We start from the raw sequence: 50,467 nt of genomic DNA on the forward strand, positions 1-50,467 counted from the left end.
CTTGTTATGCCATTACATCGGCTTGTTATGCCATTACATCGACTTGTTATGCCATTGCATCGACTTGTTATGCCATTGCATCGGCTTGTTATGCCATTACATCGGCTTGTTATGCCATTGCATCGGCTTGTTATGCCATTGCATCGGCTTGTTATGCCATTACATCGGCTTGTTATGCCATTACATCGGCTTGTTATGCCATTGCATCGACTTGTTATACCATTGCATCGACTTGCAAGCCTTAATTAATGCATAGTAAAGTCTCTGCTTAGGGAACTCTAATAAATAAATTATTCAATCTTGTGGGGTGGGCAACATGAGCGCCCAATTCACAGGACGGGCAAGATGCCCATCCCACAAAAAATATTGTGATATTTTATTACTTGGAAGTCCCTTAATCCCATGAAAACTTTGGGACTGTCAAATTCTGACTTTAGTCGCCTCCAGCAACTTAACGCTGGCATAAATCGCATCAATATAAGGTGTAGGAATTTGAGTAAGTTTCCCCAATTCTGCCACCGCACCAACGATCGCATCTATCTCCGTAGCGCGTCCGGCTTCGATATCTTGTAGCATTGAGGTTTTATGGGCACCAACGTTTTCTGCGCCATTAATTCGCTGTTCTAAAGTGATACCAAACTTTATACCCAAGTTTTCGGCGATCGCTTGAGTTTCACTCATCATAAGCCGCGCTAGTTCGCGGGTGAGGGGATAGCGGCAAATATCCTCCAGAGTCGCACCAGTTAAAGCACTGATGGGATTAAACGCTACATTTCCCCACAATTTGATCCAAATTTCCGTGCGAATTTGATTGCGGATTGGGGCTTTGAATCCTGCCTGTTTTAAAGTTTGTGCCAATAATTGAATGCGTTCTGTTTTACTCCCATCGATTTCACCAAGAGTAAAGCGATCGCCTTCAATATGTTTAATTACACCTGGTTCAATTATCTCAGTTGCCGGGTAAACCACACAACCAATAGCGCGTTCAGCACCGATACTAGTTTCAATAATCCCATCTGGATCGACAGATTGAATTCGCGTACCTTCATATTCACCGCCATGCTGACGAAAGTACCACCAAGGAACGCCATTTTGGGCTGTCACCACCATCGTGTGAGCATCGTAGAGTGCAGGGAGAAAAGGTGCGATCGCAGATACACTGTGAGCCTTCACAGTTAAAATTACTACATCCTGTGTCCCTGCTGACTGAATATCACTCGTTGCCATCGGAGTAACAATTTGGCTGGAACCATCTGCCATAAGTAATTTCAGCCCATTTTTTTGAATTGCCTCCAAATGAGAACCACGAGCAATCAGCGTCACTGCTTCACCTGCTAGTGCCAGTTTTGCCCCTAAATATCCACCAATTGCACCCGCGCCAACAATACAGATTTTCATTTTCTCAAAAGAATATGAGTCGTGGAAGACAGTATCTAGTACAACACGGCGTAAATAAACATACCATTGAAAAGCTCTTTAGAGCTTATTCTATAAAACTTTTGACTTTTGACTTTTGACTTCCGCCTTGCGGTACTGTACTTCGTGGTTGAATTCATCTTGGTTAGACTCAATATTTTGAAAAAATGTCGATCTGACAAATCCCAAATTATGTAGTAAGGCAATAGAACGGCGATTTTCTACATCAACGTCAACGCGAAAATCAAGATTTTGGTATGTCTCAACTAAATAATTAATCATACACTTCACGGCTTCGAGCGCATAACCTTTTCCCCAGAAATTAGGGAAAAACACATATCCAAGCATTGCACTATTATCTATAGTAATTGTTGCTTGAACATATCCAACGTAGGATTTCTCTACAAGAGACCAGACAGCCCAGTTTAACCAAATCTCCGTTCCATCTGGTGATTGACGACGTGCCAAAACCATGTAGCGATCGCGAAGCGATTGAACGCTTTGTGGCGGCACATCTTCAATAAACTTGTATATACTTGCACTCTGTAATCCATCAAAAAGCAGTTCGGCATGATATGGTTCTAGTGGTTCTAAACAGAGTCGTTGAGAGTACATTTTCATTGGCGATCTAGACCGAATACCTTGGACTAACGCATCTTCAACATCAAGCTGTGATGCAACAGTACCCGATATTGATTAACCCTCAAGCAGCTACGCTTTGCATTGCTTCTAATAGGTCTTGATGAACAGATTTTGAGGCAGCTACGATCAATCCAGGCATACTATAGTTTTGACAAGTATGCAATGGCGGTAAAGTCGAACCGTCCACAGTAGTTACAATCCAGCCAGCCTCTTTTGCAATAAAAGCAAGTGCAGCACTATCAAGAAATTTGCCCGACTTGATGATTGCTCCACTCAAGTCACCACTGAGAATACCATTGAGATTTGGAATTTGAATATCACTAGAGTAATCAGTCGCTATATCGATTACTTGATATCGATTTTTTAGTAAGGGTGCGATCGCATTCATTCCCCATCCCAATAAAATAGCAGGTTTGGCAGATGTTATATCTAATGGGGCACAGGCTTCTAAATTCATGTCTAGCGTGCCTTTAAAAGCACCTTCACCTCGAAGGGCATAAAAATAAACGTTTTGGGCAGGAGAAATGGCAATTACTGCTTCAAAGTCATCCGCATTTAGAATACTGAGAATAATTTGGTAATTAGAATGTCCATCCATATAAAACTTCGTACCATCAATCGGGTCAAGTGTTACTAAGTAATCACCTTCTGAACCGAGTTCGATAGCGCGAAAATATTTGGTATTATTAGAACTTTCATATTCTTCACCATAAAAGCGAATATCTGGAAAAGTTCCTAGTAATACTACTTCTACTAGATTTTGAATAGCCACATCTGCATCAGTAAGTGCAGCACTAAAAAAGTTATTTGCTTCTTCTTTAGCGGGAAGTGCAGCAATTTTTGGTTGTAGAAAATGGGCATAGGCTGCTGCTACTTTGAGATGGGGGAGTAAAGTCTCTAAAATTAATCTAGTAGTTGGTGTTGTGGACATTGCAGCAAACTCCTTTTAGAAATAATCTATCGTCAACAGGGCGATAGAATTCTATATCTAGACAAAATTACGGTATCATTTGGATGCAATGATACCACCGTTGCTATATTACTTTAATCTGTATGTCTCCAAGAGCCTATAGAGCGATCGCAAGTTTTATTGCAAAATAAAGGGTTTAAGACCGAACGTCAACACTTAGTACAGTATTTCATTAATTCATCGCGAATTAAATTTGACCATACCTTGCATTGTTAATACATCGGCTTGTATTGTTAAGGGAACTCCAAGAAAAAATTATCCAATATTGTGGGGTGGGCAGCGTTCGACTGAGCGCTCACGCCGAAGTCTTGCCCGCCATCTAAACGCGTAGCAAGATCCCTGTAAAGGTACAATTTTGAATTGTTATTAATGGTTTTAGGAAACTTTTTCGAGCTTCTTCTGAGTAATTTTGGATAGATTGTGGCCTTTGAGTAATGAAGGTGCGCCAACAAGAGTACCTAGAATGAGCAGGCTAAGGATAGAAGTGGGTTCAGAAACAGTGACTATGGTTGCAGAAAAACTAATAGGTAACTCACTATCTTCTAATCCTAAATTTTCAAAACCTGGTATGATTGGCGGCGCAGAAAATACCTCTAAATAACCTGGTGTCGGCAAAAAACTCGCAAAAAATGGACTAGAATAGTTTCCTCCCGAAGTGGAATATCCAAAACCATCACCTGTTAACTGCTGAGTATTAAGACTAATTAAATTATCAACATTAAAAGGTTCGTTTCCTGGGATTGGAGTTCCAGCGGGTTGCAAACCAGTAATTGTTTCACCATTTCGCGTACCAGTAATTCCAGTAATTGAGTAAAAACCCAAATCGTTTGGGGTGTCATTAGTAGTGAAAGTACCATTCGCCTCTATGCCAGTACCAGAATAATTCCAACTCCAACTTAAAGCAGAAGCAGCTGGCATTGTCCCGAAAACTAATCCAGATGTGGTGGCGAGGGCTATGGCAGATAAAGCTAGATTTTTCATGGAAGTCGTTACTGCGATCGCGGATCTTGTAGGAGGTTCCCGTGTATTATACGGAAGGAAAGATAGTATTATCAATCTTGGCTATTTCCTCAGCAGCGATCTAATAACCACGCCAAAGCGGCATCAACATTATTAACCTGCTCCCCTGGCGGTATCGCTGGACGATTCACCATCACAACCTTCACGCCCAGTTCTCGCGCGGCAATAATCTTGGGCTTTGTGGCATCGCCACCGCTATTTTTGCTGACGATGGTATCAATGTTATTTTCAATCAGAATTTTTCTTTCATTATTGAGGGTAAAAGGGCCGCGATCGCACAATACCATCCCCGGCGGTACTAAAGCATCTTCGCCAGGAGGGTCAATCATCCGCATCAAAAACCAAATTTTCTCCAAATGAGCAAAAGCGGCGAGTTCCTGTCTACCAACTGTCAAAAATACCCGCTGTGCCTGATTTTGCAGCGCGGTTGCTGCGGCTGCAACGCTGTCAACTTCAATCCAGCGATCGCCACTTTCTTTTTCCCAAGGCGGACGGATTAACATCAAACGGGGTACTGCAACTTCCGTTGCCGCATCTGCCGCATTGAAGGAAATCTGACTAGCGAAAGGATGGGTTGCATCAATTAATAAGTCGATTTGCATGACTCGCAGATAGCTAGCCAATCCAGCCGCACCCCCGAAGCCTCCAACCCGTAAATCGCCCAGTGGTACTGACGGTTCGCGGGTACGGCCAGCTAAAGAGGTGATTACTTCTAACCCTTGGATAGTCGCAACTTTGGCAGCTAGTTCTGCTGCATCGCCCGTCCCACCCAGAATCAAAACGCGCATCATTTAGATAACGGTGGAATCTTTGCTAAAATCCCCTTTTTCAGAGCTTCTGGACGCTCTGACCAAGGCAGCAAACCATCTGCTTTAGCATAGTATTGACTAGCACATTCCAGTACCGCAGAGGCACTGCCATCAACAGCTAAATCACCAAATAAATATGTTAATTTGCCTTTGGCACTAAAGGCGACTACACAAGAACGATTACAAGCACTCATGCATTCAACTTCTTGAATTGGGAATCGATCTCGTAACTCCCAATCTTGTGCCAACTGCTGAAGTTGGTGTAGAAGTTTTTCACCACCACTTTCACCTAAGCGTTTTCCATTTTGCCAAACACTGGCACAGGTTTTGCAAACAAATAAAGTATGTTCAACAACATCCAAGGGATTAGTTGGGGAAATATTTACAGTAGTAGTCATCTGTACCTCGCAGATATGTGAAACTAATAAATCGATTTCGGCGGGCATCCTGACTCACTCAACTTGAGATTTTCTTTAATCTCAAATTGGTTCACAGTTGCGGGACAGTGCCGGATTTGCACCGAACTTTCCCCGTTACCTCTGGTAGCTGACTCCCACCAGAACCGAACAACCTTATCGATCGTACACTAAAGTTATCGGAGAATACGAAACAATAGGCTTTTTGTCAACCATCAAACTGGACGGCAACCAGATAAAATACTGTGCATCTTTACTACTTGTCCAATAACTGCGATCGCAGGCGCACTATAATCCAGTTTGCTCTACCTCAACTGTATTGAAATTGACCGATAGCCTTTAATAATTTCAGGAACCTATGTCGGAATTTATATTTAATTCAGCAGAAATTGCAAAGAAGGCAATGGATAGTGTTGATCCATCACTTAGCGATAAATTTACAATGGTCATACGATTTCTTTCGGATAACCCTGCTGCGGCTTCACCGCGAAAAGGTAAAAATCAGCCTATCGTCGGGACAGAAGAATATATTATTGCCAGTGCTACAAATTTCAAAACAGGTCGTGACCCAAGAACACCCTTGCCACCTAGTACAATACCGGATGAAATGGTAAGTATCATCCTGAATAAGTATTTTGAAGTTCCGTATGAGGAATTGGGAAAAGCTGAAGAATTGCACCGTCTATCAATGGGGGCAGAGAACATTGTAGGGGATTTGCTAGAAAGGTACGTTGCGACAGTTATTGAACCGCATGGATGGATATGGTGTTCTGGTTCTATAGTTAAAGCAGTTGATTTTATATATTTTGATAACAAAAATGTCTGGCAATCGCTACAAGTAAAAAATAGAGATAATACTGAAAACTCTTCTTCTGCCGCTATCCGTAAGGGAACCCCAATTAAAAAATGGTTCCGAACTTTTTCTAAAAAAAAGGGGGACAACTGGGCTAAATTCCCCTCATTGGAAGGAAAAGAAGAGCTTTCAGAAGAAGGCTTCAGATCGTATGTTGAAAAATACCTTGCTGCTTTAAGAGAGATAAAGTCCTAACTCTTATACAGTATATGCTGTTGCTGTAAAAAGCGAACTTTGGATCGGTTTTATCTCTTCTAACGACTCACTAATTTTAGCTTCCCATAAAACATCATCGTTACCTTTATAACGTGAAAATGGGAAGTTCAAAGGGGGATGTTTTATCTTACCACTCATGTGTGCAAGGATCGCTTTGCCTATTGCTTCTCCAAAACCGACAGGTACAGCATTCCCTATCTGCCGATATTGCTCGATGAGGGAACCACATACGACCCAACTATCTGGAAATTGCTGAATACGTTTATATTCCTGAATACTTAACGGGCGCAGATGTTCTGGGTGACAGATATCCGTTGCTGGCATGGCTGGAGATGTCACTAAAGTACAGCTTGGTCTATCCCATGACAAGCGTCTAAAGAAACCAGTTTTCCCTCCACCTGAGTAATAGGATTTACCTAATGCTTCTTTCTGCAATTCTTCAGGTAGATGTTTCCAGTATTGACCCTCTTTTAACATTCTGTAATACTTTAGCCTCCCTTCTGGGAAATCGATATACTCTGCCTCACTTTGGCTTAAATCTGCAATAGATTCACGTAGGGTTATCCACCGATCAAGACCAAAATCACCACTTTCTGAATGTGTGGGGTATAAATAAGGAACTTTTTTCTTTCCACGATGGCAGATCATGACCACTCTTTCCCTAATTTGGGGGACACCATAATTTGCCGTGTTGTATAAGTTAAAACTGATACTGTAACCACCTTTACGAAGTTCATTCACAATATATTTCAAAGCACCACCTGGCATTTCTTCTCTGGATAAGGGAACACAGCCGCTTCCTCTTTCTGAGTGAGGGCGGTGCAGTAATGGTGCTGAAAGAAAACCTCTTACATTCTCGATGACGGCGTATTTTGGGCTTATTTCTAAGATAAGTTCAATGTATTTTAAGAATATATTGCCCCTCTCATCTTTGAAACCACGCCTTGCCCCTGCTGTGGAAAAAGCTTGGCAGGGTGGCCCGCCTAACATAATATCTACATCTTCTTTGGCTAGTTTGGCACGATCCAGGATATCCTGAGCAGTGTAAGACGCTATATTCCCCAAAAGTGCAATATCTGGCTTGTTTGCAACTATGGTCTGTCGGCAGTGCTTATCCACCTCACACGCAAGGGAAATTTCGATACCTGCTTTCTCAAAACCAAGATCCAGTCCCATAGCGCCTGAGAAAAAAGAAATGGCTTTAACTGCTTGGTGATGGTTTTCCTTGCTCGTCCTATCTACAGGATAATTTCCCTTGATCCGGTTAATGTAATCTTCAACTGCCTCTGGCTCCATAACCCACACTTTCCCTACCTGCTGTCCCTTGATATCCCCACTACGCAATAGAGTACGAACCCTTTGCTCAGAAATACCTATTTTTGAAGCTGCTTCCTTTGTGGACAAATAGGGAGAGTTTTTCATTTCGCACTCGAAACTTTTTTTATACCATTGTCATCATTATTAAGCGGTTATGTCAACCGCTATTAAGTATAGAGATAAGTATTTGCACCGACCGTTTGCGAGAATGATTTTATGTGCAGGTCAAATGTTGGACAACCTTCAAACCAACCATCAAACTGGACGACAATTAGACAAAATACTGTGCATATTTACTACTTGTCCAATGACTGCGATCGCAGGCGCACCAAATCCAGTTTCCTCTACTTGCGTGACTATTGTTTCTAATGTTCCAATCAATTCTTCTTGTTCTGGGCGCGTACCCCAGCGCACCAAAGCAATCGGCGTTTCTAAATTCAACCCAGCCGTAATTAATTCTTCCACAATATAAGGCAGATTGTGAATTCCCATATAAATTACAATGGTTTCGGAACCGTGAGCGATCGCACTCCAATTTACTTGCGGTCTATACTTACCCGCCGCTTCATGACCAGTTACAAATGTCACCGATGAACTATATAGCCGATGCGTCAAAGGAATACCTGCATAAGCTGCTGCTGCAATTCCCGAAGTGATACCTGGCACAACTTCCGTTGATATTCCAGCTTTGACTAATTCTTCCATCTCTTCGCCACCGCGACCAAAGATAAAGGGATCGCCACCCTTGAGCCGCACTACAATTGCACTATCCTGCGCTTTATCAATCAGCAATTGAGTTGTTTCTGACTGCAACAACGAATGTCTCCCAGCACGTTTACCAGCATTAATTTGCTCGGCTTGGGGATTAATCATTGCCAAAATTGCCGGACTCACCAAGGCATCGTAGATGACTACATCTGCACATTCCAACAAACCTTTTGCCTTCAAGGTAATTAGTCCTGGATCTCCTGGCCCTGCACCGACTAAATAAACCTTTCCTAAATACTTGTTTTTTTGTGTCATTGTGCGGTTCATCTATCTATTAAATCCCAAATTAGCTCGGCTAATTCTGCACTTGCTCCCAGTGGCTCTGCCAATTGGAAATTCACCGCAGAAAATTGTAATTTTAGTTCCTCTATTGAGGTGGCGATCGCATCGGTTATTCCACCAGCGAATAAAAAGTATGGCAGAATTGCAATTTCCCGATAACCAGCATCCACCAATTCTTTCACCCGTGATTCTAAACTAGGAGGCCCAGCCCAATAAGCAGTCACGGCTGGCAAACTCGCCGCCATTGCTTCCACAGTTTCTTTAGAACCTGGGCGACGGCTACCATGAGCTAAGAGAATCCATGCTTCTGCTTTCATAGCAGCTATTTGTTTTGCCAGCAATTTCTCTAAATTAGGGTGAGAGCCTAAATATGGTTGCAATTCAATGATGATATCTTGACCAGCAGCCTGTTGGGCGAGTGCTACTTCGGCAGGAATATCTGTCATCACATGGACTCCCGGCAGTAGAAATAGCGGTACAATTTTGAGACAATTTTCATTTTGAGACAGTGGGCAATCGCCAAAAGCGCTTTTAGCAAATTGTTGAATCTGCTCGTGCAAAGGCTGAGGATTCATTTCTAAAGCAGCGATGCCAACCAAATGTTCGCTATTTACTGAGTTATGGTTTTTTGACAATTTGTGACACACCAGCCTAGCTAGTTGTTGCATAGCAATTTCTGGGCGCGGGTCGCGGCTTCCGTGAGATAGTAGTAGATAGGCAGATGACATCGGTAATTGAATTCTTAGTTACTATTTTTATTTAAGATTAAGCCGGGGATAATAAGTACTCTGGTAATTATTGAAACTATTATTAATTATTAAATAGAAGTATTCTTAACCACTTTTATATTCTCCCCTACTCCTTCTCTTATTGTTCTTCGGCAGTGTAAGTATAAAATTGATCGAAAGCTCCTACCGTTTCAAATTTGTACGAAGGTATCCAAGAGTTTATTTTTAAATCTGTACGGTAAATGCTAAAAATCACGAAATCTTGCCTTTCTGTGGTCTTGGCAATAATTTCTTGGATTTGTGGGTTAGCCGAGTCAACTAACTTATCGCAATTAAAACGGATTAAATTTTCAAGAATATTCGTAGTTTTATTACATACATCGGTTTTTAAGTATTTTGTCAGCCGTTGAACTGCATATTCTTCATATTCAACTTGACTGGGATTGGTTTTCGCCATTGTCACACCCAAGGCGGCAAGTCCTACTGCTGCTCCAGTATACGCGATGATGGTCAATGGTTTCATATTTGCCAAGTAAAATTCATTGTAATTGTTAGATTCTGGAGACTCTAAATCAACTAAGTCCGTTCCTTGAAGAAAAACTCTTGATCGCTTGCCAAATTGTTGCTATAATTCAAATTGTTGAATGGCGAGCGTAGCCAAGTGGTTAAGGCAGTGGTTTGTGGTACCACCATTCGTGGGTTCGAGTCCCATCGTTCGCCCTAGATAATTTCATATTTATAGCTATACTCCTATTAAAGGTGTGTTGTATGGTGCGAACAATCATAAGCATCACTTTACCAACAATCTGTCATCTCATAAGTTTATAGACTTGCAAGGATTGCAAGTCTATAATAATTCATTAGATTATCTTATTAAATAAGTTTATGTATATAAGCAAAATTACTTGCTAAATTAAAATTAGGTATGCAATGCCTTATATCCTTTTGGGCTGATGCGATCGAGGCAAGTAATATCACTTTTAATTATCTTATTCTTTTACTATATAGTGAGTGCCTCGATTTCATCGGAATTCTGCTTCTGCAAGCCTCTGTCCTTTTAAACCCAAGCTCTGGACTGTTGAAGCTATAAATTTAGGTTTTGCAGCACCCTTTAATTGGATTGCTGTTTGTTTTAATAGCTTTTTAAGCCAAGAAGTTAATACCGCTCAAAAGAAGGGATGCTGAATTTTCAAACCTTGTTTGAATCAATACCAGGATTGTATATTGTCTACTCACTCGACTTAGTGATTGTCGCCGGAAGTGATGCTTACTTTCGGGCGACCAAGACCAAACGAGAAGAGGTCGTTGGTCGCCATTTATTCGAGGTTTTTCCGGATAATCCCGACGATCCAAATGCTACTGGAGTTCGGAATTTACGTGCCTCGTTAGAAAACGTACTCAAGTATCGCCAGCCTCAGACAATGGCAGTGCAGAAGTATGACATTCGCCGCCCGGAATCAGAAGGCGGTGGCTTTGAGGAGCGGTACTGGATACCAACCAACTCGCCAGTTTTTGATGAAAATGGTGAAATGACGCACATTATTCATCGAGCCGAAGATGTCACCGAATTTATGCGGGTGCAGCAGCAGCGAAACGAACAGCGTCAGTTGAATAAATCACTCCAGACTCGCACCGACCAAATGGAGATGGAAATTTATACTAGAGTGCAGGAGTTACGAGAGGTCAACGAACAACTGCAAGCGGCGAATGAGGCATTGTCAGAACTCGATCGCGCCAAAACCGTTTTTTTCAGCAATATCTCCCACGAGTTTCGCACGCCTTTAACACTGATGTTGAGTCCCCTCGAAGACTTGTTACTCGACACTCAAACCCCATTAGTGCCCCAACAGCGCGATCGCCTTGAACTCGTGCAGCGAAGCGGACTCCGGTTGCTGAAATTAGTCAACACGCTGCTTGATTTTTCGCGGCTGGAAGCGGGGCGAATGCAAGCATCATATCAACCGATTGACTTAGCCGCATTCACAACAGAGCTAGCTAGTATGTTTTGCTCGCTCATGAAACAGGCTGGTCTGGAGTTCGCGATCGACTGTCCCACCTTGCCAGAGGCAATCTATATCGATCGCCAAATGTGGGAGAAAATTGTATTTAATTTATTATCGAATGCCTTTAAGTTTACGTTGACGGGAACCATCACCGTTCGATTGCAGCGCGATCGCAATACTGTTAATTTAATCGTTGAAGATACTGGAAGTGGCATTCCAGAAGCTGAAATTTCGCGTCTGTTTGAACGGTTTTATCAAGTCAAAGGGTTACAGGGACGAAGTTTTGAAGGCTCTGGAATTGGCTTATCGCTCGTGCAAGAACTGGTGAAGTTGCATGGCGGTACTATCAGCGTTACCAGCATCTTAGGAGAGGGTAGCCGATTTACAGTTTCTATTCCAACTGGGTGCGCGCATTTACCACAAGAACGGTTAAATGCCCCTGGGACTGTGGCATCAAACACACTCAGTGCCACGCCATACCTTGAAGAAGCTTCGCGCTGGCTTTTGGAAGCAGCAGGGGGGCAGAGGAGCAGGGGGGCAGGGGGGCAGGGGGGCAGAGGAGATACGGAGAAAGAAGGTAGTTTTAATAGAGTGTTTTTCCCCTCTACTGCTTCTGCCCGTATCCTCTTAGCAGATGACAACGCCGATATGCGCGATTATATGCGGCGATTGTTGAGTCAATGGTATGAGGTTGAGACAGTCGCTAATGGAATGGCGGCTTTGGCTGCAATCCAGGCACAGCACCCGGATTTGATTCTCAGTGATGTAATGATGCCGGGGCTGGATGGGTATGAGTTGCTACATCAACTGCGGGCTGACCCCCAAACCAGAGAATTGCCCGTGATTTTGCTGTCAGCGCGGGCGGGTGAAGAGGCTCGTGTAGAAGGGCTGGCAGCGGGAGCCGATGATTATTTAATCAAACCGTTTTCGGCTCGCGAACTACTGGCTCGTGTTGAGTCAACTTTAAAACTGATAGATATCCGCAAACAAGCAGCTCAGACGCTGCAAGCCAGCGAACAGCAGCTTAAACTTGCTCTGGAGACGAGCAAACTCGGCTCTTGGCAACTTGATATTAAGACCAATGTTCTGTCTACTTCTGACCAGTGCAAAGTCAACTATGGTCTGCCGATTAATGCTGATTTCTCGCACAAAGTTCTAATGGAGCGGATTCATCCAGAAGATCGGACTTGGGTGCAGGCGGCAATTCTAGATTCGATTACCAACAGCAGCAATTATGAGGTCGAGTATCGCACTGTTTGGGATGATGGCAGCACGCACTGGGCGCTGGTTCGGGGGCATATAATTGACGACGAGGCGGGAAATCCAAAACGCATGATCGGGATTTCCATCGATATTAGCGATCGCAAACAAGCCGAAGCTGACTTACGGGAAACCCACGTGCAATTGGAGTCCGCTTTAGCAGCAGGAGCCATTTACACATGGCGGTGGAAGATTTCTGAGAATCTAGTAATCGTGAATGCAGCCTTTGCTCGCTTGTTTGGCGTTGACCCTGTGGAAGCAACAACAGGTTTGCCGATTGAACTGTTTGTCCAAGCAATGCACGAAGAAGACCGCCCACAAACGGTCGCTGCAATTAATCAGGCGATTGTAACCGGGGAAGAATATTTTAGTGAGTATCGCGTTTATACGGCAAGAGGCGAGGAGCGCTGGCTTGCCGCACGCGGCCGAGTTGAATATGCTGCTGATGGCAGACCGATTGCTTTTCCTGGAGCATTAGCAGACATCACCGAACGCAAACAAACCGAAGACGCTTTGCGCCAATCTGAGGAACGCTATCGAACTTTGTTTGAATCCATTGACGAAGGCTTTTGTGTAATTGAAGTGCTATTTGATCCAAACAGTAAGCCCATCGATTATCGCTTTTTGGAAATAAATCCGGCGTTTGAGAAACAAACGGGACTCAACAATGCACAAGGCAAAAGGATGCGCGAGTTAACTCCAAATCATGAAGAGTATTGGTTTGAAATTTACGGTAAAATTGCCCTAACAGGGCAACCCCATCGCTTTGAGAATCGCGCCGAAGCGCTGCACCGTTGGTTTGACGTGTATGCGTTTCCCATTGGCCAGCCACAGAGCCGAAAAGTAGCGATATTGTTTAACGATATTACCGATCGCAAACAAATCGAAGCGACTGTGAAAGCAAGCAACGAACGGCTGAAGCTGCTTTCAGAAGTTGCTAACGATCTGTTGCTCAACGAAGATCCCAAGGTATTTTTAGCCAGTTTGTTTGAAAAGGTTTCGACTTATTTGGGACTGGAAGTTTATTTTAATTACTTGTTTCAAGAAGACCAGCAACGCCTTGAACTTAATACCTATGGGGGTATCTCAAAAGACATTGCTTTATCCGCTAAATTTTTGGAGTTAGGGCAGGGTGTATGTGGTTATGCGGTGCAACATCGCCAGCCAGCTATCGTTGAAAATGCCCTCTCAACCACCGATCGACTTCCTATTCCAGTTCAGTCAAACGGCATCAGAGCTTATGCTAGTCATCCGTTAATCGTGGGCAATCGCGTCTTAGGCACCCTGGGACTGGGAACTCGTCAACGCGATCGCTTTACGCCAGACGAACTCGACCTCATGCAAACAGTAGCCAATCAACTAGCTGTTGCCTTAGAGCGATCGCGTCTAATTGCAGAGCTACAGGCACGAGCCGAAGCGTTAGATCGAAGTAATCGCATTAAAGATGAGTTCTTGGCAGTTCTTTCCCATGAACTGAGAACGCCGATGAATCCAATTCTGGGATGGTCAAAACTGTTGCAGCAAGGAAAGCTAGATGCCCAAAAAACGAATGCTGCGATCGCCACGATTGAGCGCAACGCCCAGCTTCAAGTGCAACTCATTGATGACTTGCTGGACATTTCCCGGATTTTGCGCGGCAAAATGAGCTTATCAACCTCACCCATTGACCTCAATACAGTGATTTGGGCCGCGCTGGAAACAGTTCGGTTAGCCGCTGAAGCCAAGTCAATCCAAATTCAGACTGTCGTCTCGCCCGTTCTGGGCGTGGTAGTCGGGGATGCAGGGCGATTGCAACAAGTCGTGTGGAATCTGCTGTCGAATGCCGTTAAGTTTACACATAATGGGGGACAAGTCACGATTGCCCTATCTCAAGCTGAAAATCGCGCCCAAATTCAAATTACCGATACTGGAAAAGGAATTAGTGGCGACTTTTTGCCCTACGTGTTTGAGCATTTCCGGCAAGAAGATAGTGCAACCACCCGCAAATTCGGCGGACTAGGGTTGGGATTGGCGATTGTGCGCCAAATTGTGGAAATGCACGGTGGAACCGTAACAGCAGACAGTCCAGGTGTTGGGCTAGGAGCGACATTTACGGTTAAAATTCCACTTGCACCTCAGTTAAGTCAAGCACCAACCTTAGAGCGATCGCCCGTTCAGGAGGGTGATTTGAACGGCATTCAGATTTTAGTCGTCGATGATGAAACGGACTCGCGAGACTTCATCGCTTTTGTTTTAGAACAAGATGGGGCGATCGTCACTGCTGCTGCATCTGGGACTGAGGCCCTGCAAGCGATCGCTCAATCCATTCCCAACATCATCATCAGTGACATTGGGATGCCAGAGATGGATGGCTATATGCTGATGCGACAAATTCGTACCCTTGGGCTTGAGCAAGGGGGACAAATTCCCGCTATTGCTTTAACAGCTTATGCCGGAGAACTCGATCGGCAGCAAGCGATCGCCGCCGGATTTCAACGTCATATCGCCAAACCCATCGAGCCAGAAACTTTGGTGGCGATCGTCGTCGAAATGCAGACTTACAATAGAATTCAGAGTTCAGAATTCAAAATTTAAAATAGTTAAAAAATCAGAAGAACATTTGATGAATAAATATATTAATTATTCTAAATTATTCTAGATTTTTTTGACAAAGAGATAATAGCGGCACAATTACTTATTCTCAAAATTAGCACAATATCGCTAATACTGAAAGTTGCAGAATAAATTATTTATACGCACTATAAAAATGAATATTAGCACTCTGAAATAATTAAAAAATATTGATTTAAAAGTCTTATAGAGCTTGATAACTAGGTCGGCGTAAATAATTATCGTTGGGATAAAGCAGAGGGCAGGGAGCAAGGAGCAAGAAGAAAAAGGGTTTGAGCCTTATTTATTTTTCTTCACACAGTTTGGTTTTATTGTGCCAACTTACTTAGTTAAATCTTTTCCTTCTAGATGTGCTGATAATCAAAATATACGCAAATAAATGATATAGTATAGATTACATTAAGCAATTGAGGGTGCGATAATTTGTGCCCCAATTATTACTATGCAGTTATTTAGTAACCTCTATCAAAAGAAATAAAAATTGTATTCCTTTAGTGAGATCCAAAAATACTGAGTCATAGATACTTTAGGTAAAGAAGAACACGCTTTAAGTGTCTGCTAAAAAGTTGATACTTGTATGTACACAGGTAAATATAATTTATCTGTGTTGTTTCGTGTTTATATATGTCTAACAAAAGGTGGAGGCTTATTTGTCTTGCCTAGAAAGTTAACAATGCAAACATCGTCATTTAGTGGAGTTGCTATGTCTGAATTGCTTCAAGCAGTCTTAGATAGTGAAGAAAGAAGTGATTTACGTTCTTTTCTTAGTGAATTACGCCAAAAAGAAAAGAAGTACTTACTACGGAACGACATACTCAATGTATATAGTGAGTATTGCTCCAAGTCTCAGAAACCTGAGACTTTTTACACTTCTTCTGAGTTGGGAAAACTCATTTACTATACTCAGGAAATAATTCAAGAGGACTCAAACTTCTGTTTCATCATCCGTTCTAAGATTGCCAGCCAAGAAGTTTATTGGTTGACATCAGACTTAAGCATTCAGCCGATGACGGTGCAGGATTTGTTGGATCTGCGCGATCGCTTGGTAAACAAATATCATCCCAACGAAGGCGACCTGCTAGAATTGGACTTCGGCCCGTTTTATGACTACACCCCAGTCATCCGCGACCCCAAAAATATTGGTAAAGGGGTACAATTTCTCAACCGCTATCTATCCAGCAAAATATTTCAAGACTCCAAACAATTGCTCGACAGCTTATTGAATTTCTTGCGTCTGCACCACTACAACGGTGTGCAACTGCTACTCAACGATCGCATTCAATCACAGCAGCAACTTTCCGAGCAAGTTAAGAAAGCGATCGGTTTTGTTGATAACCGCCCCGAAGATGAACCCTACGAACAATTCCGCTTCCAATTGCAGTCAATGGGTTTTGAGCCAGGTTGGGGTAACACCGCAGCGCGAGTGCGGGAAACTTTAAGTATTCTCGATGAATTGATTGATTCTGCCGATCCTCAGACCCTAGAAGCATTCATTTCTCGTGTCCCGATGATTTTTAGAATCGTCTTGGTATCAGCTCACGGTTGGTTTGGGCAAGAGGGAGTTTTAGGGCGTCCCGATACCGGCGGTCAGGTAGTTTATGTCCTTGACCAGGCAAAAAGCCTAGAGAAGCAGTTACAAGAAGATGTCCTGCTTGCGGGTTTAGAGAAATTGAATGTCGAGCCAAAGGTAATTATTCTTACCCGCTTGATTCCCAATAGTGATGGCACCCTTTGTAATCAACGGCTAGAAAAAGTTCACGGTAGCGAAAATGCCTGGATTTTGCGAGTGCCTTTACGGGAATTTAATCCTAACATGACTCAAAACTGGATTTCCCGGTTTGAGTTTTGGCCTTATCTAGAAACTTTCGCCATTGATTCCGAAAGAGAACTACGGGCAGAATTTCACGGCACACCTGACTTAATAGTTGGAAACTATACTGATGGAAATTTAGTAGCATTCTTGCTGGCGCGACGGCTGAAAGTTACTCAATGCAATGTTGCCCACGCTTTAGAAAAATCTAAATACTTGTTCAGTAACCTCTACTGGCAAGAATTAGAAGATAAATATCATTTTTCCTTGCAATTCACAGCTGACTTGATTGCCATGAATGCTGCCAATTTTGTGATTAGCAGCACTTACCAAGAAATTGTCGGAACACCGGATAGTGTGGGACAATACGAGTCTTACAAATGCTTCACTATGCCGGAGTTGTATCATGTTACCAATGGCATTGAATTATTTAGTCCCAAATTTAATGTTGTACCACCTGGAGTAAATGAAAATAATTACTTCCCTTACACGCGGATTAAAGACCGAGTAGAGAGCGATCGCCAACGCCTTGCAGAAATGCTCTTTACTCTGGAAGATTCCACGCAAATCTTTGGTAAACTAGACGATCCTAACAAGCGCCCTCTCTTCTCAATGGCGCGTCTTGACCACATCAAAAACCTCACAGGTTTGGCTGAATGTTATGGTCAAAGTCAAGAATTACAAGAGCATTGCAACTTAATTTTAGTAGCGGGTAAGTTACGCGTCGAAGAATCAGATGACAACGAAGAACGCAGCGAAATTATCAAACTCTACCAAATAATTGACCAGTATAATCTGCACGGTAAAATTCGTTGGTTGGGTGTACGCCTCTCCAAAACTGATTCCGGTGAAATTTACCGAGTCATTGCCGATCGTCAGGGAATTTTTGTTCAACCGGCTTTATTTGAAGCTTTTGGTTTAACAATTTTAGAGGCGATGGTTTCAGGATTGCCAACTCTTGCCACACAGTTTGGCGGGCCATTAGAGATTATTCAAGATAAGGTGAATGGCTTTTTGATTAACCCAACGAATTTAGAAGAGACAGCCAGCAAAATTGTGGACTTCATCACTAAATGCGAACAAAATCCTAACTATTGGAGTGAAATTTCTCAGCGAGGAATTGACCGAGTTTACAGCACCTATACTTGGAAAATTCACACTAGCAAGCTGTTATCATTAGCACGAATTTATGGCTTCTGGAACTTTACCTCTATGGAAAATCGGGAAGATTTATTGCGCTATATTGAGGCTTTGTTCTATTTAATTTACAAGCCAAGAGCGCAACAGCTATTAGAACAGCATCAGTACCGATAATAAGTGAGGAGTGAAGAGTGAAGAGTGAGTAATTATGAAAATCTAAAATTCTCCTAACTCCTAACTCCTAACTCCTAACTTTTAACTAAATTGTCAACGCACTCCAAGTTCGTTGGCCAACTACTCCATCCACACCTAAATTTTGCTGGTTTTGAAAGGCTTTGACAGCAGTCTCTGTTAGTGCGCCAAAAATCCCATCTACTCTCACAGCATAACCGTTAGACACTAATAACTGTTGTAAGGCTCTGACAGCAATACCAGAACTACCGAAATAAAGAGTCGGTAGAGGCTGGCTACTAAACTTCTGAAACCGTCCTGTAGCCTTTGTACGGACTTTACCTCCAGACTGAAAAGACTTCTTAGGCTTACCTAAATTAGAAGAAATTAGTCCCAGATTCTTTTTGCTAATTTTCTGAAGTATGTGTTCTTTTTCTAGTTTTAGCGCTGAGAGAGAAGCCTGGGAAATCTCATCTGTCTGCATAAATTCAGGTGGCGTAACTTTAGCAGCTATCTCTAACTGACTCTGTTTTGACTGGTTTACATCATTTTCCATCTGAAATAATTGCTGCTGTGGCAAATTGATCCCAGATGCTTGTCTTATTGTTAACACGCCCGTCATCATCAGGCCAATTTCATTCATTTTAGTTTATTTTACTTCAACCAATATTTCTTTTAACCAACATTTGCTGTCCGGGATAGTACATACTGACCAAATAAAAAGTCATGTACTAATTTTTCCAGGTAATATTTTCATGTTCATATTTGCTCACCCCCGATCCCATTTAATCAGATTAATATCATTAATCAAGCCATCAAGTTATCAGACATACTATCTAAATCAATGGTTTAGACAATAACATACTAAGTAAGTCGCTGTGAATATTTATCATCAGGTTCAGGCAGGAGGCAGGTGGTCACTGAGCGTAGTCGAAGTGAGGCAGAAGGCAGAAGGAAAGAGGGTTTTAGTCCACTTTACTTTTATTAACATAGTTTGATTTTTCCCGCCTGTTCTACTTATACGATCGCCAGGGAATCGCATCAAACAAATTTATCTAGTTATATTTAGCTCATGCTTGATATGCTGATGTTACTTTTATCATGTTTATACTGCCAGTAAAAATACTACTTAATTCATTGAGGCAGTTTTTTAACTATTGATTAAAAGCTCTTAATTTCAAATACTTTTTATCAATCACAATTTCTGTAAATACGGTTTACTTAAGGATTATTGGTCTTTGAAGACGCGATTTATCGCGTCTCTACAATAAGGGTTTTGTTGCTCATTCTGAACTGTATTGCAACTTATGTCGCTCCTTCAAGCTATTCTCAAAAAGCTCACACTTTCACCTCAAAAGAATGAAACCGCACAACCTTGTTGCACGGTATGGAATTTGAGTTAAAGTTTAGATACTACATGAAAAAATTACACAGAGGCACTGAACATAATGTTTGTGCAATTCTCTTTTCTAATCTGTGTTAATTTTTATATCATTTTGAAACTTTGAGAAAGAATGCACCTTAATCAAAAAGTGTGTAGGTGTAGGTAGCCCTTAGATATCGCTTAGTACTCTAAGTTGTGGATATTGAAAAACTTTTTACCTTTTATCATCTCGCCACAAAGCAATACCGCCTAATAAACCAGTGATATTGGGGATGAGTTTGACATTTAACGGGAGCTGTAAATTCACTCTCACCGCTTCACCACCGCCAATGTAAAGGTAGTCATAATTAAACAGATGTTGCAAGGATGCGATCGCTTTTTCTAAACGCCTATTCCATCTTTTCTCACCAATTTTTTCTAACTCTGCACGCCCCAACTGCTCCTCAAAAGTCTCTCCTTTGCGAAACGGGTGATGCCCCATTTCCATATTTGGTACCAGCTTACCATCTACAAATAAAGCCGAACCAAACCCCGTACCCAGAGTAATCACCAATTCGACACCTTTACCAGCGATCGCACCAAATCCCTGCATGTCTGCATCATTAATCACCCGTACAGGCTTGTTTAAGTGTTTTAATAATGCTTTTTCCAAATCAAATCCGATCCAATCTGGATGTAAATTTACCGCTGTTTCCGTGACTCCACAGCGTACCACACCGGGAAAACCGACCGAAACACGATGAAATTCACCTTGAGCCGCTGCTAAAACTACAATTGCATTAATTACAACCTCCGGTGTCGCAGGTTGCGGTGTATCTAAACGCGCTCTTTCTGTTACAGGATGCCCCGTAATATCCAAAACCATAGCCTTAACACCACTACCGCCAATATCAACCGATAGGGTACGAATCGATCCATTTTCTTCAACCATTGAGTTACATCCTTGTTAATGCTTGTTATTTCGTTATTAATTATGCTCTGCTGCATTTGATAATATCTTGGATGTTTGGAGAGTCTCTATATTGGTGGAGAGAAGGCAGATGCAGTAAATTTTTCCCCCCTGCCCCCTGCCCCTCTGCCTTTTTACCCTATGCCCGAATGGCACGCTTGTTAAGCACAAACCCCTGATCTAACCGGATGAGAGGGTGTGGGGGGTAGGGTGTAGGGTGTAGGGAATCAAGAAAATGTTGAACTCCTTGACGCAACTAAAGGTTAATTGTCTTAAACACTACACCCAACACCCTACCCCCAACACCCTGCCAAACACGAGGTTTCACGTTTTCTTAGTGACATTCATCCTATGCCCAAAGTTAAAAATCCCATACATTCAATGCCGGACAGCATCTAGATTTGTTAATCTAAGAATAATGGAAATAGTACTAGCGTAGCTGCTTAAAATCTATCGGGCAGCAAATTTCTATTAAAAGTAATATAAGAGAAAAAATTATGACGGCGTTTGAACCTCAAAGCATCCGCTCGTATAGCCAAGAAGATGTCCAACAAATTCTGCACTTAGCGATCGCTCGTCAAGCAGATGATAAAGACACAGAATTTTCTTATGAGCATATATTAGAAATTGCTGCTGAGTTAGAAATTTCACCTGAGTCTTTAAAATTAGCAGAGCGCGATTGGGTATTACAACAGGGCCAAGTTCAACAACGAAAAGCTTTTGACGCTTACCGCATCAGAAGATTTCAGAAGCGTTTAAGCAAATATGCAATTTCCAATGGCTTTTTTATACTGCTTGATTTAATTACTGGTGGCGGAATTTCTTGGTCGCTGTACATTTTACTATTCTGCGGATTGCCTGTAGCGCTTGATGTCTGGAATACCTTTCAAATCAAAGGTGATGAGTATGAAATGGCATTCCAAAAATGGAGCCGCAACCATCAGATTAAGAAAACCATCAGCACAGTTTTGAATAAGTGGTTTAAGGTATTACAGGCTTAATCAAAACTTTCTCTAACCCTAACCCATCTCTACTTAATTCCCCCCAGGAACCTACGGTGTACACACAAGTCTGAAATAAGCTGATTAACTAGGGTTTTACCCCACCCTAACCCTCCCCTTGCCAAGGGGAGGGAACTGGATTTCTTTTTTCCCCCCGTCGTAAATCCAATAAAATTGGCACGCAAGCTACAAAACCAACTTGCAAAGGGGAGGGAACTGGATTTCTTTTTTCCCCCTTTATAAGGGGGGATTAAGGGGGGTAATTTGACTTGTGTGTACACTGTAGCCAGAAAGGGGGAGAATATTTTGCGATCGAACTTAACTAGATACTGAATTAGCCGCCTCGGAAACCTTCTCAGGGGGTGGAAAGCCACCCATGCGAATCTCTGAAGTGAAGGAAGTGATGCTAAATCCACCAAAACTCTTGAGGACATTTACCCGCATTCGCAAATTGGGGCTAGCAAACCACAGGCGTTCCTCTGAGAATATGTTTTCATCCTCTGTAGTTAGGATTAAAGCACCATCACTGTCAAATTTATAGCGTCCGGGAACTGGAGTTTTATTAGCATCAACTATTTCTCTGAGTAACCTGCCTTGGGTCGGATTATCTGCATCAGGTACTGAAACTAACACAGTTGAACCACTATGTTTTGTTCGATCCTTGTCCATTGTGCCGTTCCAGATAATTTTGGTAGCACAGGAAGCAGAACTAGGATTAATGTTGTAACTTTCACACAGCTTAACTGCTTCTGGATGATCTAATGGCAGCGTCTCAATGATGATATCTGACTTGCTATGTTCTGATTGGTTAAAAGCCAAATGTTGACTAGTGCGATGAGAAAACCATTTACCAGCACTTAACTGAAAAAACTCTTCAATATTCATGAATGAAATTACCCTGCATCAAAATGCTAAAATTCCCACTTAATTATTATTAAAAGCTAGCAGGAGGTTTTAATATTAAGCTTGATTGCCTATTTCCTCAAGCTTCTTGAGGCCAATTCTGGCTGCCTCAGCAACGTTGAAATGATTGTCTTTTTCTAAGTATTTTAAAGCTGAGACACTCTTGGGAGTGGGAAGATTTCCCAAGGCTTCTGCCAAACGCTGCCTCACTAACCAATCATCTGATTGGGCGAAGCGCAGGATCTTATCTACAGACTCGATGTCTTGAATTTCTCCCAGTGCAGAGATTGCAGCTTGTTGCAACACGACTTCTTTGCTATCCAATGCCTGAATCAGAATTTGATGGGCACGGGGGTCTTTAATATTACCTAGAGAAACAGCTGCACTAAAACGTACTAGCCAATCAGTATCTTCATAAAATGCCCGTGAAAGCACCTCAAAAGCTCTGGCATCACCCAAATATCCTAAAGCACCAGCGGCATCAGCGCGTATACCATAATCAGGGTCATTTTCGAGAATTTTTACCAAAATAGAATAACATTCTGGTGTTGGCTTGATTCCCAGAGCAAATATTGCCATCGATCGCAGTTGCAAAGATTCATCGTCTAGTACCTTTTTAATTAAAGGCACTGCATCCTCAGCCGCAACATGACGCAGATTAGCAAGGGCTACCATGCGATCGCGTAAATTCGGACTTTCTAGCTGAGTAGAAATTTCTTGTAAGCTTAGAGCTGCCATTTAGTTCAAAGCGTTTTCTTTACTTATCTTAATTTACCTGATTTGTTCATCACGCTGTCGCCCTACTGAAGTAGGAGTTTGGCGACTTTACAAAATGGCTCAATTATGAATAAAAAAGCGATCGCGCTTACACCAGTGAAGGAAATCGGTGTAAAGCCTCTGCCAATTGGGAAAATCACTCGCATTCATCGCCCTCTCTAAGAAAAGGCGTACTTGCCAATTCATTTAAGAAATATTAAGTACATCTTCATCGTGAATTGGTACGAGTAGTTCTGCGTAGGCGTAGCTCGTCGTAGACATCGCCAACAAGCCACAAAACTGGCGAATAACAACACATTAGCATTTTTAAAATAGTATTTGGGATAGCAATCGATTATGTACTTTTGTAAAGATATAACAAGAAGTTGCGTAAAGTTATTAGCTTGACCTGAGTAACTTAATAAGCTAAAACACATCTAATTTGCAGATCAAAATTTTCTCAATATCTTGTGGGGTGGGCCGAAAAGCCCGCCCTGATTATGCAACTTGAATGCTGGTTAGCTTACAAGTTCCCTTAAACATAAAATCACAAGCCTAAAAAACTGCTTTGCAAAAATATCTCTAAGAAAAATACAAATGCTAGCAGGAATAGATTGTATGAAAATTAGTAAGCATGAGTCAACAGCTTTTCCTATAGAAATCAAAGTAATACCTACCCAATCAGAGAAAATTATTGACCAGCCTTTAGTAGCTAAGAGCAAGTCAGACTTTGAGAGTAAAGAGGAAAAACAACAACGTTTAGCTATTTTAGCAGAAGATACACGACGTAGGCTAAAACGAAGCGCTATGGACATTTATTGTATTGGTGTCAACTTGCTAGAAGCTCAAAAAATTATCGAACATGGTGAGTTTTTACCTTGGCTACGACAGGAGTTTGGAATGGGAAAAACTTCAGCCTATGAGTTTATTCACGTTGCTAGAGCATTTGAGTCAAAAATTCCGATTATCGGAAATTTGATTAATGGCATTACTCCTACTGCTCTTTATAAACTGGCTGCGCCTAGTACGTCTGAAGCGGCTAGAGATGAAGCAATAAAGATTTTGAAAACAGGCGAAGTAGTCGATCCAGAGGTTGCTAAAAATCTCATCAAAAAATATAAAACTTCTAAAGCAGTAAAGGAACAACAACAAAAAATTTCTTCAATTAGTCAGCAGATAGATACAAATCAAGTAGAAACATTAGTCTTACCCAAGACTGAGGTTTCTAGCATTGAACAAACAACCACTAATCATCTGCCACTTTCTTCTCCACTTCCACAAAATGAACTGCAAAAATTGGTAGCGGAGCGCGATACTTATAAAGCACAACTAGAAGCACTACAGATAAAAAATCAGAAACTTAAGCAAGATATTGCAAAACTTCGTTCAGAACTAACTTTATTACAAACTAGTAAAAGTAGCAGTAGTTAGAGGAATCTCTGATACTTGTCTAAATACTAATTCTTGAGCTAACTTTCATCTAGTAGAATAAATAGATATCTTCAAAAATTAAATATGCATTATCCATAAACCTTATAGAGACATAGTATTGCTACATCTCTACATTCATTTATATTCATATTTTTAACGTGAGATCGACGAGTGCTATTTTGACCTCTCCCCCAGCCCCTCTCCTGGTAGGAGAGGGGAGCAAAAACTCTCCTTACTCGTTACTCCTCTCTCGCCTTTTAAAAGAGGGAGGCTGGGAAGGAGATATCTGTCGAACTCACGTTATTTATAATATGTTCGTTTGAAGCTTGCGATTATAAACACGTGCTAGAAATGAGTGAGTTTATAATTTACACAGCCTGATTTTTTTGATGTTAAAATGTCTTCTACAATGCCATTCATGATTTTACAATCTCTTCCAGTACTAGCATTGAGTAAGGCTCTGTACATCTAGTTTTTCTTTAAAAATCTATTTTTGGTAAATTCCTAAACTGGAAAAATTATCCAGTTTTAGATTTGTATAAAAAATAAACAAGCTCAAACAAGTAAGAAAAAATCTTTAAACAATAGATTTTTGGATGGTAAATAAAACAATCTCTTGAAAATTATAAAAGTCGGAAATAAAAATGAAAATACTTGCTTTTTTTTGAAAACAATGGTAGATGTAAAACCAAGCAGCACCCGAATAAAGAACTTAGTGTTTTTAGTTGTAGACGTATTGGCAATTGGTTTGATAGATAATGCTGCAAAAATTAACATAAGATAAATTTCAATAATTAGCCGTAGAATCGAGAGGCTTTTACAATGAAAACTTTGGAATCTAGCAATAAAGATCGGAGATATTTTGGATAATTACTTCGCTCAATTTTAACCAAATAGAAATTTTCTAGGATCTTGCATAAAACTCAAAGAGTAGACTGATTGTTATTTGAAGGGTTAAACAAACAACAAACAACATTCTTAAGTTTAGACATCACAACTCAAATAGTTGCAATTAGGAGATTCAAGACAATGATTATAGTTATGAAATTAGGTACGCCATCAACAGAGATCGAGCGTGTTGTTAAAGAAATCAGTCATTATCAAATCACCCCAGAGGTATGCCAAGGTCAACATAAAACAGTAATTGGCTTAGTTGGCGAAACGGCAGAAATTGACACTAGGCAGATTCAAAATATTAGCCTTTTTATCGAGCAGGTTATCCGAGTAAAAAAACCATTTAAACGTGCTTCTTTAGAATTCCGCTATGGAGAACATAGTGAAGTGGTTGTACCTACACCTAATGGAGCTGTTACCTTTGGACAAACCCATCCTTTAGTTGTAGTTGCTGGGCCATGTTCTGTTGAAAACGAGCAAATGATTGTTGAAACAGCACAGATAGTAAAAGCAGCAGGGGCACAGTTTCTCCGAGGTGGGGCGTACAAACCTCGGACTTCACCTTATGCATTCCAAGGACATGGCGAAAGCGCATTAGGTTTGTTAGCAAAAGCTCGCGAAGTTACTGGTTTGGGTATTATCACAGAAGTTATGGATGCAGCTGATTTAGACAAGATTGTTGAAGTAGCAGACGTAATCCAAATTGGTGCCCGCAATATGCAGAATTTCTCCCTACTGAAGAAAGTAGGCGCTACTGGTAAAGCAGTGTTATTGAAGCGGGGACTATCAGCCACAATTGAAGATTGGTTGATGTCAGCTGAATATATTTTGGCAGCAGGTAATCCCAATGTAATTTTGTGCGAACGGGGAATTCGCACCTTTGACCGACAGTATACACGGAATACCCTTGATATATCTGCAATCCCTGTCTTGCGGACTTTGACTCACTTACCAATTATGATTGACCCTAGCCACGCCACCGGGAAATCAGAGTTTGTCCAACCGATGACTTTGGCTGCCTTGGCAGCTGGCGCAGATTCCTTAATGATTGAAGTTCACCCTAACCCAGCTAAGGCTCTTTCAGATGGGCCTCAATCTTTAACACCGGAAGCATTTGAAGAATTAATGCTAGAAATGGCTTCTTTAGCTAAGTTCTTTGGTCGTTGGTCTAAACAACATAGCGTTACCCCCAAGTTTGCTGCACGAGTTTCTACCACCGCCATTAGGGCTTTATAAGCCTGCCATTACCCTACCAACTAGGACATCCAATCAGTCCATCATCTGTGCAATCTAAATAATAATTGGAAGTTCAATGAATACAACATCACTCAACAAAAACAAGACCTTTCAACCTTCTGTAACCTCCCTAGTAAATTCCAGTAAAACTGTAGTTGTAGGCAACCAAGACCTAACAATAGACGAAGTAGCTAGTGTGTCCCGTCAGGGTGTTCAAGTACGCCTAACCGATAATCGAGATGTTGTGCAAGGCGTTCAAGCATCGTGCGATTACATTAGTAATGCTGTGGAATCTGGTCAACCAATTTATGGTGTGACAAGTGGTTTTGGTGGCATGGCCAATGTTGTCATTTCCCCTGAATCTGCGGCACTGCTTCAGAACAACCTGATTTGGTATCACAAAACCGGAGCCGGACAAAAATTACCGCTAGCTGATGTCCGCGCCGCCATGCTTTTGCGTGCTAACTCCCACTTGTATGGTGCATCTGGTATTCGTCTAGAACTTATCCAGCGTATGGAAACTTTCTTAAATGCTGGTGTCACACCCCATGTATATGAATTTGGATCTATTGGTGCAAGTGGTGATTTAGTGCCTTTATCCTACATTACTGGCGCATTGGTTGGTTTAGACCGTTGTTATACTGTTGACTTTAACGGCGAAGAAGTCGATGCGCCGACAGCATTGAGTCATCTGGGTTTAGAGCCATTACAATTACTTCCTAAAGAAGGATTGGCAATGATGAATGGCACCTCAGTCATGACAGGTATTGCTGCCAATTGTGTCTACGACACCAGAGTTTTATTAGCTCTCTCAATGGGGGCACATGCCCTAGCAATTCAAGGTTTGAATGGTACCAATCAATCATTCCACCCATTTATTCATCAACTCAAACCACATTCAGGGCAAAAATGGGCTGCGAACCAAATGCTGAACTTACTAGCAGGTTCACGCTTAGTCCGCGAAGAACTAGATGGTTCTCACAACTATCGGGGTGGAGATCCAATTCAAGACCGTTATTCACTGCGCTGTTTACCACAATATATGGGGCCGATTGTAGATGGGATCGAGCAGATTAAAAAACAAATCGAAGTAGAAATTAATTCTGTCACCGACAACCCACTGATCGATGTTGAGAACCAAGTTAGCTATCATGGCGGTAATTTCTTGGGACAGTATATCGGTGTAGGAATGGATCGGTTGCGCTACTACATCGGGTTGTTGGCTAAACATTTGGATGTGCAAATAGCCTATCTGGTAGCGCCAGAATTTAACAATGGCCTGCCAGCATCTTTGGTAGGGAACCGAGAGCGCAGTGTCAATATGGGGCTAAAAGGTCTGCAAATATCTGGGAACTCGATCATGCCATTGTTAACCTTCTATGGAAATTCGATCGCAGACAGATTTCCTACCCATGCCGAACAATTTAACCAAAATATCAACAGTCAAGGTTTTGCTTCGGCAAACTTAGCGCGTCGCTCAGTAGATACCTTCCAACAGTATATGGCGATCGCTTTGATATTTGGGCTACAAGCGGTTGATTTACGCACCTATTTAGTTGCAGACCATTATGATGCTCGTGCTTGTTTATCTCCTGCTACCAGAGATTTATATATGGCAGTGCGCGATGTCATCGGACAACCAGCTTCATCTGACCGTCCTTATATCTGGAACGACCACGAACAACCTCTTGACGAACATATTGCCCGGATTAGTGCAGATATCGCATCTGGTGGGCAGATTGTGCAAGCAGTTCAAGATATTTTGTCAAGTCTCAATTAAATCTTGAGGACAGTTAAGATGCACAAACAGAGTATTTCACCAAGAGTCAGCAAAGCTCCTCCCGGCCCTATTGGCTACCCGATTATAGGCAACCTCCCGCAAATGTTGCGGAATCCACTACAGTTTCTCACGAATGCCGTACAGGAGTATGGCGAAGTAGTCCATCTGGGGGCAATGGGGCCTCAACAACTTTATTTAGTCTCTCATCCAGATCATCTGAAGTATATCCTGCAAGAAAATAGCCGCAACTACATTAAAGGCGAAAACTTTAAATCAATTAAGCAGGTAATCGGTAATGGTCTAGCAGTTGCCGAGGGTGACTCCTGGCGGCGCGAACGCCGCTTAATGCAACCAACCTTTCATCGCCATCGGGTTGGAGCATTAGTCACTTTCATGACCAAAACCATTAGCCAAATGCTAGATACCTGGAGCAGCATCGGCTCAGACAAACCCCTAGATGTGTTTGCACAGATGATGCAACTAGCCCAGCATATCCTCCTCAAGAGTTTGTTGAGCATTGATTCTGAAGACGAAATTTCCGAGATGAATCAAGCATGGGATACTGCTTACGAGTATCTTAGTAGTCAACTATGGGCAGTCTTCAAACTACCTCTATGGATACCCACACCGAAAAACCGCGCCTTTGTGCAAGCGATGGGAACACTAGATAGAATCGTCTATCGGATTATTCGCTCCCGTCGGGAAAATAGTAATAGTCCTGACGACCTGCTCTCTATGCTGATGGATACTTACGATGAAGAATCTGGTCAGAGAATGAGCGATCAACAACTGCGCGATGAGATTATGACCATCTTTACCGGTGGATTTGAAACCTCAGCAGCTGTACTTGCATGGACTTGGTACTTGCTCTCTCTTCATCCTCACGTCGAAAGTCGGCTTCAAGATGAACTCAAGAGGGTTTTAAATGGGCGTACCCCGACTCTCGAAGATTTACCAAACCTGAAATATACCAGGATGGTACTCGAAGAATCGATGCGGCTTTATCCTGGTGCATGGGTCTATACTCGCACTAACTTACAGGCTGACGAGGTTGGAGGCTATCACATACCAGCTAACTCTGTAATCATGATTAGCCCTTATGTCACCCATCGCCTACCGGCTTTTTGGGAGAATCCCGAAGACTTTGACCCTGAGCGCTTTACAAAAGAACAAGCGGCTGCGCGTCCCCGCTATGCTTACTACCCCTTCGGCGGCGGCCCACGCCAATGCATAGGTGAGATATTTGCGATGACTGAAATGCAGTTGATAGTTGCAATGGTAGCTCAAAAATATCGGCTGCACTTAGTACCTGGACATCCAGTTGAGGAAGAGCCAATGTTTACATTACGTCCCCGTCACGGCATCCTCATGACATTGGAACCAAAAATCAGTTTTGGTGATGTTTACACACCAAATATTCAGAAAGGAATCACACTAAGATAAACGCAAACCTTGAATTTAACTGGCTTTTGGGTGTAGGGAAAAACATCACAATACTTGGCGCGGTAGTGCTTCACTTACACCCAGCCTTAGCAATGATTTTACTTTTGATTCGTGCCATTCTATTCCAAAAGTTTTGTTAACTTAATTTGTTGCCATACTCAGATGAAAGAGAGACTTTTAAGTTATGAATATCGCCAATCATATCGAGCGCGGTCATTTATTATTTCCTGAGAAAATCGCCCTGATTTTTGAAGATAAATCTTTTACTTACAGCCATCTAGATCGGTTAGTAAATCGAGTAGCTAATAGTTTACAAGGATTGGGAATAAAAAGAGGCGATCGCGTGGCCTTGTTTTTGCCAAATATTCCAGAGTTCATTACTTCTTATATTGGCATTCTCAAAATTGGTGCGATCGCTGTTTCTGTAAATGTGATGTTGAAAAGTTCTGAAGTCAGCTATATTCTTCACGATTGTGCTGCTAAAGCCATCATCACCACAGAGTCAGGTAGTTTGGAGGTATTAGAGGCAGATTTACCAGAATTACAACACATTTTGATTGCAGAAGGTAGCGCCAAAAAGGGGATAAGTTTAGCCCAACTAACAGAAACCTCTTCTCCGAATGCCCGCGCTGTGAAAATGGATCGCCATGCTCCTGCTAGCATAGTCTACACATCAGGAACTACAGGTTTTCCTAAAGGAGCTACTCTTTCTCACGGCAATATCATCTCTAATATGTATTCCCAAAATCGTTGTTGTGGAATGCAAGCTAATGACCAATTATTACTTTTTCTACCACTATTTCATTGTTTTGGTCAAAACGCCATTCTCAATGCTGCGCTCAATACTTGTTCCACCCTCGTCCTGCAACGGCGGTTCGATCTGACACAAGTCTTGAATGCGATCGCTACTCATAAAATCACCATGTTCTTTGGTGTGCCGACAGTATTCATCAAAATCTTAAATAGCAACATACCTCAGCAAACCTTTGAGAGCATACGTTATTACTTTTCTGCTGCGGCACCTATGCCAATTGAAATAGCTCAAATTTGGCAGAAAAAGTATGGAAAAGTGATTCATGAAGGCTATGGTTTAACTGAAACATCACCATGTGCATGTTATAACCACGACTTGAAATACAAACTCGGTTCCATTGGCGCTCCCATTGAAAATGTAGAAATGAAAATTGTTGATGCTGACGATCATCAGGTACAGCCTGGTGAATTGGGTGAGATTGTCATCCGCGGCCCCAACGTCATGCTTGGTTATTGGAATCGCCCATTTGAAACTGCTGAAGTCATTAAAAATGGTTGGTTATATACTGGCGATATTGGTCGAATGGATGAAGACGGTTTTTTCTACATCGTCGATCGCTTAAAAGACATGATTAATGTCTCTGGATTTAAAGTATATCCAACTGAAGTTGAAAATGTCATTTATCAGCATCCAGCAGTTGCCGAAGTAGCTATTTATGGCATTCCTGATAGTTTCAAAGGTGAGATAATCCAGGCGAATATCGTAGCTAAATCTGGTAAAGAAGTTACAGAAAAGCAAATCATTGAATTCTGTCGGCAAAAAATGGCAGTCTACAAAATACCCCATGTAATTAACTTCGTGGATTCAATTCCTAAAAATCCTACAGGTAAAGTACTCAAGCGAGTTCTACGTAAGCAATCAACATCTCAATTCGCTACTATTACCTATTAATTGACAACCCAAACAAACACCAAAATAAAAAAATAAATAGAGGTTTCATCGATGCGTCATACTAATGTTAGAACTAATCATAAGTCAGTTGAACATACAATAGCTGAATCTGCTATTGGATCGCAATCCACAAGTTCTTCTTTGCTATCCCCTCATGGAAAGCCCAGCTACTCAGAATCAACTGAAATAACAGTTGCAGCAGCTATAGTCAAAATGCTCGAAGATTTGGGAGTACGCCAAGCTTTTGGTCTATTTGGAGGTGGAATTACGCCACTGGTAGCTATGCTAGAGCAAAGCTCAATCCAGGTGCTGCAATTTCGTCACGAAACCGGAGCAGCCTTTGCAGCTATTGAGTCGTACTTTGCCAATAGTCGTCCTGTGGTAGTATTCACCACAACCGGGCCAGGAATTACCAACGCCCTGACTGGAATGTTTGCTGCACGCTGGGAAGGTGCAAAGGTAATTTTTCTCTCTCCTTCTACCTCAACACAGCAACGTGGACGCTGGGCTTTTCAAGAAACTAGTGCCTACACAATGTCCAATACAAGTATTTTTACTTCAGGAAAGCTGTTCCATTATGCAACGACTATTGAATGCAGCGATGAACTTCCAGTAACTGCTCGCAGACTTGCCCTCGGTCTAGGACAACCTGGTAGCTTTGTTGCACATTTAAGTGTCCCCCCGGTGATTCAGACAAGTTTTCTCAAGGCATCAATACCCCGTATAACTAGCTCACTAATTCTGCCATCTGCGGGAGAAGATACTGTTTGGAAATCTGTACAATTGTTATCTGAAGGGCCGTTTGCTATTTGGGTGGGCTTTGGTGCTAAGGATGCCGGAGAAGAAATCCGCCAACTTGCCGAGAGAACCGGATCTGCCGTAATGTGTTCGCCTCGTGCTAAGGGTATATTTCCTGAAGATCATCCTCAGTTTGTGGGTGTGACAGGCTTCGGTGGACATTCCTCAGTTCTGACATATATGCAATCACAAAGTCCTCTGCGCGTACTGGTTTTGGGAACAAAATTGAGTGAATTTACCTCATTCTGGAATCTGGAAATGATTCCCTCACGCGGTTTTATACATGTCGATATTGACCCGGAAGTACCTGGAGTTGCTTATCCATCTGTTGAGACAGTGCCTATCCAGTCTGATGTCGGAGAATTTGTTAAAGCATTATTGAAGCATTTTCCCAAGCGTTCCGATCGATTACCAGTCTTGTCGCTGCCCCGACCCAAATTCGATCCAATTGATTCTCAGAATGATGGTTTAATTAGACCAGAAATACTGATGGATCGGATTCAACGTGTAATTGTCGAAAATAGTGATGCAATAGTAATTACCGAGGCGGGTAACTCCTTTGCTTGGGGAACCCACTGGCTACGGTTTAACACCCCTAGACGATATCGAGTCAGTACTGGTTTTGGGTCAATGGGTCATGCTGCTACTGGTGTTGTCGGTGCTGCACTGGCACGCAATAGTAAAGCTGTTGCTATTCTTGGGGACGGAGCTATGCTCATGAACAGCGAGATTAGTACTGCTGTCAAATACAAAATTCCTGCCGTTTGGATTGTACTCAACGATGGCCATTACAATATGTGCGACCAGGGGATGAACTTGTTGGGATTTAACGGTGTAGACGCAGAGATACCCAGTACCGATTTCGTCATGATTGCTCGTGGGATGGGAGCTGATGGCATCCGGGTGGAGCAGGAAGCCGATGTCGAAGCCGCTTTAGAAAAAGGGCTGATTTCAAATGTCCCCTTTGTGATTGATGTCGTAATCGATCCGACCAGACCTGCCCCCATTGGCGCTCGGATTCAAAGTTTGATTTCACAAGTTGCAAAAGAATCTTAATTTTCTTAATTTTAAGGAGTAATATCATGACACATCAACCAGTAGGTATTCGTTCAGTTGCCCTTAACTTCCCTAGCATTGTGCGTACCAACGATTATTGGCAACAGAATTACCCAGAATTGGTAACTGAGGCAGAGAGCAGAACCCTCGCGAAGCTGTTTAAACCTGCTGAACCTGCCGTTAACCAAAAAGAGCAAGACCTCCTCTGGTCTGAAGCTATAAGACCTTATCTGTCCGATCCCTTCCGAGGTACTGTTGAGCGGCGGGTGCTGGCTCCTGGTGAAACATCGTTAGCCTTAGAGTATGGGGCAGCTATAAGTGCCCTGGAAGCAGCAGAACTTTCCACAGATGAAGTCGATCTGATGATTGTAACTACTCTGTTTCCTGAGCAAATCGCTCCCGGTAATGCTTCTTATCTCGCCCGAAAATTAGGACTGAACTGCCCCGCCTGGAATTTGGAGTCAACTTGTTCGAGTGCTTTAGTGGCAATGCAGAACGCCTCGGCGTTAGTGCAAACCGGAGAGTACCGGAATGTCCTAGTAGTGATTTCGTGCATCTATTCGCACTTTGTTGATGAAGATGATACCCTTTCGTGGTTTATGGCCGATGGTGCTGGTGCATTTTTAGTTAGTACCCTCAAACCGAACCAAGGCGTCTTGGGTACGAAAATTGTTCACACTCAAGCAACTTGTGGTGCTTTCTTTAATGAACTAGTTACAGACGCGAATGGCTTGCCAAGGATGCGGATACAGACTGGTGAAAGCGCCAGTAAGCAACTAGGCGGCACATCTGTTGATCTTGTCCGTACTTGCTGTGAAGGTGCGATCGCATCTGCTGGTGTTAGTCTCAATGATATTAAGTTCTTTGCTTTCAATACACCAACTGCCTGGTACGCTAATCTGTGTGCCCGCTCACTAGGTATCGATCCAGACCGTACAATCAATCTCTACCCGTATTATGCAAACATTGGGCCTGTCCTCCCCATTGCCAATCTGTACTACGGCGCTCAATCAAAGAAAATTCGCGAAAACGATTTAGTGCTTGTTTATACTATTGGTTCAGCATCTACTGCTGCTGCCACCGTCATGCGCTGGGGTGAAGTCAAACTGGGAACCCTCCCTGCTTCCGCAGTCAATCTGAATAAGTCAGTTAGCAACATCCTGACTACTGTATAGCAATTAATCTCAAAATCATCTCACAGGAGTTTCTCAAAGAAACTCCTGTGAATGAACCAACAATTCCACAGTTTCTATTGGTGGAAAACTGAAAATATTTGCCTACATAATTTGCCATCATAATCAGGAGAACAAAAATGTCTCAAGATCAGAAACAAAAACAAGCTCAAACTTCTACTAATTTCTACTTCCCTAAGACCTTAACTGCACCTGGTCAACTCTTTGGCACATTTGAAGACAATATACTGGTTGGTAGTACAGGCAACGATCAAATTTTTGGTTTGGCGGGCGACGATCTCATTTCGGGACGTGAAGGTGATGACTTCATCGTTAGTGGGACTGGAAATAAACTAGTGATTGCTGGGCCTGGAAATGATACTGTTGCGGCCACAGGAGGCAACCAATTCATTTTAGGTGGTGCCGGAAATGATGAACTTGCGGGTGCTAACGGCAATGACCTGATACTTGGTGAAGATGGCGACGATTTTATCAATGGTAAAGACGGGATTGATGATATTTCGGGTGGTACTGGCAACGATTTCATCTTGGGCGGTCTTGGGAATGACAAAATTTTGGGTGATGATGGCAACGACCGAGTTTTTGGTGGAGAAGGTGATGACGACATTTCTGGTGTCGCCGGAGAAGACTATATAGATGGTGGTTTAGGGAGCGATCGCGTCTTGGGTGGTTTTGATGACGATCGAGTTTTTGGTGGAGAAGGTAACGATATAGTTGTTGGTTCGGTCGGTAATGACTATGTAAATGGTGGTTCTGGAGATGATGTAATTATTGGCAGTAATCCATTTATCCGCATACCTGGACTGGACGGTATTGAAAGAGATGAGATGCTCGGTGGTTCAGGGCACGATACTTTTGTACTTGGGGATGTTGCTGAATCCTACTATGATAATAAAGGTGGCTCTGACGTTTCTGACGCTGGTTTAATTGTTGACTTCAACCCTGATGAGGATTTCATTCAACTGAAAAAGTTGACAGATGGTAGCACTTATGTAGTATCTCCTGGGCCTAATTCGACTGCGGGAAATGAATACACTACAGACATACTCATCAGTCGGCCAAATCACCCGCTAGAACTGATTGCTAGCGTGCAAAGCGTGAAAAATCTGGATTTAAACGATAGTTACTTCGTTTATGTTTCCGCCGATGCCGGATTAATTGTTGGCACAAATAGTAATGATGTTATCGGTGGCACTACGGGTGACGATAACATTTATGGTTTAGACGGCAACGATTTGATCGACAGCCGTGACGGCAACGATTCTATCTATGCTGGGGCAGGAAATGATTTGATTGTTTCTACTTCTGGAGATGATGTTGTCTCAGCTGGAACTGGTGATGACATCGTTGCCGCAGGTTTTGGGAATGACATTATTTCGGGTGGCGATGGTCTTGACCAATTATTAGGCGACGAAGGCGATAACTTTCTGGATGGTGGTTCTGGAACTGATGACCTTTTTGGGGGAGTCGGGGACGATGTTATTTTAGGTGGTGATGGCAACGATCGCATTTTTGGAGAAATCGGCAACGATCAAATCAATGGTGAAGATGATAATGACGACCTCAATGGCGGAGATGGTAACGATACTATTTATAGTGGTTTAGGTAAGGATAGAGTTTTAGGTGGTGCCGGTAATGACCGGATATTAGGTCAAGAAGGTAACGACATCCTTGATGGTGATGTCGGGAATGACATCATCAATGGTGGAGATGGTGATGACTTCCTTAATGGTGCGGATGGCAAAGACAACCTCTATGGTGGTACTGGCAATGATATTATCGTCGGTGGGACAGAAGCAGACTTACTAGTTGGTGCATCCGGGAACGATTTTCTCTCTGGTGAAGCTGGAGATGATGTGATTGTTGGTGTTGACCCATTCGATCCGTTATTTGGGTTTGGTCGTGGTGAAGTTGATACGCTCACCGGCAATCAAGGCAGAGATACATTTATTCTGGGGAATAACGGTCATGTATTTTATGATAGTGGCAGTTCTGATGTTTATGATGCTGCGATCGTTACTGACTTCAAAAAGAATGAAGATTTCATCCAATTGCAAAGTGTAACGGATGCTAATTATGTTTTAGCTACAGGTTCTAGCTCTCCTTCAGGTGTAGCATCCACAGATATATTTTTACAAAGAGCAAATCAGCCTCTAGAGTTGATTGCTACTGTCCAAGGAGTCACAGGTTTAAATCTGAGTGATAGCTATTTCGTTCGCGTTTAAAAAGTCTCAGGAAATTCCCAGTTAGTCGTTTTTTACGATAGGTTATTGGAAATTACCAACATTGAGATTTGGCAAATCAAATCTGGGAAACTGGCTTTAGAGGATGTTTGAAAAGTCATGATTGATGTGTCAAATATTTTTTTACCACTCCCTAACCCTGCCCGGATGTATTGGGGAGAGAATCGGATTTTTCTTGTTTCCCCCCTTTATAAGGGGGGTAAAAACGCAATTAAAATCACAGTTAACCACTTTTCAAACAACCTCTTAGCGATCGCATATATTTTCAGCAGTAAAAAATATTTTGTTTGGAAAATTATTTCTTCATCGCTATGCCAGTTTCCTAGTATTTTGTAACTTAAATTTTTGGAAGTAATCAATTATGAAACTGCGTTCTCAGCACAAATTATTAGGGTTTATACCACTTTTATTTACCTTGGGCTTAACTACTCCTGTAATTTCTTTTAGTAGTCCGGCTCTTGCTAGTGAATTCAGTTTGCAATCAGAACCTTACGACCCACTGAAAACCCATTTGGAATTGTTTACAGAACCTTGGTCTCAAAATCCCACAGTTAAGGCAGCCCTTCAAGCAGATAACGGCAACTTGCAGTTACTTACTAAGAATAAAAAAGTTTTTTATGACGAAATTTCTGTTTTGGTTGACAAAATGCCCCAAGGGCTAACGCCTACAGATTTTCTCTTAGAAATAGCTAAAGACCCAAATGGGGCAATAAATTATCAATCTTTTGATGATTATCTCTCTAGCGGTGATGATACGCTCAATCAGCTAATTCCCAGGAACACCTCCACACCACCAAAGGTAGGCGATATTTATGATATAAAATTGCGCCTTTTTGCAGCACTGGGTCTTCCTAATTACGAAGATGATGTTTCTGTGATGCTTACAGATTTGACCGACGATCATTTTACCTTATCAACTATTACCAGTGGCGTAACGGGAAAACATCCAGTGAACGGCTCAAGAAAATTTGGGTTTAAAGAAAACCCAGATGGTACGCTGACATTTTATACTAACTCTGTCACACAGTTGACTAATGTATTTGGAGATTTTGGTGGTGATTTCGGGGGGCCTCCTGAAATGGGTTGGACAAACTATATCAAAGGTTTAAGTCAAGAAGTTCGTAATAGAGGCGGGGAATCTGAGGAAAGTACTCTGAGAAAATTCACCGCTACTTATCCTGGTTTACCAGTTTCTTCTATCGCTGTCCCAGAACCAACTTCTACATTAGGGATTTTGGGCTTTACTGCTTATATTGCTACAAATTTAGTACGGAAAACTAGACAAAAAAATAGAACTTTAATCAAGTCTGAAAAGTCAAATAAAATATTTAGAGTTAAGGAGTTTAGATAATGCTTCAGCGTCAAGTTATCGTAATTGGTGCAACTGGTTTGCTTGGCGGCAAAGTGGTTAAAGAACTGCTGCAAAAAGGTCATAGAGTCCGTGCTTTAGTTCGCCCTGGAACTGAAGCTTCTCACTTGCAAGCTCAAGGTGTGGAAATAGTTCGGGGCGACATAACCGAGTATGAGACACTTTTGCCTGCAATGCATAATATTGATGTTGTAATTACAACGGCTAACGGTTACTCACATAGAAAGAAAGGAGACTCTTTAGAAAACACTGACGACAAGGGAAATCGCAATCTGGTTGATGCAGCCAAGCAAATGCAAATTAAATTGTTCGTTTTTACAAGTATTTTGACGGCAGAAAAAGCAAAATCTGTACCTCACTTTTATCAGAAATCTGTGACTGAGGATTATATTGAGAAATCTGGAGTTCCTTTTGTATCGTTGCGACCAGGCGGATTCGTTGATACACTATTGGGCTTTAGTCTTAAAGATATCAAAAATGGTAAATTTCGAGCTATGGCTGATGCAGACGCGCCAGCATCGACGATTCACTCAGATGATGTGGCCCGGTATCTTGTCTTAGCTATTGAGACACCTGAAGCTGTAGGACATCGCATCGATTTGGGCACTGAACAGCCAACTAACCTTAGAGAAATTGCTAATTTGCTCTCAGAAATAACTGGGCAGAAAGTGCAATTGCAAACAATTCCACCTTTGGTCAAAACAATCTTGTTTAAGTTTATGGCAGTTATTAATCCTATGTTTCGGGGTACTGATAAGGCTATGGAATATGTTTCTTCAGGTAAATATGTAGCTGATACTACTTTGCAACGTCGTTTATTTGCTGAGGTTCCGTCTTTGAGAGATTCTATTAGACGTTGGGCAAACCAAAATGGGCTGGCGGTAACGAGGTAATTTATTAGCATCAGTTTGATCCAAACAATCCCATCCAAACTAGTTTGGATGGGAACAAAAAGAGTGGAATCTACATCTATTGAGGTTTTTATGGGCGATCGCAACCCTAAAAAATATAGGGTGAACTTAATAGCGATCGCAATTACTGCAATATTGCTACAATCCAAATTCTAAAGTGTTTTCTCAGACTTTTTGCGTAAATATCAAATAAAGACGCGATAAATAAGTATCATCCGTAACTATTTCCTACCAAACTTGAATCTTGTAAGTCAAGTTCCAGATTAATAAATCCACATTTATTCGCAAATGCAGACATAAATACTCAACACTTGACTAAACAAGAAAATATTCAAGCAATAAAGCCTATGTCTGCGCTTATAACATCAAACCAAAACTAGCTCACCATCAATTCAGATCGAAAGGAGAACAAGAATGACAGAATATAATCGCTTTCAACAGACACCAGCCAACAAATCGAGTAAGTCATTGTGGGTGGTTGGAGACTTGGTAAAATTTATCTCAACTGGCGAAGATACTGGTGGTAAATACGATCTATTTGATGCTTATGTTCCATCAAATGTCGGGACTACACCGCATATCCACCTTCAGCAAGACGAAGGATTTTACATTGTCGAGGGAACTGTAAAATTTCAGTTGAACGATCGAGTTATTACCGCAACTCCTGGAACTTTTGTGAATGTGCCTAAAGGGCAAACCCACGCCTATCGCAATCTTGAAGATCGGCCAGCGAGAATGATTATCCAAGGTATTCCCTCCGGGCTTGACAAATTGATTGAGGATACAAGTCGTCCAGGGACAGATATATCTGCGGCTTTTCCGCTATTTACAGATGAAGGACTTGATAAAATCGTGCAAGCCTTTAAGGATAACGCATCAGTACCCCTAGACTCAATAATTTTTGCTGGCACTGAATACAGCGTCAATGAAGATGGTTCTCCCATAGCAGCAGTAACTTTGATCCGCCCGTTAGATGATACAGGGGCAGTTGGCGCTACTATCACTTTAAAAGATGGTACTGCTAAATATCTCGAAGATTATAACGGTTCTCAACAGATAAAGGTTAACTTTGCTGACGGAGAAAGAGTTAAAGTTGTAAACATTGCGATCGTTGATGATAATTCAATCGAGGCTAATAAAACTATCAACCTCACCTTAAGCGATGCTACAGGCGGCGCAATTATTGGGCTATTGCAGAATACGGCTACTCTCACAATTGTAGACAATGACGCTCGACCCAAAGGAAAAAATGGTGTTCTTCTGGTTGGAGATGATAGTGATAACATCCTTATCGGTGGGAAAAGCAGTGAAAACATTATTGGTGGAAAAGGAAACGACCTCCTTACGGGTGGTGGAAATATAGACTTGTTTACAGTTCAACTTGGTAACGGCATCGACACCATTACTGACTTTGGTGGTGTAGGGTCGGGATCTCGGCCATCTACAGACGTATCTGCTGAAATTGATACTCTAAAATTTGAGGGTAATGGGCTGACTGCTAGAAATCTGCTCTTAACTCAGAATCAAGATGATCTGCTCATAACCTTTGAGGGAGTTGAGAATACTGGGGTCGTCTTGCAAAAATTTGCCTTACAAAACCTAGATAACCTTCGCCAAGCCACAGGTGCATCGGTGGATATTGGCAATATTTTGTTTAACGGGCAGACGGGGTTTCAAGACAGCTTTGATGTCTTGAATGCGAATGAACAAAGGAGTAGTGTTTACAATCGTAACTCGGTAACATTCCTGAACGATCTTAATAATAATACTAGTGGCTTTGACAAATCTAATGATGTTATTAACGGTCAGGGTGGCAATGACTATCTGTTGGGGTTGAGCGGTGATGACTTGCTTCGGGGCGGTGCTGGCAATGATACCCTTGTAGGCGGCTTTGGTTGGGATACTCTGATTGGTGGTAGTGGCAAAGACACATTCTCCTTTACATCTGGATCGGGGATTGATACCATTGTTGACTTTACTGATGGGGAAGATTCTATTGGGCTTTTTGGTGGTCTGACATTTGCCGATTTAACAATCTATCAAGGTACTGGTGGTAGTGTAAATGATACTTTGATTAATATTACTAGCAGCAATGAGCCTTTAACGATCTTGAGTGGGGTACAAGTCAGTACTATAACAAGTGCTGATTTCTTGATTGTCTAGCTTTCTTTAACTAATCTGAGATTGCCAAATAAAACTATCAACAATTGAGATTTACAATTGGCAATTGCTGTGTACAGAAAAACTTAAATACGCAACCTTCAAATTAATATGGATAAGCTCACTTTTTCAACGCACATAGATCAACATTCCAGCGTGTCAAAGGTATCGGGAGAATGGCGAGTCCGAGGACTTCGAGGCGCAACGACAGTCAGCTACAACTCTATAAAAGCAATTACTGAGGCTGTAGATGAATTATTAAACGCCTTAGAAACAAACAATGTTTTAGATCCTGATGAAATCGTCAGTGTTACCTTTTCGGCAACTTCAGATTTGGATGCAATGTTTCCGGCGGCGGTAGCACGTCGTCGTCCTGGTTGGGATCGAGTTCCTTTGCTAGATGTGCAACAGATGCAGGTTGCCAATAGCCTCGATCGCTGCATTCGGGTGCTAATCCACTTAAACACTCCTCTACCCCAGAATGCATTACGCCCAGTCTATCTACACCGTGCCGCTCAGTTACGTCCAGATATAGCATTGTTACGTTAGGCGATCGCAAAACCTCATCCAAAAATTTAAGCTAGCACACAGCTTTTTACGAGAAGAAGTCAATGGTGCTGGCGAGGAAAGTACTTATGTGATAATGCCCTAAGGGACTTCCAAATAAAAAATAATCAATCGCTTTGGAAAGACTTGGGAGAGATATTGCTACCAAGTCTACCTTGTCCCCCCTGCTTTTATTGGATGCAAAAATTGAGTAATTTAATTTTTGGATGTCCCTAAGTGTATTACTGGCAGCTAAAGAAGTTGGACAAAAACAATCATCTTTTGTAATTCAGGAGGCAGGAGACGGAAGGGAACCCATATTTAAAAACGTGGGAGACATTGCAGTTTTGGCTGATAAATATCTCTGGATCTACCCTCTTGCGGTAAAGTTGCATAAGAATGTGCATCTAAAGCCAGGAGGAAAGAGTTGTGAAAGCAGTCTTGATGACAGCAGCTGGCAATCCCGAAGTTCTACAAGTGCAGGATGTGCCAAACCCTGCTGTTCCTGTCGGGAATACTGAACTTTTAGTGCGTTTAGTGGCGGCTGGCATTAACCCCATTGACACTAAACTTCGGAGTCGAGGCAGTTTCTACCCCGATCGCACGCCGACAATTTTAGGATGCGATGGTGCAGGGATCGTGGAAGCAGTAGGTGCTGGCGTTCAGCGTTTTCGCGCAGGTGATGAAGTATATTTTTGCTATGGTGGCTTGGGCGCACACCAAGGAAATTACGCTGAATATACCGTTGTTGATGAGCGGTTTGTGGCACGTAAACCCGCCTCTATCTCCTTTGCCGAAGCCGCAGCAGCACCTTTAGTATTAATCACCGCCTGGGAAGCTTTATATGAACGGGGACGATTAGAACCTGGGGAACGGGTTTTGATTCATGCGGGTGCTGGTGGTGTCGGCCATGTAGCAATTCAATTGGCGAAACTCAAAGGTGCTACTGTTTCCACCACAGTGGGTTCTGAAGAAAAAGCTAATTTTGTCAAAGAACTCGGTGCCGATAATGTAATTTTTTACAAACAAACAGACTTTGTGCAAGCGGTATTAGATTGGACTGGTGGCGAAGGCGTAGACTTGGCTTTTGATACCGTTGGTGGCGAAACCTTTCACAAAACCTTCCCCGCAGTGCGAGTCTATGGCGATATTGTGACGATTCTCGAACCAAATGCCAATACTGTTTGGAAAACTGCTAGAACTCGCAACCTCCGCATTGGTTTAGAATTCATGTTGGCACCAGCCTTGCTAGGATTACAAGATAGTCTCCACCATCATGCAGAAATTCTCGAACAATCTGCCACCTGGATCGATGAAGGCAAATTAAAAATCCATGTGAGTCACAAATTTCCCTTAAAAGAAGCAGCTAAAGCCCACCAATTAATTGAAAGTGGGTCTGTGACAGGTAAAATTGTTCTGCTGATTAGTGACGAACGATCGAAACAATTTGCATAATTTATCTTTTAAACGCAAAGGCACGCAGAGGTTAAACGCAAAGGTACACAGAGGAGTTTCTTGGCGTACCTCTGCGCTTCCCTTAGCGTTCCTTTGCGTTTTACTCTTCCTCCCCCTACCAGCTTCGGCAGCACAAACACAACCAGAACGCACACCCTTAACCCTAGAATTATTGCAAGAACGACTACGCACACCGATACTCCGCGAAGGAAATTTAACCGTAGATTTGCAAAAAATGGCGATCGATTTACGCCCAGAAAACGCCAGCTTTCGTGATACTTTTTACCAACTACTGCGAAAAGAACTCGGTACAAAACCTCTGGGTTTAGACCTCAGCTATGCTTTGATTCTGGGGGATTTTGTCGGCAGCGATTTGGGTTTAAGAACACCATTATATGCAAAAGCGATCGCACCCATTTTCACCGCTACCGAACAAGAAAAACTAGAACGTTTGCGCTTTGTTTGTCTAGAGTCACTCGCGATGTCTATGACGGGCTACGCCTACGCTTTACCCAACTCTAAAGATTGTCGATCGCTTCTGGGAACAGAGTCAACCCCAGCCAGTGAAATCGCCGTCTTTCGTGGTGTCTTAACACTGGTGCAAACTCGCTTCAACGGCGAAGTGAAGTTCTCCAATACTTTTTTTCTTCAGTCTGTTGATGCCCAAGGTGCAACTTTTCTCCAACCTACTGACTGGACTCAAACCAGATTTGCTCGTCCTGTTAATTTTACCAGTGCTAACTTCCAGCAACCAAGCAATTTTCAGGGCAGTATATTTTTTGAAAAAGCTAACTTTAAAAAAATTAAATTTCGGGAACTGGCTGATTTTCAAGGTAGTATCTTTGAGACAACTGCCAACTTCAACCAAGCAATTTTTAAACAGTTGGCTAAATTTAGTAGTGTCCAATGGGAAGGAAATGCTGATTTTTCGCAAGTGGATTTTGCCAGTCAAGCCCAGTTTACTAAAGCAGGTTTTAATCAGTTTCTTCTTTTAACAGAAGCGATTTTTGAGCAAGGTGTAAGCTTCCGAGAAGCGGAGTTTAACCTATTGATAAATCTGCAAGGTGCGAACATTCTTAACCTTGCAGATTTTAGTGATGCCAGGTTTGCTAAAGAGGCTTGTTTAAGCGTACCTGGTTTAACATTTTAACTCTAACCAAGCGAAAATTTTAGGTAATCCCGGTCAGATTGGTCAGATGTTCTGCATCCCAACATTGCAAGGTAATCAAAACGTCTTGCGGAATTTGGGGCAAAATTTCCGTCAGCAACAGCAAGTTGCCGATGCTAATGAACTGGAATACACAAAACAACGATTGCGATTAATCGAGTTTGGGCATCGTTTGACGGCTACAAATATTAATAGTGCAACTGTTGCAAGTTTGATGAATTTGGGTTTTTCTGCAACTCAAGCCCAAGCGATCGCCCAGCGTCGTCTGGTAAAATCCTTTCGTAACAGTAGTGAGTTACTCACCATTGCAGACATCGATTTAGAAAAATATACCCAACTAAGCGATCGCTTAATTGTTGGCGAAACCCTTTCTATTGTTGGGTGGTTGCTGCAAGCTTGGAGTTGGTTGGCGTTGAGTGTATTGTTATTGTTGAGTGGCTATGGGACAAATTTTTGGTTAGTCTTTGGCGTGGGAGGATTAGCGATCGCTTATTTCGGGCTACTATTTTGGCTAGTGGATCGCTATCGTCGGCTGCATCCCGTACCAATTATTCCCACATTCTACGAAACCATTTCGATATTAATCAGTTTTAGCGTTTTAGAATTCTTCAGCTTACTAGCGATCTTTCGCAATGCCGAACAACCTTGGCTGACATTGGGATGTCTGGTAATAATTCTTGTCCCCGTCCCAATGGCTTTATTGATCCGACTTTATCAACAAGGTCGTTATCATGACTTAATGGACGTTTCTTACTTCACAGAAGATGGCACATTTCGCCAGTTACGATTATTGATTGGACGTTTGCCAGTGATACCAAGGAATCAGACATTTCGGGAACGATATATGCCTCTGTTGGGCGATCGCCGTTGGAACTGGCTCAACTACTATGATTTTAGTCTCAACAATCTAGTGAAATTAGGATTTAACGACATTCGCTTGCGAGATGAACACCTACCAGGTATCATCTCTGCACTTGCTTGGTATCAATGGAGTTTGGGTTTAATTTACATCACCCTAGTTTTATGGACACTTTCCCGCACAATTCCGGGATTGAATTTGCTGATTTATCTGAAGTAATTCCTGCACTTTTTATTAGCGCTAATATGATACAACGTAGTGTATAATGCCAGCAATTATACTATTTACTGCTATCAGTCTCGTAGTATATAGCGGTTATCGTTTATATGAAGTAAATTTTTCAACCTCACCCCCAACGCCTCCTCTTACAAAGGAAAGAAGAGTGTTTACACGTTTCAAATACGGGATGAGGATACGACTGTGTTGCACCCAAGTGAGAACCACTATAACGTCAGATCAACCCAGATTAAATATAGCCGTAGTCACACATGTTAGGATATTTTGAAAGCATGAAAGTTAGGAATAGTAATACTTTTACCTCCTGCCTCTGGTCACTAAGCGTCTTGCCCTGAGCGCAGTCGTTGGCGCAGCCTCTTGTAGAGAAGGGAGTCGAAGTGCTGCCTTCTGCCTCCTGCTATATCTAAAAATTTGGTAAATTTATCAAAAGATTGTTCATTGTAAATAAATAAGTCGGCATAATAAAACCAAACTATGTAAATAAATATAAACTAGGCTAAAACCCTTTCCTCTCCTGCCTTTTGACTTGTGTCTCTTACCTTATCCCAACGACAAATTTTTACACCAACCTACTTAATATTTAAACAAAATTAAATTTTATTATACAAATAAATCATTTATTTTTTCTAAATTATTATCTAAAAATATCTACAACTTTGATATTTTTATCAAAACATTTTTCATTGTTTTTGAAAATTAAATCATATACATTGTAAGTGTAAGTAGCAAGTGATGAAAAATTGATTATCTAATAAAGATAACAAAATAATCTAACAGCTACTAACTAGTTTTGCTAACAAAAAGATAACAAATAAGTCACAAAAAAGACTTAAGTTTTGTCTATTTTAACGTGAATTCGACGGATCTCAAAAACCCCGTTTCCATTCCTTTCTCCCACAGCGAGAGAGACTTTGAAACCATAATTTTCTCGTTGTCAACGAAGAATATTTCTGCCCCTCTTTGCGTCGCAGAGGGGTTGGGGAGAGGTTTATCGAACTGACGTTATTTTATGTTGCGATGTTAGCAAGATTTTTATCCAAACAATAGGAGGATTAATCCTAATGGCAGAAGATTTGAGTAACGGTGGTAGCAGTAACTCCTCTACTAGTGGGAACAATCCGATTGAACAATCACCCTTCGGTCGCTTGGAAGAAGTTGTCGGTAAGGAAGGGGTCAAAAATCTATTCAGTGGTGTTGGTAAGGGAGAAGATGGCAGTAGCCCATTTGGTGGTAGTGCTGGTGGCGGTGGCAGTCAGCCTGATTTAGCCTACGGTGGCAATCCTTTCGCTGGCGACAACTTCTGGAATATCTTTGCAGGCGGTGTAAACCCATCTAAAGTTAGCGGTAGCCCATCCACAGGCGGCAGTAGCCCATCCACAGGCGGCAGTAGCGCATCCACAGGCGGCAGTAGCCCATCCACAGGCGGCAGTAGCACATCCACAGGTGGTGGCAACCCATTCGGAGGCGGCAGTAGCGCATCCACAGGCGGTGGTAGCCCATCCACAGGCGGCGGTAGCCCATCCACAGGTGGTGGCAACCCATTCGGAGGCGGCAGCGATCCTTTGACTGGCGGCGGTAGCCCATCCACAGGCAGCAGTAGCGACCCTTTGACTGGTGGTAGCAGCCAAACCTATGGTATTAGCACAACCGAAATACCGGACGGGTTTACTTTGAGGGCTACTATTGACAAGCTAGTTAACTCAAGGCTTGACAAGGAAGTGGGTGGTGGACAAATCCCTTCATCTGGTGGTGGACAAATCCCTTCATTTGGTGGTGGACAAATCCCTTCATTTGGTGGACAAACCTCTTCATCTGGTGGTGGACAAATCCCTTCATTTGGTGGACAAACCTCTTCATCTGAAGGTGGACAAATTCCATCATTTGGTGGTGGACAAATTCCATCATTTGGTGGTGGACAAATTCCATCATTTGGTACTTGACAAAGCTCGTTTACTTAATACAATAGTTCCGAAAATCAGCAGATAAATAGAGCAGAACAATAATGAGTTCTTTAGTACATAGTATGCTAGTACAGCTTGGCGCAAATAAACATATCATTCGATAAACCTCAAAAGCGTGTATTATCGGTTATGTGCCTTCTGCCTCACTGTACTAGTTTGCTATTTTACGCCCTGAAACTCTTTAGAGATAAAAGTTTAAGCAATACTTTCTATTAATTTGATGGAAAGATTATTAAAGCCTTTATTATTAAAGAGATTTTGGGTTGAGCAAATTCATAATTTGTATAACAGGTACTGAAGACTCCATAAATTTTTAACTAATAAATAGGAGAATTAGTGCCAATGGAAGCGTCTGCTGTCAATCCCATTAATGGTGGAGTTAATCCCTTAAGTTCAGGTGGCGCTAGCAATCTGTATAGTGCTAATTCCTTTGCTGCCAATAGCAGTTTTTCTGCTGAAGGCAGCCTGTTAACGGGTAGTAGCAATCTGTTATTAGGTAACGGTAACAATCCCATTCCAGGTGGCGGTATTAACCCGTTTGCAGGTGATGGTGGCAGTGGGCTTCAGAAATTAATCTTTGAACGATTAAAGTTAGTTTTGGGTGATAACTATTTCAAGAATATTGACAAGACATTGGCAGGAGGTAGTAACCCGTTTGCAGCCAGTGGTTATCCCATTCCAGGTGGGGCTAACAACCCTTTTGCAGGTAACAGTAATCCGATCGCAGGTGGGGCTACCAACCCTTTTGCAGGTAGCAGCAATCCGATCGCAGGTGGCGCTGACAACCCATTTGCAGGCGGTGGTAATCCGATCGCAGGTGCTGGAGGTCTGCTTCAACAATCGCCTTTCGATCCGTTGAAAGAAGTCCTTGGTAACAATATACCTTTTAGTAACACTGGGAATACATCTAATTCAGGTAGCCAAACCTTTAATCAGAGCAACGCACCGGTTGGCAATGGTAACAAGGACTCTGGTAGTAATAACGCAACTATTGGTAATTTTAACTCGGATTCTGGCAGTAACAGTGCAACCATTGGTAATGGTAACTGGAACTTTAATAATGACAACACAACTATCGGAAATGGCAACTGGCTATTTGGAAAGGATAACACAACCCTTGGTAACGGCAACTGGTATTGGGACAAGGGAAGTAATAATGCAACACTAGGTAATGGTAATTGGCATTTCGGCAGTGACAACGCAACCATTGGAAACGGTAATTGGGACTTCGGTAAAGATAATACAATTATTGGTAATGGTAACTGGGTTTTTACCAATGGAAATGAAATTATTGGTAATGGCAATTGGTTAACAAAGACTGACAATACAACGATTGGAAACGTCAATAATCTCAGCAGTTTAAAGTTATCCCCACTAGGGATCAAAACTGACGTTAACAATCTGATTGACTCTCTGATAGGTAAAATAGGTCAAAATTTTCTTGGGTTCACAGGAAATTTTGATGCATCAAGTAGCCAAACCTTTAACCGCCTCATCTCTTCTAAAAGTGTTGGTAATGACACTAATATATCTAAGGATATTGAGCAACTTTTGGCATCACTCAGCCCAATTCAAGGAAATTTCATCAATTATCAGCCTGTGCAAAACCCTCAGCCTGTCCCAGAACCTGCTGCTTCAGTGCCATTGTTAGTAATGGGACTGGTGTGTTTGCTGTTGTCACTGTTCAAAAAACAACAACACTGTTAATACCAATTTAATGTGAAGTTACACATATCTAGATCCCCCTAAATCCCCCGATAAATTGGGGGACTTTGATATGTTTTTCTGGTTCCCCCCTTTATAAGGGGGGCTAGGGGGGATCGAATTCTATGCAGCTTTATAAAAAATTGGTATAACGTAAATTCAATCTTTCTCAGCTAATTGCGATCGCACTTCCTGTTTTATGTTAAGAGCATCCCACTTTTTTGTATGTCATTGCGAGTGATATCATGTCCGCATAATTAGTTATACTAACCACAGTCATTACACCCCACCCCCAACCCCTCCCCGCTTTTCGGGAGGGGAGACAAAGTGCAGCTTTGGCGGGGTGGGGTTCTTCGGGTTTAATAAGCAATCAAGCGGACATGATATGAAGCGAAGCAATCGCAAAATCTCCAACTAAGAACTAGTCCATGCAATTGCTTGTCTGGGACACGCTGCGGGACACGCTGCGCGATCGCCATGACAGTTATTCTCTCAGTACAAAATAAAACTGGGATATACCTCTTTCTGTTTTTGTACCAGGTTGACTTACAGCAGTAATTAGCGAGAATTGATGCTGTCTGCGCCAACCTATGCTCATGGAGACGGTTTGCGATATCTACGACGTTCACTGAGCCTGTCCTGAGCGTAGCCGAAGTGACGCACTATAAAGCAACTCATAAGTTCATTACAACAATTGTTGCAATGATTTAAACCTTTCTTATACATGAACAAGTAATTGTTGCAAAGCATGAAACCTTTGCAGCAACTGCTTATACCTTTCTTGGAAATACTTAAACCTTTCTTATACATGAACAAGTAATTGTTGCAAAGTATGAAGTCTTTGCAGCAACTGCTTATACCTTTCTTGGAAATACTTAAACCTTTCTTATACAT

36 protein-coding genes, 1 tRNA gene, 1 pseudogene and 1 riboswitch are annotated in these 50,467 nt (G+C 42.1%); of the genes and pseudogenes, 24 read left to right on the top strand and 14 right to left on the bottom strand.

Annotated features, from left to right (window positions below; translation table 11 throughout):
- A partial coding sequence (locus RMX89_RS21195; RefSeq protein ID WP_322690321.1) for a hypothetical protein occupies positions 1-245 on the top strand: 245 nt, incomplete at its 5' end.
- A 175-nt stretch (positions 246-420) separates the two neighbouring features.
- Here the strand turns inward: RMX89_RS21195 and RMX89_RS21200 are convergent.
- The 6 genes from RMX89_RS21200 to RMX89_RS21225 all read right to left on the bottom strand — a co-directional run bounded on the left by RMX89_RS21200 (position 421) and on the right by RMX89_RS21225 (position 5,255).
- Positions 421-1,398 (bottom strand): 2-dehydropantoate 2-reductase, encoded by a 978-nt coding sequence (locus RMX89_RS21200; RefSeq protein WP_322690322.1) that lies wholly within the window; start codon positions 1,396-1,398, stop codon positions 421-423.
- 90 nt (positions 1,399-1,488) lie between these two features.
- Positions 1,489-2,037, bottom strand: coding sequence for a GNAT family N-acetyltransferase (locus tag RMX89_RS21205; protein WP_322690323.1), 549 nt, complete (start codon positions 2,035-2,037; stop codon positions 1,489-1,491).
- Between the two features lie 82 nt (positions 2,038-2,119).
- Complete coding sequence (locus tag RMX89_RS21210) at positions 2,120-2,989, bottom strand: inositol monophosphatase family protein (protein WP_322690324.1); 870 nt, start codon at positions 2,987-2,989, stop codon at positions 2,120-2,122.
- 414 nt (positions 2,990-3,403) lie between these two features.
- A complete protein-coding gene (locus RMX89_RS21215; protein WP_322690325.1) occupies positions 3,404-4,009 on the bottom strand; it encodes a PEP-CTERM sorting domain-containing protein in 606 nt (201 codons plus the stop codon).
- An 89-nt stretch (positions 4,010-4,098) separates the two neighbouring features.
- Positions 4,099-4,836, bottom strand: a complete 738-nt coding sequence (locus RMX89_RS21220) for a cobalt-precorrin-6A reductase (protein ID WP_322690372.1) — start codon at positions 4,834-4,836, stop codon at positions 4,099-4,101.
- Positions 4,836-5,255 carry a DUF1636 domain-containing protein gene (locus tag RMX89_RS21225; RefSeq protein WP_322690326.1) on the bottom strand — a complete coding sequence of 140 codons (420 nt, stop codon included), beginning with the start codon at positions 5,253-5,255 and terminating at the stop codon, positions 4,836-4,838. The genes RMX89_RS21220 and RMX89_RS21225 overlap by 1 nt, the downstream gene beginning before the upstream one ends.
- 21 nt (positions 5,256-5,276) lie before the next feature.
- Positions 5,277-5,439: riboswitch (cobalamin riboswitch) on the bottom strand.
- A 192-nt stretch (positions 5,440-5,631) separates the two neighbouring features.
- Here RMX89_RS21225 and RMX89_RS21230 point away from each other — a divergent pair.
- Positions 5,632-6,321 carry a SinI family restriction endonuclease gene (locus RMX89_RS21230; RefSeq protein ID WP_322690327.1) on the top strand — a complete coding sequence of 230 codons (690 nt, stop codon included), beginning with the start codon at positions 5,632-5,634 and terminating at the stop codon, positions 6,319-6,321.
- A gap of 3 nt (positions 6,322-6,324) precedes the next feature.
- On the opposite strand, the gene RMX89_RS21235 is transcribed toward RMX89_RS21230, so the two are convergent.
- The 4 genes from RMX89_RS21235 to RMX89_RS21250 all read right to left on the bottom strand — a co-directional run bounded on the left by RMX89_RS21235 (position 6,325) and on the right by RMX89_RS21250 (position 9,960).
- Entirely contained in the window at positions 6,325-7,764 is a 1,440-nt protein-coding gene (locus RMX89_RS21235; protein WP_322690328.1) for a DNA cytosine methyltransferase, read from the bottom strand.
- A gap of 150 nt (positions 7,765-7,914) precedes the next feature.
- Complete coding sequence (cobA, locus tag RMX89_RS21240; RefSeq protein WP_322690329.1) at positions 7,915-8,694, bottom strand: uroporphyrinogen-III C-methyltransferase; 780 nt, start codon at positions 8,692-8,694, stop codon at positions 7,915-7,917.
- The gene (locus RMX89_RS21245; RefSeq protein ID WP_322690330.1) at positions 8,691-9,437 is read right to left on the bottom strand and encodes a sirohydrochlorin chelatase; all 747 of its coding nucleotides are present in this window, start codon (positions 9,435-9,437) and stop codon (positions 8,691-8,693) included. The genes cobA and RMX89_RS21245 overlap by 4 nt, the downstream gene beginning before the upstream one ends.
- A 139-nt stretch (positions 9,438-9,576) precedes the next feature.
- A complete protein-coding gene (locus RMX89_RS21250; protein ID WP_322674766.1) occupies positions 9,577-9,960 on the bottom strand; it encodes a DUF4359 domain-containing protein in 384 nt (127 codons plus the stop codon).
- 124 nt (positions 9,961-10,084) lie between these two features.
- Here RMX89_RS21250 and RMX89_RS21255 point away from each other — a divergent pair.
- From RMX89_RS21255 to RMX89_RS21265, 3 genes are all read left to right on the top strand, one after another.
- Positions 10,085-10,157, top strand: a tRNA-His gene (locus RMX89_RS21255).
- Between the two features lie 458 nt (positions 10,158-10,615).
- Positions 10,616-15,274, top strand: a complete 4,659-nt coding sequence (locus tag RMX89_RS21260; protein WP_322690331.1) for an ATP-binding protein — start codon at positions 10,616-10,618, stop codon at positions 15,272-15,274.
- Positions 15,275-16,013: 739 nt separating this feature from the next.
- Positions 16,014-18,434, top strand: coding sequence for a sucrose synthase (locus tag RMX89_RS21265; protein WP_322690332.1), 2,421 nt, complete (start codon positions 16,014-16,016; stop codon positions 18,432-18,434).
- An 85-nt stretch (positions 18,435-18,519) separates the two neighbouring features.
- Here RMX89_RS21265 and RMX89_RS21270 read toward each other — a convergent pair whose 3' ends face one another.
- Together RMX89_RS21270 and RMX89_RS21275 are read right to left on the bottom strand one after the other, a co-directional pair.
- Positions 18,520-19,074 (bottom strand): peptidoglycan-binding domain-containing protein, encoded by a 555-nt coding sequence (locus RMX89_RS21270; RefSeq protein WP_322684400.1) that lies wholly within the window; start codon positions 19,072-19,074, stop codon positions 18,520-18,522.
- 955 nt (positions 19,075-20,029) lie between these two features.
- On the bottom strand, positions 20,030-20,746 hold the full coding sequence (locus tag RMX89_RS21275; protein ID WP_322690333.1) for an ROK family protein: 717 nt from the start codon (positions 20,744-20,746) through the stop codon (positions 20,030-20,032).
- A gap of 515 nt (positions 20,747-21,261) precedes the next feature.
- On the opposite strand from RMX89_RS21275, the gene RMX89_RS21280 reads away from it, so the two are divergent.
- Entirely contained in the window at positions 21,262-21,765 is a 504-nt protein-coding gene (locus RMX89_RS21280; RefSeq protein WP_322674770.1) for a 2TM domain-containing protein, read from the top strand.
- Between the two features lie 318 nt (positions 21,766-22,083).
- Here RMX89_RS21280 and RMX89_RS21285 read toward each other — a convergent pair whose 3' ends face one another.
- Together RMX89_RS21285 and RMX89_RS21290 are read right to left on the bottom strand one after the other, a co-directional pair.
- The gene (locus tag RMX89_RS21285; RefSeq protein WP_322690334.1) at positions 22,084-22,650 is read right to left on the bottom strand and encodes a phycobiliprotein lyase; all 567 of its coding nucleotides are present in this window, start codon (positions 22,648-22,650) and stop codon (positions 22,084-22,086) included.
- 75 nt (positions 22,651-22,725) lie between these two features.
- Positions 22,726-23,406, bottom strand: a complete 681-nt coding sequence (locus tag RMX89_RS21290) for a HEAT repeat domain-containing protein (protein ID WP_104905234.1) — start codon at positions 23,404-23,406, stop codon at positions 22,726-22,728.
- A gap of 78 nt (positions 23,407-23,484) precedes the next feature.
- Here RMX89_RS21290 and RMX89_RS21295 point away from each other — a divergent pair, with 78 nt between their 5' ends.
- The 18 genes and pseudogenes from RMX89_RS21295 (at position 23,485) to RMX89_RS21380 (ending at position 49,576) form a co-directional block, all read left to right on the top strand.
- On the top strand, positions 23,485-23,607 hold the full coding sequence (locus tag RMX89_RS21295) for a hypothetical protein (RefSeq protein WP_322674773.1): 123 nt from the start codon (positions 23,485-23,487) through the stop codon (positions 23,605-23,607).
- Between the two features lie 435 nt (positions 23,608-24,042).
- Complete coding sequence (locus RMX89_RS21300; protein ID WP_322674774.1) at positions 24,043-24,855, top strand: DUF3102 domain-containing protein; 813 nt, start codon at positions 24,043-24,045, stop codon at positions 24,853-24,855.
- Between the two features lie 1,029 nt (positions 24,856-25,884).
- Positions 25,885-26,985: a 3-deoxy-7-phosphoheptulonate synthase gene (gene aroF, locus RMX89_RS21305; protein ID WP_322674775.1), complete on the top strand. Its 1,101-nt coding sequence runs from the start codon at positions 25,885-25,887 to the stop codon at positions 26,983-26,985.
- A 76-nt stretch (positions 26,986-27,061) separates the two neighbouring features.
- The gene (locus RMX89_RS21310; RefSeq protein ID WP_322690335.1) at positions 27,062-28,765 is read left to right on the top strand and encodes an aromatic amino acid ammonia-lyase; all 1,704 of its coding nucleotides are present in this window, start codon (positions 27,062-27,064) and stop codon (positions 28,763-28,765) included.
- 18 nt (positions 28,766-28,783) lie between these two features.
- Positions 28,784-30,208 carry a cytochrome P450 gene (locus tag RMX89_RS21315; RefSeq protein ID WP_322690336.1) on the top strand — a complete coding sequence of 475 codons (1,425 nt, stop codon included), beginning with the start codon at positions 28,784-28,786 and terminating at the stop codon, positions 30,206-30,208.
- A gap of 184 nt (positions 30,209-30,392) precedes the next feature.
- A complete protein-coding gene (locus RMX89_RS21320; protein ID WP_322690337.1) occupies positions 30,393-31,913 on the top strand; it encodes a long-chain fatty acid--CoA ligase in 1,521 nt (506 codons plus the stop codon).
- 51 nt (positions 31,914-31,964) lie between these two features.
- Positions 31,965-33,767, top strand: a complete 1,803-nt coding sequence (locus RMX89_RS21325) for a ScyA-related TPP-binding enzyme (RefSeq protein WP_322690338.1) — start codon at positions 31,965-31,967, stop codon at positions 33,765-33,767.
- 26 nt (positions 33,768-33,793) lie between these two features.
- Positions 33,794-34,942 carry a 3-oxoacyl-ACP synthase III family protein gene (locus RMX89_RS21330; protein ID WP_322690339.1) on the top strand — a complete coding sequence of 383 codons (1,149 nt, stop codon included), beginning with the start codon at positions 33,794-33,796 and terminating at the stop codon, positions 34,940-34,942.
- Between the two features lie 137 nt (positions 34,943-35,079).
- Positions 35,080-37,185, top strand: a complete 2,106-nt coding sequence (locus RMX89_RS21335; protein WP_322690340.1) for a calcium-binding protein — start codon at positions 35,080-35,082, stop codon at positions 37,183-37,185.
- 379 nt (positions 37,186-37,564) lie between these two features.
- Positions 37,565-38,554, top strand: a complete 990-nt coding sequence (locus tag RMX89_RS21340) for a hypothetical protein (protein WP_322690341.1) — start codon at positions 37,565-37,567, stop codon at positions 38,552-38,554.
- The gene (locus RMX89_RS21345) at positions 38,554-39,465 is read left to right on the top strand and encodes an SDR family oxidoreductase (protein WP_322690342.1); all 912 of its coding nucleotides are present in this window, start codon (positions 38,554-38,556) and stop codon (positions 39,463-39,465) included. Before RMX89_RS21340 ends, RMX89_RS21345 begins: the two co-directional genes overlap by 1 nt.
- Before the next feature lie 48 nt (positions 39,466-39,513).
- Positions 39,514-39,639 (top strand): hypothetical protein, encoded by a 126-nt coding sequence (locus RMX89_RS21350; protein ID WP_322690343.1) that lies wholly within the window; start codon positions 39,514-39,516, stop codon positions 39,637-39,639.
- Between the two features lie 258 nt (positions 39,640-39,897).
- Positions 39,898-41,646 (top strand): cupin domain-containing protein, encoded by a 1,749-nt coding sequence (locus RMX89_RS21355; protein WP_322690344.1) that lies wholly within the window; start codon positions 39,898-39,900, stop codon positions 41,644-41,646.
- A gap of 108 nt (positions 41,647-41,754) precedes the next feature.
- The gene (aroH, locus tag RMX89_RS21360) at positions 41,755-42,192 is read left to right on the top strand and encodes a chorismate mutase (RefSeq protein ID WP_322674442.1); all 438 of its coding nucleotides are present in this window, start codon (positions 41,755-41,757) and stop codon (positions 42,190-42,192) included.
- Between the two features lie 426 nt (positions 42,193-42,618).
- Positions 42,619-43,644, top strand: a complete 1,026-nt coding sequence (locus RMX89_RS21365; RefSeq protein ID WP_322684412.1) for a zinc-dependent alcohol dehydrogenase family protein — start codon at positions 42,619-42,621, stop codon at positions 43,642-43,644.
- Positions 43,637-45,890 (top strand): annotated as a pseudogene (locus RMX89_RS21370) (pentapeptide repeat-containing protein). The gene RMX89_RS21365 and the pseudogene RMX89_RS21370 overlap by 8 nt, the downstream one beginning before the upstream one ends.
- Positions 45,891-46,969: 1,079 nt before the next feature.
- Positions 46,970-47,848 carry a hypothetical protein gene (locus RMX89_RS21375; RefSeq protein WP_322690345.1) on the top strand — a complete coding sequence of 293 codons (879 nt, stop codon included), beginning with the start codon at positions 46,970-46,972 and terminating at the stop codon, positions 47,846-47,848.
- Positions 47,849-48,211: 363 nt separating this feature from the next.
- Positions 48,212-49,576: a hypothetical protein gene (locus RMX89_RS21380; protein ID WP_322690346.1), complete on the top strand. Its 1,365-nt coding sequence runs from the start codon at positions 48,212-48,214 to the stop codon at positions 49,574-49,576.
- Positions 49,577-50,467 lie beyond the last annotated feature (891 nt).

The organism is Nostoc sp. DedSLP04 (genome assembly GCF_034530775.1).
GTDB lineage: Bacteria > Cyanobacteriota > Cyanobacteriia > Cyanobacteriales > Nostocaceae > Nostoc.

Excerpts from the sequence above, each read along its gene's own strand:
- RMX89_RS21345 (WP_322690342.1), top strand. The coding sequence starts at position 38,554 with ATGCTTCAGCGTCAAGTTATCGTAATTGGTGCAACTGGTTTGCTTGGC.
- RMX89_RS21270 (WP_322684400.1), bottom strand. The coding sequence starts at position 19,074 with ATGAATGAAATTGGCCTGATGATGACGGGCGTGTTAACAATAAGACAA.
- RMX89_RS21350 (WP_322690343.1), top strand. The coding sequence starts at position 39,514 with ATGGGAACAAAAAGAGTGGAATCTACATCTATTGAGGTTTTTATGGGC.
- RMX89_RS21300 (WP_322674774.1), top strand. The coding sequence starts at position 24,043 with ATGAAAATTAGTAAGCATGAGTCAACAGCTTTTCCTATAGAAATCAAA.
- RMX89_RS21375 (WP_322690345.1), top strand. The coding sequence starts at position 46,970 with ATGGCAGAAGATTTGAGTAACGGTGGTAGCAGTAACTCCTCTACTAGT.
- RMX89_RS21205 (WP_322690323.1), bottom strand. The coding sequence starts at position 2,037 with ATGAAAATGTACTCTCAACGACTCTGTTTAGAACCACTAGAACCATAT.
- RMX89_RS21285 (WP_322690334.1), bottom strand. The coding sequence starts at position 22,650 with ATGAATATTGAAGAGTTTTTTCAGTTAAGTGCTGGTAAATGGTTTTCT.
- RMX89_RS21340 (WP_322690341.1), top strand. The coding sequence starts at position 37,565 with ATGAAACTGCGTTCTCAGCACAAATTATTAGGGTTTATACCACTTTTA.
- RMX89_RS21335 (WP_322690340.1), top strand. The coding sequence starts at position 35,080 with ATGTCTCAAGATCAGAAACAAAAACAAGCTCAAACTTCTACTAATTTC.
- RMX89_RS21210 (WP_322690324.1), bottom strand. The coding sequence starts at position 2,989 with ATGTCCACAACACCAACTACTAGATTAATTTTAGAGACTTTACTCCCC.
- RMX89_RS21265 (WP_322690332.1), top strand. The coding sequence starts at position 16,014 with ATGTCTGAATTGCTTCAAGCAGTCTTAGATAGTGAAGAAAGAAGTGAT.
- RMX89_RS21200 (WP_322690322.1), bottom strand. The coding sequence starts at position 1,398 with ATGAAAATCTGTATTGTTGGCGCGGGTGCAATTGGTGGATATTTAGGG.
- RMX89_RS21325 (WP_322690338.1), top strand. The coding sequence starts at position 31,965 with ATGCGTCATACTAATGTTAGAACTAATCATAAGTCAGTTGAACATACA.
- RMX89_RS21235 (WP_322690328.1), bottom strand. The coding sequence starts at position 7,764 with ATGAAAAACTCTCCCTATTTGTCCACAAAGGAAGCAGCTTCAAAAATA.
- aroH (WP_322674442.1), top strand. The coding sequence starts at position 41,755 with ATGGATAAGCTCACTTTTTCAACGCACATAGATCAACATTCCAGCGTG.
- RMX89_RS21230 (WP_322690327.1), top strand. The coding sequence starts at position 5,632 with ATGTCGGAATTTATATTTAATTCAGCAGAAATTGCAAAGAAGGCAATG.
- aroF (WP_322674775.1), top strand. The coding sequence starts at position 25,885 with ATGATTATAGTTATGAAATTAGGTACGCCATCAACAGAGATCGAGCGT.
- RMX89_RS21290 (WP_104905234.1), bottom strand. The coding sequence starts at position 23,406 with ATGGCAGCTCTAAGCTTACAAGAAATTTCTACTCAGCTAGAAAGTCCG.
- RMX89_RS21315 (WP_322690336.1), top strand. The coding sequence starts at position 28,784 with ATGCACAAACAGAGTATTTCACCAAGAGTCAGCAAAGCTCCTCCCGGC.
- RMX89_RS21220 (WP_322690372.1), bottom strand. The coding sequence starts at position 4,836 with ATGCGCGTTTTGATTCTGGGTGGGACGGGCGATGCAGCAGAACTAGCT.
- RMX89_RS21225 (WP_322690326.1), bottom strand. The coding sequence starts at position 5,255 with ATGACTACTACTGTAAATATTTCCCCAACTAATCCCTTGGATGTTGTT.
- RMX89_RS21355 (WP_322690344.1), top strand. The coding sequence starts at position 39,898 with ATGACAGAATATAATCGCTTTCAACAGACACCAGCCAACAAATCGAGT.
- RMX89_RS21310 (WP_322690335.1), top strand. The coding sequence starts at position 27,062 with ATGAATACAACATCACTCAACAAAAACAAGACCTTTCAACCTTCTGTA.
- RMX89_RS21245 (WP_322690330.1), bottom strand. The coding sequence starts at position 9,437 with ATGTCATCTGCCTATCTACTACTATCTCACGGAAGCCGCGACCCGCGC.
- RMX89_RS21215 (WP_322690325.1), bottom strand. The coding sequence starts at position 4,009 with ATGAAAAATCTAGCTTTATCTGCCATAGCCCTCGCCACCACATCTGGA.
- RMX89_RS21260 (WP_322690331.1), top strand. The coding sequence starts at position 10,616 with ATGCTGAATTTTCAAACCTTGTTTGAATCAATACCAGGATTGTATATT.
- RMX89_RS21250 (WP_322674766.1), bottom strand. The coding sequence starts at position 9,960 with ATGAAACCATTGACCATCATCGCGTATACTGGAGCAGCAGTAGGACTT.
- RMX89_RS21330 (WP_322690339.1), top strand. The coding sequence starts at position 33,794 with ATGACACATCAACCAGTAGGTATTCGTTCAGTTGCCCTTAACTTCCCT.
- RMX89_RS21280 (WP_322674770.1), top strand. The coding sequence starts at position 21,262 with ATGACGGCGTTTGAACCTCAAAGCATCCGCTCGTATAGCCAAGAAGAT.
- RMX89_RS21380 (WP_322690346.1), top strand. The coding sequence starts at position 48,212 with ATGGAAGCGTCTGCTGTCAATCCCATTAATGGTGGAGTTAATCCCTTA.
- cobA (WP_322690329.1), bottom strand. The coding sequence starts at position 8,694 with ATGAACCGCACAATGACACAAAAAAACAAGTATTTAGGAAAGGTTTAT.
- RMX89_RS21275 (WP_322690333.1), bottom strand. The coding sequence starts at position 20,746 with ATGGTTGAAGAAAATGGATCGATTCGTACCCTATCGGTTGATATTGGC.
- RMX89_RS21320 (WP_322690337.1), top strand. The coding sequence starts at position 30,393 with ATGAATATCGCCAATCATATCGAGCGCGGTCATTTATTATTTCCTGAG.